Source organism: Psychroflexus sp. MBR-150 (assembly GCF_053628795.1).
In genome coordinates, this window is record NZ_JBRJHB010000003.1 from 1 (window position 1) to 57,671 (window position 57,671).

Consider the following 57,671-nt stretch of genomic DNA (forward strand, 5'->3'; position numbering starts at 1 on the left):
ACCAATAGACGACCCAACGAATTATCAAACCAGTCAAACGCCACAGACAATCATAGCCGAAGTGGTCAATACGCAAACCTTGTGTGAGTCGAGTCGTTTTTTAAGTTTTGATATCATAGTTAATGCCTTACCCAATGTAGATATCAGTGGATTTGATGGTGCGATAGTTTGTATAGGACAAGACGGTGAATTGATAGAGAATGCAGACTCACCACCAATAATCGATACAGGATTAGACAGTGCAAACTTCAGTTTTGAATGGACTTTTGAAGGCACAGCATTGCCAGATACCACACCGAGTATAGAAGCAGATCAGCCAGGCGTTTACACCGTGACTGTAACCAACAACGCCACAGGTTGTGTAGGCACAAGCAGTGCAGAAATCATAGAGAGCAATCCACCGAGTTTTGAAGTCACAGTGTTATCGGCATCATTTAGTCAAAGTTATGTGGTAGAGGTCAGTAATATAGTTGGTAATGGCAATTTTGAATTCCAGTTAGATGATGGAGAATGGATCAGTTTAGAGCCAGGACAAACCACCTTGGTATTTAACGCTGTAACCCCAGGTACACATATAATAAGAGGCAGAGAAGAAGGCGGTTGTGGAGAGCAACAGGTGAGTTTTGCAACGATAGATTTCCCACCATTTTTCACACCCAATCAAGATGGTTTTAACGAAACATGGAATATCACAGGATTATCTAATCAACCTAACGCAAAAATTTATATATTTGACCGCTATGGCAAATTGCTCAAACAACTCAGTCCTGGCGGAATAGGTTGGGACGGAACATTTAACGGCAAAGCCATGCCATCACAGGATTATTGGTTTAGAGTAGAGTTTATAGAACCTACAACAGGTAGTCCAAGCACTTTTAAATCACATTTTACGTTGAAGCGATAAGAGAGAAAAAAAATATGAAATTGAAAAAAATAATTATAGTTTTAATAGCATTAGGGTTTTATAGTTTATCTAATGCTCAAGAAAGAGGGTTACCAATTTACAAGGATTATTTAACCGATAATTGGTATTTAATACATCCGTCTATGGCAGGAGCTTCAAACTACGATAAAATAAGAGTAACAGGGCGTCAAGCATGGTTTGATGTTGATGATGCTCCTAATTTACAAACGATTAGTGCAAACTTTAGAGCTGGGGAAAATGTTGGATTAGGTGGTATATTTTTTAATGATGCAAACGGTCGATTTTCTCAACTTGGAGGATATCTTACTTTTGCTTATCATCTTCAGTTAACGGGTAGAAATTCAGTATTAAATCAATTATCATTTGGTGCTAGCATTGGAGTTATAGAAGAATCTTTAGATGAAACAGATATAGATATTGTTAATAATCCTGATCCTATAATTTATGGAGTAGAACAATCTGAAACTTTTTTTAATGTTGATATAGGAGTTTCTTATAATTATCAAGATTTTTTCATCCATACTACAGTCAAGAACATAATTAATCAAGATAGACAGATATTCAGTGAGAGATTTGAAAACGATAATCAGCGACAATACCTTATTTCATCAGGTTATAATTTTTATTTAAGAAATCCAAAATGGTCTTTACAGCCTTCTTTTATGTTCCAATATAAAGAATTTACAGAAGAAGCCAATATCGATATCAACGCAAAAGTATTCTATGAGTTAGAAAACAATAATCGAGTTTGGGGTGGCTTGTCTTATCGAGGAAGCTTTGATGGTGCAGAATATAGTTCAGATGGTACATCTGTTGACAGTCAAAAATTAAGTAATATTTCACCTTTTTTAGGTTTCACTTTTAATAATAGATTTGTGATAGCTTATACATATACTTATCAAACTAATGACATTGTCTTGACAAATTCTGGTTTTCATCAACTTACACTTGGCTATAATTTTGGTAAGAGAAGTGAAAAGTATAAATGTAATTGCCCAGCTGTAAATTATTAATAGACATTAATATCGTTGATATTTAGGTTAAGGTAGTGCAATACATTTTTTAAAGCATCTATTGATGTTTTGTTGGTGTAGATATCAATTTTTAGATTATGGTTTGTTTTTTTTCTTAAATTAGTGAGGTCTAAAATTTTGTTGGTTTGTTTAGCTACGGCAAAACCAGAGTCTATTATCTTAACGTTTTCACCCATAATTTTTTCAATATTTTTGGTAATAAAAGAGTAGTGAGAACATCCTAAGACTAGATAATCAATCTCATTTTTTATAAAAATTTCTAGTTGTTTTTTTAAGAGATTATTAAAATCTTTTGTGTTGGTGCAGTTGTTTTCTATAGCTTCAACAATTCCTCGTCCAACAACTTCAATAATTTCTGTCTCTTGTTTAAGCAATGAAGCATTTTTATAAAATAACTTGCTCGATAGTGTACCTTTGGTCGCTAAAACACCAATTTTTTTGGATAAGCTTTGAAAAGCTGCTGGTTTAATAGCTGGCTCTATACCTACAAATGGGATATCAAATTTTTCTCTTAATACATGTATGGCGTTAGTCGTTGCGGTGTTACAGGCTATAACAATTATCTTGCAGGAGTTATTAATTAAAAACTGGGTGTTTTTGATGGATAAGTTTACAATCTCCTGTTCTGTTTTTTCTCCATAAGGAGCATTAGCACTATCAGCAAAATAAATTAGTTTTTCATTGGGCAGTTGCTTGTGAATTTCACTTAAAATAGACAGACCGCCTAGTCCAGAATCGAATATTCCAATGGGTGAATTTAGGTTTGACATAATAAAAAAAAGCCTCAAATTAACTGAGGCTTAAAATAACAAATATCTATCGGTTTATTATTTTGAAAGTTCTGCTTTTGCATCATCTAATAAATCGTATCCATCAGCTAGAAGTACACCTGAACCTATAGATGAATCTAAAACATAATCAAAGCCTTTGTCACGAGCAACTTTTTGAATGATGTTTCTCGCTTTTTCAAGTACTGGTCTCATTAATTCTTCTCTCTTTTTTTGCACTTCTCTAGTAGCGGTTTGGTTGTATTCCCTGATAGAGTTTTGCATCTCTTGAAGCTCTTGCATCCTTGCCTGATTTTGTTCGTCTGTTTTGGTAGGAGCCTCAGCTTTATAGCGTTCGTTTTTCTTCTGAGCTTCTTTTAAGAGTTCATCAATTTCGGCAGAATAAGTTTCTTCTACTTGCTTAATTTGTTTCATCGCATCTTGGTATGCTGGCATAGATTCAATAAAATCTTGTGTATTTATGTGAGCAATTTTAGATTGCGCATTCACATTGCCTACTAGTCCTAAAACTATGGCTAAAGTCAAAAAAATAGTGTTAATTGATTTCATAATTAATGGTTTACTTTATTGTTAGAATTTATTTTAGATTATTATTTATTATTTTCTCTAGCTTTTCTTATGGAGTCTCTTCTGTGTTGTGCCTCTTGTCTTCTTTTTTCAAATGCTTCTTGTCTTGCATTTCTTATGGAGTCTCTTACTTTTTCTCTAGCTACTCTAATAGAATCTCTAAGTCTTTCGCGTTCGGATATTTGCTTTTGTCTTTCTTTTTCTTTTTCTTCATCTGCTTTGGCGTCTTTTACAGATTTATAGGGTTCATTAGCAATTTCTTGAAGCGGGTTTTTTTCTTGTTCTTCTTTTTTTTCGTCGAGTTTATTTTCTCTGCGACTATCACGAGCACTTCTATTTATCATTTTCAATACTCTGTCGCTAATATCGTGCCGTTCTGCTGAAAAGAGCAATAAAGCTTCTGCAGAATTTTCAAAAATGAAGTCATACTCACGTATGTTTCCGATTTCCTGAACGGCATTAAAAACCTGATCTTCAATAGGTTGTATGAGTTGTCTTTTTTGAACGATAAACTCACCAGACGCACCAAATTTTGTTTCTTGATAATCTAAAAGTTGCTGTTGCAAAAAATTTATTTCATCTTCTTTTTCTTCAATAAGCTCTGGAGTGAGAAGTGGTCTTTCATTTTCGAGTTGTTCTTTAAGATTATCTATTTTAGTCTGCTTTAGTGCTATTTCACTTTTCCACTCTTGAATTTTTTGATCAAGCATTTGCGAGGCTTGGCGATATTCGGGAATATTATCAAGAATATATGTCATATCTACATAGCCTATCCTGAGTCCTCTTTGAGCATTGACGGTAGAATGGGCAACGACAATTGTAAAAATTGCTATTAAAATTGTTTTAGTATTAGATCCAAATATCAACATAAGTCTAGAATTGTTGTCCTATTATAAAATGTGTTTCCCAACCATTTGGACCTGTGTTAGTTCCTGGTATTGGGTCAAATCCGTATCCAAAATCAATGCCTAAAAGTCCAAATGCAGGCATAAATATACGCAATCCTAAGCCAGCAGAGCGACTTAACTCAAAAGGTGAAAAGTCTTTAAAATTATCGAATGCTGCACCACCTTCTAAAAATGTAAGTCCATATATTGATGCACTAGGGTTTAAGGTTATAGGATACCTTAACTCTAACGTAAATTTATTATAAATTGTTGCACCATCATTAAATGATTCTTCACTGATGTTAGTCCTTGATTTTGGTATGATAGATTGATTAGGATAACCCCTTAAACGTATAACTTCTCGTCCATCAAGTGTAACGCCAGCTAAGCCATCGCCACCTACAAAAAATCTTTCAAATGGTGGAATGCCTCTGTCATTGTTGTATGCTCCTAAAAAGCCAAATTCTACATTGGTTCTCAGCACTAAATCGTCATAGAGTTTATTAAACCATTCTGCATTGAATTTAATTTTGTAAAATTCTAACCAATCAAAGCGTAATTGATCAATTCTTGCAAGTTCGGCTTCATCATTATTTTCTAAGGCAACTTCACGCTCTTCTTGAATTTTTCCATAGTCTCTTCCATCAAATGCTGAGTATGGAAGGGTGAATTTTGCAGTAACACCAAATCTTGATCCACCTTTGGGATAAATCGGGTTTGAAAATGTGTTATCTCTAGTTAGACCTAATGTGAAAGCTAAGTTGTTTGAACTTCCATTAGGAAATCGAAATAACCCCACATTAAAATTATCTAAGTTAAAGTGTTGAAAACTAACGGCTGAAGAAAATGTAAAATATCGGTCAGGGACTTGAAGGCGTTTAGCAAAGCCGACGCTTACTCCTGTAATTGAAAACTTTCTATCTTTATCAGCATTTCTAGTAAAAGGATTGAATAAAAATTGTGTAGTCTGTGAAAGTGAGACTGAAAACTGTACGGGTTTACGTCCGCCAAGCCATGGTTCAACAAAAGATAGGCTATAAGTTCTAAAGGATTGACTGGCTTGGGCACGAATAGAGATAGATTGACCGTCGCCCATAGGAACAGGCTTATAAGCTTCTCCATTAAAGATATTTCTGATAGAAAAGTTATTGAAACGCAAACCAAGTGTTCCTATAAAGCCACCACCACCGTAACCACCTTGAAGCTCTATTTGGCTACTACCTGTTTCTATAACAGGAAATTCAATATCTAATGTTCCTTCTTTTGGGTTTGGGTTTTTGATTTTTGGTTGTAGTTTTTCAGCATCAAAAAAACCTAATTGACCCAACTCTCTAATGGTTGACATAATGGCTTGTCTGCTGTATTGCTGACCAGGTCGAGTTAGCAAATTTCTGTAAATCACATTGTCGTTGGTTCTGTCATTTCCTGTAATCAAGACTTCGTCAAAGTAAGCAATTTTTCCTTCTCTTATTCGGATTTCATAATCAATAGTATCGTTATAAATTTTAGTTTCAACTGGTACAATGCGAGAAAAAAGATAGCCATCGTTTTGATAGAGATTGGTTAAATCTTGAGCGTCGGGTTTTGAGCCATCTGCTATTTTTTCTTGAAACAACACACCATTATAAGGGTCTCCTTTTTTGATACCAATAAGTCTAGATAGCTCTTCGTCTGAATAGGCCGAATTTCCAACAAAACTGATATCTCCAAAGTAGTATCGGTCTCCTTCGTTAATTTTTAAAGTGATTTCAATTTCTTTATCATTTTTTTTAACTACCGAATCATAAACAATTCTGGCATCTCGATATCCTCTTTCGTTGTATTGTTTTATGATATTATCTTTATCGGCTTCAAAATCTTCAGGAATTAGTTTAGAGCGTTTCCAAAATCTAGGGAGAAATTTTTGCTTAGTATTCTTCATAAACTTACGGCGTATTTTGCCATCTGAAATTTTTTCGTTGCCTTTTATGTTGATTTTTTTAATTTTTACTTTGTCTCCTTTGAGAACATTGATGTTCATATTTACACCGATTGTTTGGTCTAATGAATCTTTAACTTCAGTTGTATTTATTTTTGCTTCTGCATTGAGAAAGCCTTTTTTTCTGAGGTTTTTTGCAATGTTGTTTTTTGTGTTGGCTATAAGATTTTCAGTAACTTTTTTCCCTTTGGTCAGTTGATTGTCAGTGATTATTTTTTTTCTTTTTTTCTTTTTTATACCACGTACTTTAACATCTACAAGCTTAGGAACTTCTTTTATTTCTAACTCTAAATGAGCGACGTTGTCTTCTACTTTGGTCAAGTAAAAATTAATATCGCTAAACAGGCCTAAATCCCATAGTTTTTCTAAAACTTCACTTAGCTTTTTGCCTGGAATGTATATTTCATCTCCTTTTTTTAATCCAGTAAAAGCAATCACTGTTTTTTCATTGTAGGAATTGGCTCCAGTTACAGTTATGCTTCCGATGGTGTATTTTTTACCACCAGACAGGGATACGTCTTGAGCCATTGAATGCGTTGTAAATAAAACAACACAAGCAAAAAATAAAAATATTTTGAGGCTGTTATTTAAGTTGTTCACTTGTTTTTCCAAATCTTCTTTCTCTTTTCTGAAAATTATTAATGGCTTCAAAAAGATGTTCTTTTGTGAAATCAGGCCAAAGCTCTTTACAAAAATATAGTTCTGCATATGCAATTTGCCATAACATAAAATTGCTAATTCGTTGTTCTCCGCTTGTTCTTATTAGCAAATCTACATCTGGCAAATTATGGGTGTAAAGATGTGTATTTATGGTTGAATCATCTATAGTGTTGATGTCAATTAAATTATTTTTAACTTTTTGACTTATTTTTTTTACGGCATTGATGATTTCTTCTCTTGAACCATAGCTTAAAGCTAGGGTTAACTTTAGCTTATCATAGTTTTTTGTAGCATCTTTTACTTCTTCGAGTTGTTTTTTGACTTTTTCAGGAAGTTTTGCTGTGTTGCCGATAGCTGATAGCTTAATTTTTTTGTCATGCATATTATTGAGCTCTTTTCTTAAAGACGATAATAAGAGTTTCATCAAGCTATTGATTTCGTATTTTGGTCTTTGCCAATTTTCAGTTGAAAAAGCAAATAGTGTAAGATATTCAACTCCTAATTCTACACAAGCTTCTACAATTTTATTGACGGTAGTCGTGCCTTTTTCATGACCAATTACTCTTTTAAATCCTTTGTTTTTTGCCCATCGACCATTGCCGTCCATAATAATGGCAACGTGTTTTGGTATTTTGGATTTGTCAAGTTTGAGTTCAGTCATATTAAAATTTGCAATTGTAACACGGTTTTCTGCCAAAGGTACGGGTTATTGAAAACCCTGCAAATATATACCAATCGTTTGAATTAGAATTACCAAAAGCAGGGAAAGCATTTTCGTTGTTTAATTCTGATGGTGCACTGCCGTCTATATTGTCTGAAAATGTATATCGAGCTGAAAATTCAGCGGATAGCACAAATTTTCTTCCTAATGTTGTTTTAACTCCTATTGTTAGCGGTAGAGCAAAATTATTAAGGTTATCGACTTTGATCAATTCATCTCCAGCTCTAGCAAATTGATCTGTAAAAAAATAAGCTATTCCTGTTGATAAATATGGGACAAGCTGAGGTCTTTTGAGAGCGTGCAAATCCCACTCCCAAAAGGTGTATTCTAGACCTACTGATATTTCATTAATATCTGTAAAAAAGCTTAAATTTCTTGCTTGTCTTTCTGGGATGTTTGAATCGTTATCTATTCCAAATGTTTGAATTCTCATAGCTGAAAACCTAAAAGAATGCCTGTTGCTTCTGTTCCATCTAAACAATAAGCCATATGATATTTTGTCTTTTTTTGCATATTCATCAAAGCCTAAAACTTGCGTTGACCCTACATCTCCAACAAATGTTGTGCTACCCAACATCGGTCCAATTTCATAGGTTTGAGCTACTATATTATGAGATACGAATGTTAAAAAAAGTAAGAAGCTTAAAAACTTCATTTATAGATATTTTAGTTGGCTTTTCAAAAAGTGGGCAAATATAGTAATTATGTTATCCAAAGAATACATAAAATTAAATTTGTAGAATACAACTAATAATTAGTAGAAATATTGCTTTAATTTCGATGATCTTTACCCCAAAACAGTTTTGTTCTTAAAGTTTTTAAGAAGCTATTGTCTTTGTGGGAAACCAATTTAATGTTGAAGTCAGCTTTTTTGATTATAATTTCATCATCTTGTGGTAGAACATTTATCCTTGAGTCCATAGATAACAAAAAATTATCTTCTCGACCTGCAATTTTTAGTCTCACTTTTGTTTTGTCTGGAACAACCAATGGGCGAGCACTTAAATTGTGAGGTGCAATTGGCGATAGAACAAAAGATTTGGTTTGCGGGCTAATGATAGGACCACCGCAACTGAGTGAATATCCTGTTGACCCCGTTGGTGTAGCTATGATAAGCCCATCAGACCAATAAGCACCTATGTGTTCGTCGTCTATCCAAGTATCTATGCTTATCATTGAAGTGGTATCTTTTCTGCTGACGGTAACTTCGTTTAATGCGAAATTAAATTTTTGAGCATTAAATTGGGCGTTAGTGCTTTTTATTTTAAGCAGTGAGCGTTCAGACACGCTATAATCGCCATCTAAAATATCATTAATGCTCGAGCTGACTTCATCTTTGTGTATTGTGGCGAGAAAACCAAGTCTTCCTGTATTAATGCCAACTATAGGAATATCGATGTCTTTTACAAATTTTACCGATGATAAAATTGTGCCGTCGCCACCAAGTGAGAAAAATAAATCAAAAGAAGAATCAAGGGTTTCAAAAGTTTTAAACCCATTTGCTTCATCTAAATAATGGTTTTTTAAAATGAGTTTTAAATACTGTTTTTCAAACAAAAAATTGATTTTTCTCTTTTGAAAAACAGCGATGATCTGTTTGAGATATTTGGCAGAATCTGGATAAAAAGCTTGACCGAAAATTGCAACTTTCATAAGGTTTAAACGGTTAAATATTTTGAAAGATATTCAGAATTATTTTTTAATGTTTCTCTATGCTGATCTTCTCGGTGAAAGCTTATAATATTGTAGCCGTAACGTCTAAAACTTTGAAGCAATTCGTTAAGACCTTGATGATGTATGTTTACAACTATTTCAGTTTGATTTTTATCAGTATGGTTGATATAACTGCCATATACTTTTGCATCATTAGCTTCCAAAATTTGAAAAACTTCACTGTATTTAAATTCATCTGAAGGTTTAGACAAAATAAGAACACTAGATCTATCTACATTTAAACCTGTGTTTGAAAATTTAAGAATGATATCATTAATATTCAAACTTCCCAAATATTCATTATTCAAATTGATTAAAGGAATGTCTTGAATTTGATATAAAGACATTGTGTTTAGCCAATCAAAAATTGTAAAATCTTCTAAGAGGTAAATGTCTTTAAGCTTAGCCTTAATGTGATTTAAAAGTGATTCATTTTTATAATCAACCAAATCATCATCAAAAAGTAGTCCTTTATATTGCTTATCGTCTAAAACAGCAACAGAAGTGCGTTTTGTTTGTTCAAACAAATGTTTTGCGTCTTGAATAGAATCTTTCAATTCTAAAGTTGGTGTGGCTTTTATGTGATTTTTTAACTTCATAACTAAATGCAAAATAATTAAAATAATAAGTATAGCAACATATAAGAATGTATTTTTGTAATTGCTAAGAAAATTTTATGATATGACAAGATTAAGCGTAAATATTAATAAAATCGCAACCTTAAGAAATGCACGAGGTGGCAATATGCCCGATGTAATTCAGTCAGCAATTGATATTGAGGCTTTTGGAGCTCAAGGAATCACTGTTCATCCGCGACCTGATGAAAGACATATTCGCTATGAAGATGTCAGAGCCTTATCAAAAGTAGTCAAAACTGAATTTAATATTGAAGGCAACCCCAACTTAAAGTTTATCGACTTGGTTTTAGAAACAAAACCAGCTCAAGTTACCTTAGTGCCAGATGCTGTAGATGCTATCACTTCAAATGCGGGTTGGAATACCAAAAAACATCAAGACTACCTAAAAGATATTATTAAAACCTTTAAAGATGCAGGCATTCGCACGTCTATTTTTGTTGACCCTGACATAGAAATGCTAAAGTATGCCAAAACCACAAACACTGATAGAGTTGAGCTATACACAGAAGCTTATGCTAAAAATTTCAAAAACAGCAAAGCTACTGCTATCAAAGATTATGTACAAGTTTCTCTATTAGCAAATGAATTGGATATTGACCTTAATGCAGGACACGACCTAAATTTAGAAAACATCGCTTATTTTGCACAAGAAATACCAAACTTAAAAGAAGTGTCAATAGGTCACGCTCTGATATGCGAAGCTTTATACCAAGGATTAGAAAACGTTATCCAATCTTATTTAAAAAAATTACAATGAAACTACATTCACAAATCTCAGGAAAAGGACAGCCAATTGTGATTCTTCACGGATTTTTAGGTATGGGAGACAACTGGAAAACCTTATCTAAAGCTTATGCAAAAGCTGGTTTTGAAGTTCATTTACTAGATTTGAGAAATCATGGTAAAAGTCCACACAGCCAAGATTTTAATTATGAAATTATGGCTAAAGATGTCAATGAGTATTTTAAAGATAAAGGTATAAAAAAAGCAGTTTTAATCGGGCATTCTATGGGAGGAAAAGTGGCGATGTATTTTGCATGTCAACACCCAGAATTACTGACTCATTTGATTGTTGTAGATATTTCGCCAAGGTATTACAAACCCCATCACGACGATATTTTAGAGCGTTTAAAAACCCTACAACAAACCAAGCTTACCTCGAGAAAAGAAGCCGACGCAATTTTAAAAGAAAAAATCAATGATAATGGCGTTAGGATGTTTTTATTAAAAAATTTAAAAAGAGAAAAAGACAACACATTAAATCTTAAGCCTAATATTGACGTCTTTATAAATAACAAAGAAAATATCGGTCAAGCTCTACCACAACATTTTATCTATGAAGGGGAAACATTATTTATAAAAGGAGAACATTCAGATTACATTTCAGAAGGTGATAAAGACTTGATCAACAAGCACTTTAGAAACTTTAAAATCCAAACCATAAGCAATACTGGTCATTGGGTGCATGCCGAAAATCCTAAGTCTTTTCTTAGTGAAACATTGAAATTTATATCATAAATTTTATTATGCAAGCATAATAAATTAAAAAAAAGCTTTGTTAATTCTAAATTAATGTTAAATTTGGAGTGTTAAATTAAGATTAATATAAATTTTATCTCTTAAAAATCAATTTATGAAAAAATCACTATTTATTTCTATGCTTGCAACTTTTGCTTTTGTCCAAGCTTTTGCTGGTGGATATAGAGTAAGTTTACAAGGCAATCGAGCTTTGGCTATGGGACATACTGGTGTTGCTGTAGTTAACAATGCCGAATCTGCTTTTTTTAATCCTGCGGGATTAGTTTATTTAGAGAACAAACTCAACATTTCAGCTGGTGGTTTTGGTATATTTACCTCAACTAAATGGCAAAATACAAATACAGGTCAATTTGCTGAAGTTGAAGACAATGTAAGTACACCGTTTTACCTTTATGGAAGTTACAAAATCAATGAATGGCTAACTGCTGGACTGTCTGTAACTACGCCTTTTGGAAGTCGTGTAGAATGGCAAAAAGATTGGCCAGGTTCTCACTTAGTTAATGACATAAAATTGGAAGCATTTTTTATACAACCCATATTATCTATTAAGTTATCCAAACATTTTAGCATTGGTGGAGGTCCGATATATGCCATTGGCAATGTTAATTTTAAAAGAAATATAAATAGAACCTTGACAGATGAAAATGGAGAGCGTTCAAGTGTAGAGATTGACGCTAGTGGAGTTGACGAATGGGGATGGAATGCCAGCTTTCTGTTTACACCAACTGAAAAATTGAGAATCGGTTTTAATTATAAATCAAAAATAGAATTTAAAGCTGAAGACGCGGATGCTACCTTTACTAATATACCTAATTCCTCGCTTGTTCCAGTATCTAACGGTCAAACTACTTTTAATGCATCTTTGCCTATGCCTGCCGAACTTACCGTAGGTTTGTCCTACGAGTTCAATGATAAACTGCTCTTTGCTTTTGATTATAATAGAGCCATGTGGGAAGCTTACGATTCATTAGACATTTACTTTAATGACCCAAACATCTCACCTTCATTTAATCCAAGAAATTATGAAAATGCAAGTACATACAGATTTGGAGTTCAATACGAAGCGATGGATCAATTAACTTTAAGAGGTGGTTTTTATTATGATGAAACTCCCGTCCAATCTGACTTTTTTTCACCTGAGACCCCAAGAAACGATTCTCAAGGATATACTGCAGGATTCACTTATGATGTTAATGATAAACTTTCTATAGACGCATCTTTCTTATATTTAAGATTTAGCGAAGTCGATGCATCTTATAATGGTTATATTGAAGATGGAATAACAGTTCCATTTAGTGGAACATATAAAAGTACTACGTTTATTCCAGGATTAGGCATTTCTTACAAACTCTAAAATTATTATGATGAAAATATTTAAATTATACCTACTACTTTTTTCAGCAGTTTTTTTTATAAGCTGTGAAGCTGAATTTGATAATGCTATTGAAGACAACGAAGTTTATGACACTGGAGAAGCTGACTTTTCTAATTTTGTTAGCGTTGGAAATTCTTTAACAGCAGGTTTTGCTGATAACGCACTGTATCGCGAAGGTCAAATGAATTCTTTTCCTAACATTTTAGCAAAACAATTTGCTTTAGTTGGTGGTGGAGAATTTAATCAACCGCTTATGGCTGATAACTTAGGTGGATTGTTGCTAAATGGCAACCCCATTCCAGGTTTTGATACGCGTTTGGTTTTATCTACTCTGTCTGGACAACCACTTCCCGACAATATTTCAGGGACTCCGCAAACAGATATTGCTAATGTTCAACAAGGGCCTTTTAACAATATGGGCGTGCCAGGTGCAAAAAGCTTTCATCTTGGACTTTCAGGCTATGGAGACATTAGCAATGTTGGCACAATAGCTAATCCATATTTCGTGAGATTTGCTTCATCGCCAAGTGCTACTGTCATAGAAGATGCTGTAGCTCAAAACCCGAGTTTTTTTAGCTTATGGATTGGTAATAACGATATCTTAGGCTTTGCTTCTTCTGGAGGTGTTGGTGTTGATCAAACAGGAAACCTTGACCCAGCGACTTACGGCTCAACTGACATTACCGATCCTAATGTTTTTGCTCAAATTTATACAGGTTATGTTAATGCCTTAAGTGCTAATGCTTCTGGAGGTGTTCTTTACAATATTCCTGATGTTACTTCTATTCCTTTTTTTACTACCGTTCCCAGAAATGCAGTTCCACTTGATGCTCAAACCGCTGATGTTTTAAACCAACAATTTGCAGCTTATAATCAGCAAATCTTACCTGGTTTAGTTCAGTTTAGTTTGATTTCAGCCGAAGAAGCAGCTCAACGACAAATCAATTTTCAAGCGGGTCAAAATTTTGTAACCTTAACCGACGAAAGTTTAACCGATATCAGTCAGTTTTTGTTAGCACCGCCTTTTAATTTAGATCCTCAAACGGCTGGCCTTCTTGCTCAATTGCGTCAAGCTACTAACGAAGATTTGATACCATTAACTGCTTCTGGCAATATTGGAAATGCTTTAGATGAACAAGGCACTTTAATTACTGGTGTAACAGTTCCATTAGGCGATGAAAGTGTTTTAACTGTTGATGAGCAAATGATGATTAATAACGCTCGTAATGCTTACAACGCTACCATTCAAAGTGCAGCTCAAGCCAATGGTTTAGCCTTTGTGGATGTCAATGCTTTGTTGCAAGAAGCTGAAGTTGGCATTCCTTATGACGGTGGTACTTTATCGTCAACATTTGTAACTGGTGGTGCGTTTTCACTTGACGGTGTTCACCTTACGCCACGTGGTTATGCTTTAGTGGCTAACAAAAGTATTGAAGCCATCAACCAAACCTATGGTTCAACGCTTCCTACTGTTAATATAGGCGATTTCAGAACTATTGCCACTAGCGATAATACTGATTTGTAACATATTTTAACGTATTAAATATTTTATAAACTGCTAAAGAAATTCAATACTTTAGCAGTTTTTTTTATTTTTACACACATTATGAGAAACTCTAGGTCTTTAAACACACTTGTTGAAATTCTGCTCAGTGCTATTGCTGTTGTGGTTTTAGCCAATATTCTACCAGGGATTAATGTTTCCAGTTTTTTGATTGCAACAGTTGTTGCTGCACTGTTAATCCTGCTTAATTTATTTGTTAAACCTATATTGGTTATATTTACTTTGCCAGTCACAATCGTGACATTTGGTCTTTTCTTGTTGGTTATCAATGCTTTAATTATTCTGATATGCGACGCATTGGTGAGTGGCTTTGAAGTCAGTGGGTTTTGGTCGGCATTGCTTTTTAGTATTTTATTATCTATCTTTCAGTCATTTCTTTTTGCATTATCTAAGAAAAAGTAAAGCTTTAACAGATTTTGTCTAAGCCATAAAATAATTGTACTTTTGCAAACTCAAAATTCAATAGAAAACCTATGGATGTTAAGCACGAAAATAAAGACTCACTCAACGCTGTTGTAAAAGTTGATATTCAAAAAGATGACTATCAACCTAAAGTCGATAAAATTTTAAAAGACTATAAAAAATCAGCCAATATACCTGGTTTTAGAAAAGGTCACGTGCCTTTAGGGCTTATCAAAAAGCAATATGGTCAAGCCGTTTTGGTTGATGAAGTTAACAAATTGCTTCAAGAAGCACTCAACAAATACATTACTGAAGAAAAACTTGATATTCTCGGTAATCCTATTCCAAAACAACAAGATGATTTTGATTGGAACAAGGAAAATTACCAATTTGAGTTTGAATTGGGTTTAGTACCTGATTTTGAGATAGACTTAAAACCTAAAAAAGGGGTAAGACATTTTAAAATTGAAGCCGATAAAGAAATGATTGACAATCAGATCAAATCTATTCGCAAACAATACGGCAAGTTGGTCTCTCAAAACGAAGTTCAACCTGGATTTTTAGTTCAAGGAACTTTTGTCAATGATGACGAAGAAATTGACCACGAAACCACTTTGAAAGTTGAAGACCTTAAAAGCAAAAAAGACCAAAAATTATTAGTTGGAGCAAAAGTCAATGACAGCGTAAGTTTTAAAACTAAGGGTTTGTTTAAAGAAACTTCAGACTTAGCTAAACATTTAGGAATTGAGGAAGAAAAAGCTAAAGACTTGAATGTTGAGGTAACTTTTAATATCAGCGAAATCAATGAGGAAATCCTCGCTGAACTCAATGAAGAATTCTTTGAAAAAATATATCCTGGCGAAGAGATTAATACAGAAGAAGACCTTAGAAAAAAAATCAAATCTGATGCCGAAAAGCAACTCGAACAACAAAGCGACCAACAATTGCTCAATGATGTTTCAGAATATTTAATTGACAACACAAGTTTTGATTTGCCATCAGAATTTCTTCAAAAATGGTTAAGGATGTCTGGCGAAAAAGAATTGACGGTAGATGAAGCTAAAGAAGAATTTGAAAAAAGTGAAAAAGGTCTAAGATTTCAGTTGATTGAAGGCAAAATTATTAAAGACAACGACCTTCAAGTAACCTCTGATGAAATAAAAGATGCGACCAAAGATCGTATCAAAATGCAGTTGGCACAATTTGGCCAAGACAATATGCCAGAAGAACAACTCGACAGCATTGCACAAAATATTCTTCAAAAAGATGAGGAAGCTAAAAAGATTTCAGACCAAGTGATAAACCAAAAGTTGCTTAATTTCTACAAGGAAAATGTTAACCTAAAAGTTAAAAAAGTAACTTATGAAAAATTTATTGACGAAGTTTACAAATAGACTGTTACAAAAGACAATATGAATATAAACAAAGAATTTGAAAAGTTTGCCACCAAAGACCAAGGCATCAACTCTAATTATTATTCCAAGATTATTACGAGTATGATTCCTACGGGAATGACGCCCAACATCATTGAAGAACGACAGATGAATGCTGTAGCAATGGATGTGTTTTCAAGACTGATGATGGATCGTATTATTTTTCTTGGCACACCAATCAATGATCAAGTGGCTAACATTATTCAAGCACAACTTTTATTTTTAGAATCTACAGATGCCTCAAAAGATATTCAAATCTATATCAACTCGCCAGGTGGAAGCGTCTATGCTGGTCTTGGCATTTATGATACAATGCAGTTTATCAAGCCAGATGTAGCCACAATCAACACAGGCATTGCGGCATCAATGGGAGCTGTTTTGCTTTGTGCTGGTGCAGAAAACAAACGCTCTGGTTTGCCACATTCTCGTGTGATGATACACCAACCTATGGGCGGTGCTCAAGGTCAAGCGGATGATATTCAAATTACAGCTCAACAAATTATAAAACTCAAAGAAGAACTCTATCAAATTATCTCAAAACATACGGGTAAAGATTACAATCAAGTTTATGAAGATGGCGATAGAGATTTTTGGATGAATGCAGATGAAGCCTTAGAATATAAGATGATTGATGAAATTTTAAAAAGAGAATAAATGGCTAAAGAAAATCTTGAATGCTCATTTTGTGGACGTAAAAAATCTGAAACCAACTTGCTGATTGCAGGATTGGATGCTCATATTTGTGACAAGTGTATTGAACAAGCTCATGGCATTGTTTTAGAAGAAATCACCACACACCATAAAAGCGATATTGATAAAGATTTCAAACTTCAAAAACCCAAAGCCATCAAAGCGTTTTTGGATGAATACGTCATAGGTCAAGACTATACCAAAAAAGTGATGTCCGTAGCGGTTTACAACCATTACAAAAGACTACTTCAACCTAAAAATAAAAAAGACGATATTGAAATCCAAAAAAGTAATATCGTTATGGTAGGACAAACTGGGACTGGCAAAACTTTAGTCGCTAAAACCATTGCCAGAATGCTCAATGTGCCTCTTGCTATTGTAGATGCAACAGTGCTTACCGAAGCAGGTTATGTTGGCGAAGACGTTGAAACCATACTTACTAAACTTCTCGCAGCAGCCGATTACAATGTTGAAAAAGCCCAAAATGGAATTGTATTTATTGACGAAATTGATAAAATTGCCCGCAAATCTGATAACCCGTCAATCACAAGAGATGTGAGTGGTGAAGGCGTGCAACAAGCCTTGCTGAAACTCCTCGAAGGCACTACAGTCAACGTACCACCAAAAGGCGGTCGAAAACATCCCGACCAAAATTTTATTGAAATCGATACCGAAAACATTTTGTTTATCGCAGGCGGTGCTTTCGATGGCATTGACCGTCATATTTCTAAACGCCTCAATATGCAAGCCGTGGGTTACGGTGCGTCAAAAATCGGTGCTGGCATTGACAAAGAAAACATACTTCAATACATCATTCCAAAAGATCTTAAAGATTACGGTCTAATACCAGAAATTATTGGGCGTTTACCAGTTTTAAGCTATATGAATCCTTTAGATAAAGAAACGCTCAGACGAATCTTGACAGAGCCCAAAAATGCTATTGTTAAGCAATACGAAAGACTATTTTCTATGGACGATATCGAGCTCATTTTTACAGATGGTGCATTAGATTTGATTGTAGAAAAAGCCCTTGAATATAAACTCGGAGCAAGAGGTCTGCGTTCATTGTGCGAAGCCGTCCTTACCGATGCTATGTTTGACATGCCTGACGGTGATGATAAAACTCTAAAAGTAACTAAAAATTATGTCGAAAATGCTTTGCAAAAATCTACACTAAAAAAGCTTAAAGCGGCATCTTAAGCAAAACTAAATTTGATGGGGGAAATTTAAAAATAAGCTCTTAGCTGAACACTCCCAGTGTGAATTGTTTTAGAGTCTGAAGATTTTCGACCTGAATAATTTAAATTTAAATCTAAAAACGACGTGATTTTACGCTGTGCAAAAAGTGTCCACGTAAAATTATCATCAGGTTGTAAACCTTCTAACATTTGAAAAGCCACTGGCGAAAAGCTGTTGCCTTCAAAGTCGTTTTTGATGTATTTGAATTCACCGTTAATATTATACTTGTTGCCTTTGATAAAAGTAAAGGATGTGCCTAAAGCTTGTTGCGTTAAGGTTTCATTTCCTGAAACATTTTCTTGATTCTTAAATTCATAAAAAGCATCAAAGCGTTTTTGGTCAGAAAATAAATATGATATCTTGAGTTGGGCTTCTTCTGCTTGAAGTTTGAAATTGCGATTGGTAAAGTTTTCAGAAATGCTTTCGTTTTCAGCATAACTCAAATTGGTATTTAAGAGCCACGATTCTCCAAATTTATGCAAAACATCCCATTGGTGATTTGTTAGTTTATTTTCCTGTAAACCAGTGCTTAATAAGTTTTTATTGGTATTAGAAATAAAAGTGTAAGAATTGGTAAAGTGCTGTCTGCCTCGATTAAAAAACAAGGTGTTTCTAAAATTAGAGACCAAAGCTAATTCTTCAGCTCCATCAGAGCTAAAAGGATTAATTTGTATAGCATTACCGTCTCGCGCCAGTTTTCTGTCAATGTTAAAGGCACTTTGGTTAAAAAAGTGAGATAAAACTTTTTTCAATCCTTCTTCACTTTCCCAAGCTCTTAAATTTAAGGTTAATTGTTCAGAAAATCGATTTTGATTCACCCCAACAAAGGTTTGATTGGGCAACAAAATTCTTACGTATTCGCCTTGATCTTGAAATTGGGCGAGTTCAAACTCATTGAGTTCTTGAATACCATTTTCATTAAAATCAATCCACGTGTATTGACCTTGACCTGGGTCAACTTGAACAAAAGTGAAATCTTGACGGGCTATACTTCCGCTATTGGTTTCATAAGTGGTGCGTAAATTTAGTTTTCTATCAAATAAAAACTGGTTGTATTGCAAACGCACATTCACATTTTCTTTGTCTTGAGCGTTGGGCCTGTTGAATTTAATTTTTCTGTAATTTCCAAAAAAACGCAACTGTGTCGATTCATTTTGAACTAAAGTAGATTTCAAATAAATATCATTTGAGATAGAAGCTTTGGCTAAAATGCCTTGAGCTATACTATCGGTTTGTCGATACCGATAGCCCAACTGAGCAAAAACCGCTGTGCTGTCGCCTATGCCAACAAAACTTTCGTAATCTGTAAAACGTTGCGATTTGGCGGTTAGGCTGTCGGTTTGTTTATTTAATTCTTGATTGTCTTCTAAATCGATGCTCGCTCCAACCCAATATTTATCAAAACTATAAGTCGATTGAGCATTGAGCCGAATAAATTCAGATTCAAACTGGTTGGAATCTGAGTTTAAAACACTGGCATTCAGTTGAAGTTGAACAGGATTCCAATCCATTAGCGTTTGCAGTTGATGTTTATCGCCTTTGAAATTTTCTGAAAACTCTAAATGATTAAATCTATAAGTTGAAAAAATTTGATCTTTCCAGTTCAATCTTGTGTAAGCATCAGTTAACAGTTGATTTCCCAAAGGATTTTCAATATTCCAGTCTCTTGTAAATTCTACATTAAACAGGCGTTGAATGGATGTAAAATTATCTTCAATAAAATTAACATCTAAACCTACATCCAGCTTAAGGCTGTCTTGAGTTTGTATTAAATTTTGCGTGATATTCATCCTTGCTGCAAGTCCTGTGTTGTTGTCGTCATCAAGGTCAGAAAATAAGTTTTTATCGTTGTCGCTTAAAGCTATTTCATAATCAATAGCGGTTTTTTTAGAAATATTATAGTATCCATTCACCATAGCCACTTGTAGATTTTGTGGAGCAATAAGCTGTTGAATAGGTTCAAAATTTCCTTGTGGTACACCATTTTCTGGTGGCACAAACTCATATATACTTGTAACTGTTGTGGTGTTGCTTAAAATATAGTTGCCTTGATTTTGTCCGACTTCTGTAAAGGTTACGCTAAACAAAGTGTCTTCAGGGTCATTAGAAAACACAAAAGCTTCTATGCCATTGATAATTTCTTTTTTATATAAAATTCTGTTTTCAGAAAACTCTGTTTCTTGGGCACTTGGCACAAACATTTGAGCTTGGTCATCACCAGCTTCGGCTAACGCTTGAACTTGAAACTCGTTTAGGCTTTGTTGCAGAGGTTGATTTTTTAGGTCACTTTCTGTGAAATACATCCCATTGATGCCCCAGTTTTCGCTTTGATGACTGGTTTTGGCTTGAGCGACAACCCGTGTAAAATTTTGCTCGGTAAATTGGTATTCGACTATAATCCGCATTTCAGAAGTAATCGGAAATGTAGAATTAAATATGATTTCACCTGCGTTGTAGTTGATGATATAATCGTAATTTTCGCCACGTTGCAGTTGTCTTCCGTTCACGAAAACAGCTTCGCTACCAGATACTATTAAAACAAAAAGTTCTCCATTTGGTCCTCTGATTTTATATGGACCTTGATTGCCTTCTTGTGCTGTCAATTGCGTTCTCGCAAAAACACCTCTGACTAAAGCACCTGCAATACTGGCTTGGGTTTGTTGATCTTCACCAAATTCGGCATCAACCTTTAGACCTTGCACACGTTTGGTGAAACTGGCAAAAAACGATTGGTCTTCTATCAAGTCGATATCACCTGCACGAATACCCCAACTCGGGCCTTGCAATTCAATAAATATTTGGTCAAATTCGTCTAAACGTTGCGAAAATCCATTGTCTTGAGTTGGCACATTAGCATCTTGAATAGAGGCTCGTAAACTTACATTGGGTGAGATTTGTCCTGAAATTTGCAAGTCCAATTCAGATTGCGTAACGGCATTTTGATTATTGCCAATCACAACCGCTCTTGAAATATTACCGCTTGTATTTAAACCTTGAAAAGGCGATATAAACTCTTTGTCTCTCTCTTTTATTAAGTCAAAATAGCTGTCTTTATTTTGACGGGCGTTGATAATGATTTTAGGATTGTAAAGGCTGTAGTTTTGGGTTAGAAATTTAGGTAATGGATAATAGTTGATTTTAATTTTTTCAAAAGTATTTTTAAGCGAGTCTTTGGGATACAACATTGCTTTTCTAAAACTTACATCATACCAACTGCTATCAATTGTTTTATTGTCGAGCGAAACCGCTTTAAAGTCAAAAGGACTGATGCTTGTGGTATCAATTTGAATACTATCCGAGACTTGAAGCACCTTAGTTATAGGCTGGTTTTGTGCCACAAGTGACGCACTGAACCATAAGCTTAAAACCACAAGATACTTTTGCATAATGGTAAAACTAAAGGTTTTAGGATATATTATGTGAGTTTGGGTTTAAAAATCTACTATTCAGTTTCAAGGGATTAAAACCTTATGTAAAAACCTGTCTTGAAAAAGAACTCAAAATAGATTTCAAAAAACATAACGGCTAAAATTGAAAAATTAGTGTCGTGTTTTTACACTGTGCTACGAGATCGTATGGCAGGAAAACTTAGAACTTACAGGGAAGAAATTGAAATCATAGAAAATGGATAAATCCATTCACAATCGAATATTTGCAAACTATGGAAAAGCCAATGCACAATCCTAAGCGTTTCAAGGGTTTTAAATGGTTGGATTGTAGCCATTCTATTTATAACAAATCCGAAATCTATAACTTTAAATTCTAACTTTCTAAGGAAACCCTATTTAATGCTATTTTCAATTTTCAGAAGTTTTGGCTACAAGGATAATGATAAATATAGTGAAACCAAATCAACCGAGAATAAGTCAAAAATCATATAGTTTAAAAACATCAAATTTATGAGAAATAAACAGATAATTTCCATGATATAGATAAGAAAAAGGTACTTATCTTTCACCTTTAAAATAATTTCTAAAAGTTTAATGTTATTATCTAATCTTAAAACTCTCCAAAACGTTCATAAGCTGCTTTTTCAAGTGCTTCTCTATGATTGGGATGTGCAATTGAAGTTAAGGCTTGAGCACGTTGTTTCATATTTTTTCCAAATAAATCAACTACGCCGTATTCCGTCGCAACGTAATGCACGTGGGCACGTGTTGTGGTTACACCAGCACCTTGATTAAGAAAAGGGACAATTTTAGAAACGCCTTTCTTGGTTACTGATGGCATAGCAATAATAGCTTTGCCACCATCAGATAAAGCAGCACCACGAATAAAATCCATTTGACCACCTACGCCAGAAAATTGAAATTGCCCAATAGTATCAGCACAAACCTGACCTGTAATGTCAATTTCAATAGCTGAATTAATGGCTGTTACTTTTGGATTTAACCGAATTATAGCCGTATCGTTGGTATAACTGGCTTCTTTAAAATGCACAAAGGGATTATCGTCTATAAAGTCGTAAAGTTTTTGAGAGCCCATTGCAAAACAAGTGACAATTTTACCTGGTTTTATATGTTTGTTTTCGCCTGTGATAATGCCTTTTTCAACTAAGGGCAAAATGCCATCTGAAAACATTTCAGTATGAATACCCAACTGTTTATGATGAGTCAAATTATTTAAAACTGCATTTGGAATGGCACCAATTCCCATTTGTAATGTGGCACCATCTTCAACCAATTCGGCGATATTTTTACCAATACTGGCATCAATTTCGTTTGGTGTAACAGCATCATGCCCAAAAATAGGCTCATCAACTTGCACCGCAGCATCAATTTGACTGATATGAATGATACCATCACCGTGTGAACGCGGCACTTGTGGGTTGATTTGTGCCACAACTATTTTTGCCGTTTCCATAGCGGCAATTGTCACATCAATAGAAGTGCCTAATGAACAATAGCCATGTTTATCAGGCGGAGATACATGAATAAAGGCAACATCAAGCGGTAGAATATTTCGTCTAAACAATTGATCTATCTCACTTAAAAATATAGGAATATAGTCGCCTTTTGGTCCATTAATTGCTCGCCTAACATTATTAGCAACAAAACACGAATTGATTTTAAATGATTGTTGATAAGGATCTTCTGTATATTTAGCTTCGCCTTCGGTGTGCATTTGTATAATTTCTATACCATCTATTTCTTTGTAACGTTGACATAATGCATCGATGAGAATTTTTGGTGTCATGGCAGCACCTTGAAAAAAAATACGTTGATTAGATTTTATGAGGTTGACAGCTTCTTCTGCAGAACAATATTTGATGGACATAATTGCTTAATTTGATTTACAAATGTATATAACTTATGATACATTAAATATAGTATCAACAATATTCTTAGGAGAATTAAGTGTTTTTAATTTTCTGATTTTTACACTATATTTTGTGTTTTTTAACCTTTTTCCTATCCAAAAGTCTTAACTTATCACAGTCTTAATTTGTATATTTGCATTAAAATTTGAAATTATGTATCCACCAGAATTAGTAAAACCCATGAAAGATGAGTTGACAACAGTAGGCTTTAAAGAGCTATTGTCAGCCCAAGATGTAGATAATGCACTAACTCAAGACGGTACGGCTTTAGTCTTGGTTAATTCAGTTTGTGGTTGTGCAGCAGCCAATGCTAGACCAGGTGCAAAAATGGCTGTTGACCATGATAAAACACCAGAAAATCTTTATACGGTTTTTGCTGGTGTTGATACCGAAGCAACAGACAAAGCCCGTTCATATATGGTGCCATTTCCGCCGAGCTCACCTTCTATTGCTTTGTTTAAAGATGGTGAATTGGTTCACATGCTTGAGCGTCACCATATTGAAGGTCGTCCTGCAGAAATGATAGCCGATAACCTTAAAGCAGCTTTTGATGAGCATTGCTAATATGACTTTTGCAAACTTGCAAAATCACAACGTTTTATTTATAAACATCGTTTTTAAAAATTAAATCCTTTGCCTTTGCAGAGGATTTTTTTATATCACACAAAATCACCAAGTCAGTTTATATCTTATGAAAAAAATTTTATCCTATCCACTTTCAATCATTTTTTACTTGGCTTTTGGTTTGGTTTTGGTTGTTTTTCATGGGCTTCAGTTTATTGCACATCGCGGTTTTGGCTATCAAGCTCATAAGATCTGTGTAGATTGGCTTAATTTTTTTATTATGCGATGTCTAAACTTGCTTGGAACTCGCATTAGCTTTGATAATACCTATAAGTTAGACAAAGATAAGCCACATATCATCGTGGCTAACCACCAAAGTATGTATGATATTCCGCCATTGATTTGGTATTTAAGAAAAATTCATCCAAAATTTATCAGCAAAAAAGAACTCGGCAAAGGCATTCCATCAGTTTCTTATAATTTACGGCACGGTGGATCGGTTTTAATTGATAGAAAAGATAGTGAAAAAGCCGTAAAAGCCATTAAAAACTTTGGTCAGTATCTCAGCAAAAACAAGCATTCAGGAGTTATTTTTCCTGAAGGCACACGAAGTCGTGATGGTCAGCTTAAGCGTTTTTCAGAAAATGGGTTAAAAACCTTAATCGAAAACTGTCCAGATGCTATTTTGATTCCAGTAAGTATTAAAAACTCATGGCAACTTCAGCAATATGGCATGTTTCCACTGCCTATTGGGGTAAAAATTTTATTTAAAGTTCACCAACCTATTGATGTTTCTCAAAATGATTTTAACACTTGTTACAACCATGCTTTAAAGGCTATACAATCAGAAATTGACAATTAAGCTATTGTTTTTCCACACGGGGTTTCAACATCTGGGTTTATAAATACTAATTCACCTTTTTTATTTTCGGTCATTAATATCATACCTTCGCTAAGTGTTCCTCTCAATTTAATGGGCTTAAGGTTGATGATAACACTTACTTGTTTGCCAATTATTTCTTCAGCTTTAAAGTATTCAGCTATACCTGAAACAATAGTTCTTTGTTCTAAACCGATATCAACTTTTAAAACCATGAGCTTTTTAGTTTTAGGCATTTTTTTGGCGTCGATAATTTTTCCAGTTCTAATGTCTAATTTGCTAAAATCGTCAAATGTGATTTGCTTTTTTTGTGGTGTCAATTCTACTTTAGCCGTATTGTTATCAATCTTACTTTGTTTTAATTTATCTAATTGAAATTGAACCTGTTGGTCTTCAATTTTAGAAAACAACAATTCAGCTTTTTCTATATAATGGTCAACAGGAAGTAAAACTTTGTGTTTGGCAATATTTGACCAATTGAGATCAATAGCTAATGAATTTAGTCTTAACATACGGCTTAATTTTTCAGAAGTATGTGGTAAAAAAGGTTCACTTAGCACAGCTAAAGCCGTTGAGATTTGCAAAGCAACAAACATGATGTTTTGAGTCCGTTTGGGGTTGGTTTTAAAATGCTTCCAAGGTTCTTCATCAGCTAAATATTTGTTGCCCAATCGAGCCAATTCCATCAATTTTTGCTGAGCTTCTCTAAAGCGGTATTTTTCAATAGACTCTCCAATTTTTTTAGGAAATTTTTTAATCTCTTCAAGTGTTTCTTGGTCTATGGGTTGTAAATCATTTGCAAGTGGCACTTTTCCGCCGTAATATTTGTGGGTTAAAACAGCTACACGGTTGATAAAATTTCCATAAATAGCCACGAGTTCGTTGTTGTTTCTGGCTTGAAAGTCCTTCCATGTAAAATCATTGTCTTTAGTTTCTGGAGCATTGGCAGTTAAAACATAACGCAACACATCTTGTTGGTTTGGAAAATCTTCTAAATATTTGTGCAACCAAACCGCCCAGTTTTTTGATGTGGATAGTTTTTGTCCTTCAAGATTGAGAAATTCGTTAGCAGGTACATTATCTGGCAACTTAAAACTGCCTTCAGCTTTAAGCATACACGGAAAGATAATGCAGTGAAATACAATATTGTCTTTTCCTATAAAATGGACCAACTTGGTGTCTTTATTTTTCCAATAATCTTCCCAGTTTTTACCAACTTGTTTGGCCCAGTCTTTTGTAAATGAAATATATCCTATTGGGGCGTCAAACCAAACATAAAGCACTTTGCCTTCAGCATCTTTTAATGGCACAGAAATACCCCAATCTAAATCGCGTGTTACAGCTCTTGGGCGTAATCCTTCATCAATCCACGATTTGCATTGACCGTAAACATTGGGTTTCCAGTCTTTTTTATGCTCTTTTATAATCCACTGTTTTAAGAAGTCACTGTATTGGTCAAGTGGTAGAAACCAATGCTTGGTTGTTTTAAGCGTGGGTTTGTTTTTTGTGATAGTAGATTTTGGGTTGATTAAATCTGTAGCATTAAGGGAAGTACCGCATTTTTCACATTGATCGCCGTAAGCTTCTTCGTGACCACATTTGGGACAAGTGCCGATTACAAATCTATCAGCTAAAAACTGTTGAGCTTCTTTGTCATAAAGTTGCTCGGTGGTTTGTTCTATAAATTTATCATTATCGTATAAAGTCATAAAAAAATCAGAAGCAGTTTTTTGATGCGTTTTGGATGTTGTTCTGCCATAATGGTCAAAGGCAATACCAAACTCTTTAAAAGAAGACTTGATCATATTGTGATATCGATCCACGATATCTTGTGGTGAAACGCCTTCTTTTTTGGCTTTAATAGTAATCGGTACGCCGTGTTCATCGCTACCGCAGACAAAAAGCACATCTTTATTTTGTAATCTTAAATAACGAGCGTAAATATCTGCTGGAACATAAACACCAGCCAAATGCCCAATGTGAATAGGACCGTTGGTATAAGGTAAAGCTGCTGTAATGGTATAGCGTTTAAAATCTTTCATATCGCATAGAAGTTATATTAAAACTGATTGAAAAAACGCAAAATTACACAATCTTAATCTGACTAAAGAAATATTATAACCTAACATCGATTTATGTTGATTATTTGTTGTAAAATTGAAATTAAATTATAATCGATCTAATCATGAAAAAAATCAATTTACTTTTAATGTGTCTCGTTTTAACTTTAGTAAATTTTTCTTGCTCTAGCGACGATGATGTCAATGTTGTAGAAAACAATAACTTTTTAAAAATTGGCAACACAGAGCTTGAACTTAAAGCTGGTGTTATTGAAAATTTTGGCACTTTTAACAATCTAACCAATTTTGGTATTACCTTAGTTGATACTAACATTGTTATAGTGAATGGTCAACCAGTACCAGAAAACAACATAGTCAATTTGATTAATTTTGATCTTTTTACCGACTCGAATCAAGATTTAGTAGAAGGCGAATATCCCTTAGTAGATTTTTCTGAAATCACAGGACAAACCTTTGAGTATGCTGCTATATTAGAAAACATTGACATCAGTTCAGAGACTGAAATCGATGAACCTCCTTTTTTGGTTGAAGGAAATCTTCAAGTCATCAGCAACGGTCCAGAATACGAAATAGAATTTTCTGGAGTTGACAATTTAGGTCGTGAGATCAGCGGTTATTATAAAGGCAGTTTAATCACTGCTAACTAATACCGAATGTTTATTTTGAATCTCATAAACATTCCTTATAAAACCTGCTTGCCACCTTTAGAATCACAAAAACTGACCTAAAAACAAGACCTATCTATCATTACAAGCAATGAAGAATAGAGGTTCATGTCTGCTTGAATTTTATAGCATATAAGGTGAACAAAGAGTTAGAAAGACAGCTGAAAGAAAAGAAATCAGACTTATCGCCTGAAAAAGTAATTGAAATCACACATAGCATCTTTGGAATTGAGATTACAACACCTAAGAAAAATTAAAAAAAATATTGATATTAACAGATGAGCATAGGCAAATCTCTACTCTTTTTAATTTTGGTTGTTAATTTGTGGAAGTCAGCAGATTTGATTAGCATGAATATAAAACATTTGATAGTTACGATAAAATCTCGATTTTTTTAAAGTTTCAATGGCTATTTTTACTTTGGATTCTGATGTGAATTTTCTTCTTGTTTCTAAAAAATAGTTTTAAAATTAATCAAATTTTTGGGAGTAGTTTCATAGAGTTAAACTACAAATTAACAATATATTATAAGATTAAGTCAGTTTTATATTTTTCATTATTTATTTTTGTAATAAAATTTTTAGAATATGAAAGGATTAGTTTTAAGTGTATTTTCAATACTTATGGTTGTTGCCTGTCAAAGTAAAAAAGCAGATTTTACAGCTCAGATAGATGGTGTTAAGGATAGCACAAAAGTATATTTTTCTAAATTAGGAGAAAACAATCAACCTGTGCCTGTGGATACTGTAGAAGTGATGAACGGTCAATTTTCTTTAGATTTAGAAGAAGGAGAGCCACAACAACTCAACATGTTTACGATAGAAGGCGTTAACAGCAATTTATTTTTTGTAAATGAAGACGAATCAATCGAGGCTGTTTTGTATAAAGATAGCCTAAGAAGCTCAAAAATCATGGGTGGAAAGCACAATGAACTTTTAATGACTTATATGGATACATTGAAAGCTTCAGCCAATGCTATGAATAAATTAGGTCAAGATATGCGTAAAGCCATGATGAATCAAGACCGTGAAACTTTAAATAGCTTAAGAAAAAAACAAAAGCTTCTTCAAGACCAAGACATTGCTTTTAGAAAAAAAATGGCAGAATCAAATCCAAATTCAATAGTGGCTGCTTTGGCTTTATCAGATTTAATGTCGAGTAAAAAATTACCAAATTCAGACATTAAATCTATTTACAATAGTTTTTCTAACGAGGTAAAAGATCATACATTAGGTAAACTTCTGGCGGAAAATATTGCTAAAATGTCTAAAACTGATATTGGTGCCAAAGTTGAAATGTTTGAAGCTCCAACACCAGGTGGCGATGTTTTATCTTTAAAAGACGCTATGGGCAAACTTACTTTAATTGATTTTTGGGCGTCTTGGTGTAAACCTTGTCGTATGGAAAACCCAAATGTTGTGAGTGTTTACAATGATTACAAGGACAAAGGTTTCTCTATTATAAGCGTGTCTTTAGATAAAAACAAAAGTAGTTGGGAAAAGGCAATTAAGGATGATAAAATGGATTGGTATCATATTTCAAACCTCAAATATTGGAATGAGCCTATCGCTAAAGAATGGGGCGTAAGGTCTATTCCTGCCACGTTTTTAATTGATGAAAATGGCGTGATTGTTGCCAAAAACTTAAGAGGAAATGCCCTTAGACAAAAAGTTGATGAAATTTTAGGTGAAGAATAATAATTTCAACTTTTAACTTAACTTTGGTTCGACTAATAACATATAATGACTTTTTTGATCTCAAAGATAAAGAATAACACTTGTATTTTCATCATATAGCCTAATTTCGATACTCTTGACAAATTTCAGGATTCTTCGTTTTACTCCGAAAAATTACTCAATTTGACGGTTTTATTTAATTAGTTACTTAAATCAAACTCATGTTATTTATGTCAGCAGTAGATAGACGATAGGTTATCGAAGTAGTTTTCAAAAAACTGTAATGGCTAAAGCAAGTAAAATTGTATTGCTTTCACTCCAAGTTGTGTTGGATTGTCTGACTGCATTTTTGTCAACTCAAAATACAGGCCATCATTATTATTCTGATAAGCTTATTTTCACTCTTAAAGCTAAGACGAATACATCCATGTTTAGACCTTTGAAAAAACAAAAAACCCCCACCAAAAGTTTGGCGAGGTTTTTACAATTAAGCTAAGAAATTGTTTATTGAAATTTAGATTCAGGAATGTCTTGATTAACCTTGATTTCAGTAAATTTGATATCAAAGTTTTGTGGCCCTACAGATTGTGTCATACTATGTGGAATTAGGACGCCTTCAACTGGCTTGTAGTCTTGGTATTTAACCGTTGACTCAAAAGTTTGCCCCATTTGCTCTTCAACTGAAACATCTTTTATTTTTAAACCTGTTTCTACACTATAATACGTTTTAGTTTTATCAGAAATTTTAACTACATAAGCATCACCGTTATCGGTAGATTCAATTCCTATAAGTTCTAAGTTGTTTGGAGCTTTGAGTTCTGGAAACAAACTTGAAGTCTTTAAATTTTCTTTGACTTCTTCAGGAGTCATATCTTTCTTTTGACCTTGACCTGCATTGTATCCTCTATCACCATTAATCACCATTTTGCTCATTACCATACCTGACATTCCAAGCTCAAAATAGACTTGATCTTTGGCAGTTGACACCATTTCTATGTTTAAGGTTTGTGGTCCAGCAGACATAGTTCCTTTCATTGTCAAATTATCAATCGCTTTAACTTTCTGTTTACCACCAATAGCTTTGATATAATCGTCAAATACAGTTTGAACAGTTACGCCTTTTGGCAACGGTTTATTAAATTCAGGCTTATCGATTTTGTTACCGTATTTGTCGTAATACAATACTGGAACAGTTTTACCTTCAAACTTAATTTTTTCAAGATTTTCAACAACTTCTGAGCCTTTACCTGCAACGACAATTTGCAAATGATCGATATCAAAATATTTTGCTGCCACACGTTTGATATCTTCTTTAGTAACTGCATTGATTTTTTGCAAATAGGTTTTATAAAAATCTTCAGGAAGTTTTTCTGTTCTTATGTTTAAAGCATAATTAGCTACCGTTGAAGGTTGCTCAAGTTTTAAAACAAAGTTACCAGCAAATTTTTTCTTAGTATCTTCAAGTTTTTGAGCATCAACAAGTTCTGTTCTGATGCGTTTAATTTCCTTGAGGATTTCAACCACAGCAGAATCTGTTACTTCGTTTCTTACACTAACTGAAGCCCTAAAACGAGAGGCATAACGGTCTGCACCAATACTTGATCTTGCACCATAAGTATAACCTTTATCTTCTCTTAAATTCATGTTTAGATAACTGCCAAAGCTGCCACCCAAAATTTGATTAGCCACCAAAACAGGAAAATAGTCCTTATCTGACATTTTTAAATCAACTGTGTTTTGAGCGATGATTTCACTTTGCACGGCATTAGGCATATTGACAAAATCAATTTGTCTGAATTGTGCTTTTCTTGGTTGTGGCAAAGAAAATTCTGGTGCTGTTTCTGCTTTCCAATTTTTAAAATATTTATTGACTAACTTTTTTGCTTCTTTTTTATTTATATCACCAACAAATGCCATGTATGCATTTCCTGGAACAAAATAGTTTTGATAGTAGTTCTGAACATCTTGTAATGTTATTTTTTCAACACTTTCTTCAGTTGTATATTGCCCGTATGGGTGATTTGTTGAGTAAGCTAAAACTGAGCTTACACGACTGGCAATTGCACCCACATTTTTGGCATTGGCTTTTAAACTTTCGATGAGTTTATTTTTTTCAGAGTCAAATTCTTCTTGTGTAAAAACAGGGTTTAAAGCTCCATCTGCCATCAATTCAAACACACGTGGGAAGTATTTTTTGAGCGAGCTAGCATAGGCATATTCTGCTCCCAAACTTACATTAGCCCCGAGAAATTCTATTTCTTCGTTGTATTCATCTTTGCTTAAGTTTTTGGTTCCTGTACCAAGCAAAGCAGAAGTTAAGTCTTCAACTCCAGGTTTTTCAACACGGTGTGGTTTGTTATCAATGACCAATCTTACAGAAACCCTTGGCAGTTTATGGTCTTCTACAACCAAAACTTCAAGACCGTTACTCATTTCAAATGTATCTGGTTCGCCAAGATTGATTTCAGGTGCTGGACCTGGTTTTGGCATTTGGGTTCTATCTATTTGTGCAACAAGACCTGTTGTTACAAAACATAATAGCAATAGGTAGCTAAATTTGAATTTCATAATTATATATTTTTAATTGTCGTTTTCTGGTAAATAGTCTATTTCTAAACGTTTGTCTTCTTGAAGATATTTGTTGGCTACTTCTTTGATTTCTTCTCTGGTTATACTTTTGTAGATATCAATTTCATTGTTAATCAAACTCGCATCGCCATAAAGGGTGTGATATGTGGCTAATGATGCTGCAATACCTTGAACCGAGCTGTTTGAGCTTACAAATCTGTTTTCAAAAGTGTTTTGTAATTTTTCGAGTTCTCTTTCTGAAATCAATTCGGTTTTTAGTTTTTCTATTTCTTCATCCATAACCGTGGCCAATTTATCTAAAGAATTGTCGCCCATTGGTAATGCTGCAATTAGATAGGTGCCGTAATCTTCCATAGATCGAGCAAAAGCTAAAACTTGAAGAGCAATTTTGTCATCATCGACCATTCTTTTATAGAGTCTTGAAGTTTTGCCTCCAGAAAGTAGTTGTGATATCATATCTAAAACATAAGCATCTCTATCTTTCATAGAAGGTGTTCTGTAAACAAATGCTTTTAAAGGGATTTGAATGTTACTATCATATTCAGTAACTTCAATTTTATGTTGAATAGGGTCTTCTTTAATATTGACACGTTCAATTTCTGGTTTTGAAGGGATGGTTCCAAAATAATTTTTGATCAATTTAATGGTTTCGCCAATTTTGATATCACCAGCAACAACAAGAGTTGCATTATTTGGGCCATAATATTTGTCAAAGAAAGCTTTAAATTCTTCAAGTTTGGCGGCATCCAAATCATCCATCGTTCCTATCACGGAATTTTTGTAAGGGTGTTTTTTGAATAAGTGTTTGTTAACACCAGTTGAGTAGGCAATTTTGCCGTAAGGTGCATTGTCAATACGGGTTCTTTTTTCTTCTTTGACCACTTCATTTTGAGTATCGACCCCAACTTGATTAATTACGGGATGAAGCATACGTTCAGATTCCATCCATAAGCCAAGTTCTAAGGCATTTGAAGGGAGAGTTTCGTAGTAGTAAGTTCTGTCTTGCGTGGTATTGGCGTTGTTTCTTCCGCCATTGGCAGAGACAATGTCAAACCATTTTCCTCTTTCAATGTTTTTGGTACCTTCAAATAGTAAATGCTCAAAAAAGTGAGCGAAACCAGTTCTGCCTGGTGATTCGTCTTTGGCACCAACGTGATACATCACACCAACGGTGACAACTGGGGCAGAATTATCTTGATGCAAAATAACATCAAGACCATTTGAGAGTTGATAAGTTTCGTAGTCTATTTTTTGTGCAAAACTAACGGCGACAAATAGACTCATCAACATACTAATGATTACTTGTTTTTTCATTTTTATTAATTTTAGATTCATTATTGTATAAGTGTTAAAAATACAAATTTGTTACAATTATAAATCATAATTTATCAAAAAGGTTTTGAAATGGCTTATACGAGCAAATTTTAAAGAAATTTTATCATTTGAAGTTTATTGTTTTTCTGCTTTAATCGTTAGGGTTTTGTAAATTTTTAAAATTTAAGTTTTGCCTTTTGTGTTGGGTTCAAGCAGGTGTTTCTGATGAAATTCAATAAATAAAATATTTATCAACACAAGAGTAGTGGCATCTCTCACATTGTGCGAGAATATAGCGGATAACCCAGCTACCAGCCCTAAAGACTTACAAGCTTGCCAAAGTATATTTTGGAATATCCTATAAATTTATGGGTCAAGGTTTTAAAATTATTATTTTAGCAACTTCAAATCAATCAGAGATAGATGAGTGGATTTAATTTTAGTAAATGGAATAAAATTGTAGCTTGGTTGGCTTTTGTCATAGCATTGGTGACTTATTCGATGACGCTTGAACCGACTTTGAGCTTTTGGGATGCGGGTGAATATATAGCAACCTCTTCAAAATTGCAGGTGGGTCATCCGCCAGGTGCACCGCTTTATCAAATGTTGGGTGCAGTGTTTTCTATCTTCGCACCTGAAGCATCTCAAATTGCATTGATGATTAACTTTATGTCTGGACTTTCGGCGGCTTTTGCGGTGTTGTTTATGTTTTGGAGTGTGGTTTTGTTGTTTAGAAAAATATATCCTGACTTAGAAAATGCTACTGTGAGCAGACAAATTATGGTTTTGAGTGCTGCGTTTATTGGGGCTTTGAGCTTAACTTTTTCTGATAGTTTTTGGTTTAATTCAGTTGAAGCCGAAGTGTATGCTATGGCGTCGTGCATTATGTCTATTCTGTTTTATGTGGGTTTGCTTTGGGAACGCGATATGCACAAACCGCGTGGCAACCGTTGGTTGATTTTGATCAGCTTTATTGTCGGTTTGTCTTTTGGGGTGCATTTTATGGGATTGCTGACTATTCCTGCGATTGGATATATGTATTATTTTAAAAACACAAAAACTATTACGATTAAAAACTTTGTGGTGTCAAGTCTGATTATCTTAGGGGCTTTGATGTTTATATTTAAGTTTCTACTGCCTTATAGTTTGACATTTTTTGCTAAATCTGAGTTGTTTTTTGTGAATACTGTTGGCTTGCCTTTTCACTCTGGGACTGTCATAGCTGGTTTGGTGGTCATTGCTTTTTTCATTTTTGCTTTAAAATTTACGCGACAAAAAGGTTATCCAGTGATTAATTCAGTGGTGTTGAGTATTCTGTTTATTTTCATAGGTTTCTCAAGTTGGATTATGTTGCCTATACGTGCCAATGCGGGTACGACCATCAACGAAAACAATCCGAGTAGTGCACAAGCACTTTTGGCTTACTATAATCGGGATCAATATCCTGAGGTGAAATTGTTTTACGGACCACAATTTACAGATATGTTTGCTGGACTTGACCCAGACAACCCTTATTCTGATGAAGAACCTAAGTATGAGCGAGATGAGGAACTTGGCAAATATGTGATTGTAAATGATTATAAAAACGCAAAACAAAACCCGAACAGCAAGCATAAAACTTTTTTGCCAAGAATGTGGAGTTTTGAACATGCTAAAAATTACTTAGCTTATACGGGTCCTATTGAGTTTACCATAAAACCCGATTATCAAGGCAGTGAAGAATTGACGCAAATTGTAAATCAATTCAGAAAGGATTATGATGATGGTAAAATTGGCGCTGAAGGTTATATTTCTTTTTTAAAAGATTTTGCTCCGTATCTCGATGTTGAAAAACCATCGGCGTTTGCTAACTTTTCATATATGATTGAGCACCAATTTATGTATATGTATTGGCGGTATTTTATGTGGAATTTTGCTGGCCGACAAAACGATATTCAAGGTCAAGGCACAGATTTGAATGGCAATTGGATCAGTGGTATCAATTTTATTGACGAATGGCGATTGGGCAATCAAGATGAATTGACCACTGATATGAAAACCAATAAAGCGAGAAATACGTATTTCTTTTTACCATTGATTTTAGGAATTATTGGTTTATTGTTCCATTATCAAAAAGATAAAAAGTCGTTTTGGATATTACTGGTTTTCTTTTTGTTTACAAGTATTGCTTTAAAAATTTATCTCAATGAACGTCCGTTTGAACCACGTGAGCGCGATTATGCTTTGGTGGGCTCGTTTTATGTGTATTGTATGTGGATTGGCTTTGGCGTATTTAGCATTTACGATAGTTTTAGGCAATATTTGTCATCTAAAATTCTTGTGCCTTTAGTCAGTGTGGTTTGTCTTTTGGCTGCACCTGTGCTGATGGCGAGTGAAAATTGGGATGACCACGACCGTTCTAACCGCTATTCAGCTTTGACGATGGCTAAAAAATATCTGGATTCGGTTGACGAAAACGCCATTTTATTTACCATTGGAGATAATGATACTTTTGCACTGTGGTTTGCTCAAGAGATTTTGGGTTACCGCACCGATGTTCGCGTGGTGAATACGCAACTTTTTGCCACCGATTGGTATATTGACCAAATGCGACGAAAAGCTTACAAAAGCGATCCACTAAAAACCTATTTGGAACACGAAGACTACAGCTATGGCACCAATGAAGCTGTTTGGTTTAATGAAAATAAAAATTATCCCGATACTTTAGATATTGATACTTGGATAAAATTTATAAAATTAGATGATAAACGCACCAAAGCTGAATTACAAAGCGGTCAATGGGTGAATACCTTTCCTACTAAACACATCAGAATTCCTGTCAACAAAAAAAATGCAATAAATTCTGGAATTGTCAAAGCTAAAGATCTTGATAAGATTGTCGATGAAATTGTGATAAAAATTCCAGGTTCGTTGGTTTATAAACATCGATTATTGATGCTTGATGTTTTGGCAAATACAGAATGGAAACGCCCTATTTATTTCACTGGTGGAAGTTATGACAGTGCGGATTTTCTTTGGATGAAAGATTACTTGCAACTCGATGGCGTTTGCTATAAACTTGTCCCGATAAAAACCGATTTCAACCCTAAAACCGATGTGGATATGGGTAGAATTGATACTGAAAAAATGTATGACATCGTAATGAATTGGGATTGGAAAAATAGTGGCAAAGACAATATTTATTACGATACCGAAACCCGAAGAAACTCGATTACTTACCGAAGTAATATGGCAAGATTGGCAGATTCATTAGCTAAAGAGAAGAAATATGAAAAAGCTGAAAATGTTCTGGATTTGGCTATGGAAAAAATGCCTGTAAAATACTTTGGATATTACACATTACTCAATCCGATTATTGAAGTTTATTACAAAATAGATAAGACTGAAAAAGCCAGAGCTATATGGCAAGATGTCGCCAAAAAATATCAAGAAAAACTCAGGTATTTTAGTAGCCTAAACTATGATAGACAAAGTCAATTAGCTGAAGAGATTTCAACCGAAATACAGCGTTACCGTTCGTTAGTGGATATGTTGATTTACGTTCAAGACGATGAAATGATGCAAAAAGAAGCTGAAACCTTTAATTCTTATTTAGAACTTTTTGATTATGGCAATCAACTTGAAGAAACGCCGTCTAAAGAAGATTTGATGAATAAACTTTTAAACTCGGGAGATTCTTCTCAAACAGATACAATACCTGAACAACCGGAATGATACCTGCTAAAACACCGGCTTTAGTAAGTCGCTATTTTAATAATTATATTTGGGAAAAACCCAATACTGAAAAACGTATTTATTTAACTTTTGATGATGGACCAATTCCCGAAGTTACACCTTGGGTTTTGGATGTTTTAAAACAATATCAAATTCCAGCCACGTTTTTTTGTGTAGGAGAAAATATTGATAAACACCCTGAGATTTTCAAAGAAATTTTAAAACAAAATCATAGTATTGGAAATCATACTTACAACCATCTAAAAGGTTGGAAAACCACGACAGAAAAATATCTTGATAACATCCAAAATACTCAAAAGATCATCAATGAATTTGGGGTCAACACGTCTTTATTTCGACCGCCTTATGGTAAAATGACATCGGCACAATCAAAAGCTGTTCTCAACTTGGACTATGATGTGATAATGTGGTCTGTTTTGAGTAAAGATTACAGTTCTAAATTGCCCCACCAAAAAGTATATGATAACATCATCAACAACACCACTTCTGGTAGTATTATAGTTTGCCACGACAACATCAAAGCTTTTGACACTTTGCAAAAGGTGTTGTCAAAAGCTATTGAAACCCTTTTAGAAAATGGGTTTGGGTTTGGGAAATTATAGAAAAGTTTGATTAAATTTAAATACTTAAAAATTTACTTATGGAAAACTATGTTGATTTTATTTCAGATGAACACTTGTTTTATTGTATCAAAGAGTTGCATCATTCATATTTAAAAGCAAAGAAAAAAGTTACAAAAAAGAAATTCTACAACAATAAAATTGATACCATCAAATTAACTTTTGATAGTAAGTTCAATAAACTTAATGAGAAAACCCTTATTGAAAATGAAATTTTAAGACAAATTGATAAATCTATTAATAATTCGATTGGTACTTTTCACGAAAATATTCTTAGTGGTATAAAGGGATATGAGCTTGGCAAACTAAGTGGATTTGATATAAAAGCAAAAGATAATACACTTTTTGCTGACATCAAAAATAAACACAACACAATGAATAGTAGTTCGTCTGAAGCTTTATTTCAAAAATTATCCAGATATGCAGATGACTATAAAAAGGCAAAATGTTATTGGGTTCAAATTTTAGCTAAAAGTAGTTTTAATGAGCATTGGAAAGGTGACATTAACGGAAAAGAATATAGCCATAGTAGAGTTTATAAAATTTCTGGAGATCAATTTTATGAATTATTAACTGGTAACAAAACGGCATTTTTTGACTTATATAAAATTTTACCTATAGCTATTGATGACTATTTAAATCATTTAAAATCAAAAGAAACGCAATCAGAAAACTCTGCATTAGAAGAAATTGAAAATGACATTAAAATATCTAAACGTTCAATATTAAACCAAATAACATCAGAAAATTATGGATACTATTCAGGTTTTAATGATTTATAGTATGTATTCAAAAACTTAATAATAGTATATCCTAATTCTTCCGCAAGATTGACTGGAACGGCATTTCCGATTTGTTTATATTGTTGAGCAGTAGAGCCTGCAAATTCCCATTGATCTGGAAAAGTTTGAATTCGAGCGTATTCTCTAACCGTAAAAGGTCTGGTTTCATCTGGATGACATCTTTCTGTTTGTTTCTGGGCAGGACAACAAGTCAAGGTTAATGACGGTTCATCCCAACCTATTCTCCTTGCCATTCCTGTTTTGCCACCACCAAGATAAAAACTTTTACCCATATACGACTTTTGCAAATCTAAGGGCAAATCTCTCCAGTAACCTTTTGGTGGAATTAAGTCTAATACTTTTTTCTTGTGCTCGGGATATTTTGCTCCGTCAGATTTTGGAACGTCACAGCTAAATAAGTCGCTTTTTTTTAAGGCATCTTTTAGTGTATACGTTTTATGATGTGGTTTAGGATATCTGTATTCAACATCAATATCTTTTCTTATACCAACCATAATTAACCTTTCTCGTTTTTGAGGCACTCGATATTGAACAGCTTTTAAAACTTGAACAGGAACAACATTATATCCGATTTCGTCTAAAATAGATATCATACCCTGAAGTGTATTGCCTTTGTCGTGACTTAAAAGTCCCCGAACATTTTCGCCTATACAAATGGCTGGTTTAAGATTATTGACAATTCTTGCAAATTCATAAAACAAAGTTCCTCTTGCATCTTTAAGTCCTAATTTTTTCCCTGCATAGCTAAAAGCTTGACAAGGAAAACCACCTGTAACCACGTCTATTTTGTTTTTTAAATCATCAAAACCGTAGTTTTTAATATCACCTTCATAGACTTCCCAACTTGGTCTGTTTTGCCTAAGGGTTTGACAAGCCCATTTGTCGATTTCATTTAAAGCTGCACACTTTAAACCCGCTCTTTCAAGTCCTAAAGCCAAACCACCAGCGCCAGCAAATAATTCTAAAACTTTGTATTGATTATCAGCTTCAGTGTAGTTTGAAACAGTTTCGTTTTCAATTTCATCAAACAGTTGTCCGAGAAGGTTTTGGACATCTGTTTTTTTATACATTCTATAATTGGAAACTGGCTCTCTAACTGCGTTAAGAATACCTTCTTTATCCCAACGTCTTAATGTGGTTTTACTTTTACCAACAATTTTAGCAGTTTCATTAAGTGAATAATAATCTTTTATAACCATCTTATTAAAGCTTATGCAATGGTTACAAATTTAATCTTTTAAATATATTTTTTGGGGTTTTTTAAAAATAAATTATCCCCCTATTTCGCTGCCTTAAAAATATAGTTTTTGTAATAACCTTTTTGGTCTAAAAAAGTTTTTATGGGTTTTAAGCCAGATTGTGCGGATAGCCATTCTACAACGGCATCGTCGTATTTTTGTGAAATTTCAACGTGAATACTTTCCCAAGCGTCAAACTTAATATTTAAGTCGAGATTGTTGATATTGACAAATTGTTCTTTTAAGCTGACCAAATAGCTTAAAGCCGTTCCTGTTTCTGGGTTATAAGTTTCCCAGTGCATAAATTGATCTAAATCAAAGTTGGCATCAAACTCACGATTGATACGTCTTAGAATGTTTTTATTGAATTGTTCGGTGATTTTTGTATCGTCATTATAGGCATTCAGAATAGTTTGCGGGTGTTTTTTTTGATCAAATCCCATAAATAAAACATCATCATCGTGCATATTCTCTTGTATTTTTTTTAAAAATTCAATAGCATCTTTATGCAACAAATTGCCAATATTAGAGCCGAGAAATAAAATCACTTTTTTACGGCTGCGGTATTGGTCTAATTCAGAAAGCACATCAAAATAAGTTCCTTGTTTGGCTTGAACCTTAGCTTCAGGTATTTCGTGTTTTAAGGCTTCGGTCAATTCGTCCAAAACATTTTGACTGATATCGATAGGGAGATAATCAAAATCATAATTTTTGGCTACCAATTCTTTTAAAAGAATTTTGGTTTTTTTGCCATCTCCAGCTCCGAGTTCGATGAGGTCGAAGCCTTTGTCGTGAGAAAAAGCTTCGCAAATTTCAGTTTTATGTAAACTCAGTATATCAAACTCGCAGTTGGTGAGATAATATTCTGGCATCGCCATGATCTCTTGAAATAGCTTATCGCCACGTTGGTCATAAATATATTTTGACGGTAAATGTTTCGGGTAATCTGTTAAACCTTTGATGACGTCTTTTTCAAATTGCGTTTGTATCTTTTTCATATAAATTTTTACCTTGTGTCGTTATGATTTTACTAACCTCACAGCATTAAACTGCCATCTGAGTTGCGGGTGAAAAAAATTGCGATAGCTTGACCTGCTATGTTGTGGTGGTGTTGCAATAGATTTTCCTCTCAGCACTTTTTGGTTGACCATAAATTTGCCATTATATTCGCCCAAAGCACCTTCTGCTTTTTGGTATTTAGGATAAGGCAGATAAGCACTTTCTGTCCATTCCCAAGCTTGTCCCCAATCAAAGTGAGCTTGGGCAACTTCCCATTCAAACTCAGTTGGTAAACGCATAGCTTTCCATTGTGCAAAGGCGAATGCTTCGTAGTAAGAAATATGGCTTAATGGTTCTTTCAAATTAAGTTTTTGTAATCCAGATAAACTGTATCTCATCCATTGTCCATCGATGAAATGCCAATATTTTGGAGATGCAATATCGTTTTGTTGAAGCCAGTCCCAAGCTTCGGCATGCCAAAGCAAAACTTGATCGTAGCCACCATCTTCAATAAATTCTAAATATTCTGCATTGGTCACCAAACGATTACTGATTTTAAAATTTTCGAGATAAACTTGGTGTCGCCCCAACTCATTATCATAACAAAAACTGTCGCTATTATGACCAATTTCATACAAACCTTCTTTGATGTCAATCCAGTTTTGGTTTTGTGTTTCAATTTTTAATTCTTTAAATGTTTCGTCATAAATAGGAAACAACGGGTTATGACCAAGGATATATTTAATATCGGTCAGTAAGAGTTCTTGATGTTGTTTTTCGTGATGAATGCCAATTTCTATAACTTTCCACAACTCATCATCAATAGGTGAATCGAGCAATTGCTGCATATGTTTGTTGACATATTTACGGTAGTCATAGATTTTATCAACACTTGGTCTGGAAAGATTACCACGGTTGGTTCTCATCACTTTATCGCCTACACTTTCGTAGTAAGAATTAAAAACAAAGGCAAAACTTTGGTGAAATATTTGATAATTATTAAGATGAGTTTTTAAAACAAACTCTTCAAAAAACCAAGTGGTATGGCCGAGATGCCATTTTGGTGGCGAGACATCAACGACGGGTTGCACAACGTAATCTTCTGTTTTTAAAGGTTTACAGATTTTTTCGGTGTGTTGTCGGGTTTTTATGAAAAAATTTAGGCGTTGATGAATTGTCATAAAAAAAACTATTAACTACAAATAAATTTTAAAAGTTTGATAAGGTTTTAAATTAAAACTAAAATAACAAAAATACTACAACTAATACGAAAGTATCTACCATAAACTGATAGAAACAATAGATTAAGTTACTTTTATCTAAATTTGCTTTTATAAAGAATCTGTTTCTATATGAATTCTGTCTTCTACTTCTTGCTCTATTATTGAAACTTGCTTTGGGACGATGCCTCTTAAAACAAGAATAACCCCAAAAGTAATAATAAGGATACTTATAATTTTTTTAGAAACTGCAATTCGAGTTGGTGTGAGTTTGTGTTTTAAAGTTTTGGCCAGTAAAATTTTAAAAATATCAACGACTAAGTAAGTTATCAAAATTGTAGAAAAAAACGTGATCAATCTAAAGGGCTGCATATCAAGACTTGGTCCAAAAATAATGATTAAGCCAAGCCAAAACCCTAAAACCCCAATATTGATAAAATTGAGCAAAAATCCTTTGACTGCAATGTGAATATAGTCGCTGTTTTTGAGCTTTTGGAATTCAAAAGTTGCAGGTGTTATTGTTGTGCGTCTAATTTTTATAAATGTGATGATGCCATAGGTCAGCAAAACCGTTCCGCCAAAAATGTAAAGTGCTGGGTCGTCTTTTAGTCTGTTTAGTAAAGGATTGGTGCCAAAATAAGCTATGATTAGAAAGAAAGCATCGGCTATCAATACGCCAATATCAAAAGATAAAGCTGCCCTAAAACCTTTTATTGCAGCGGTTTCTAATAACACAAAAAAAACAGGACCAAGCATAAATGCTAAAAATAATCCTAAGGGAATGGCTGAAAAAATATCTTCAAGCATAAATCAAACTTTTTCTAAAACGAAATTACTGATTTTTGATTAAGCATTTTGGGTATGTGGTTTTAAATCTTTGATTTTGAGCTGTAAACTTATTTGATTATTCCACTCATTTTCATCTATTGTTGCGAGTACATCAACTTTTGATTTTTGATTTAAATATTTTAATTTTTGTCCTAAATTAAAACCTATACCATCAATTTTAAAAGGGTTTTTGTTTTTAAACAATTTACATTTTAGATGTTCCTTTTCTTTTCCAACAGCTTTTGCAAAACCAGTATCTTGTAAACCATTAAATCTAAAAACAGGTTTCATATTTCCTGGACCAAATGGTGCAAATTGTTTGATAATTCTAAAAAATTTTGGGGTAATATCTTTTAAATCAAGTTCAATATCATAGACCAGCTGCTTGATAAGTTGATGATCTTCAATTTGCTCTGAAACCACGTCGTTAAATTTTTGCTTAAAGATTTTGTAGTTTTCTTCTTTTATGGTTAGACCTGCGGCGTATTTATGTCCTCCAAATTGTTCTATAAATTCTGAGCTGGCTTCGAGTGCGTTGTAAATATCAAAACCATAAACAGATCTTGCAGAAGCTGATAAATAGTCGCCACTTTTTGTAAAGACTAAAGTTGGTCTGTAATAGGTTTCGGTAAGTCGAGAGGCTACAATGCCTATCACACCTTTATGCCAAGACTCGTGATAAACCACTGTAGTTTTTCGGTCTTCTTCTTTTAAGTATTTAATTTGTTCTAAGGCTTCTTCAGTGATAGTTTTGTCAGTATAGCGTCGTTCTAAGTTATAATCATTAATGGTTTTCGCCTTTTCTTGAGCTTCTACCAAATCGGTTTCTGTCAACAAATTTACAGCGTGTAAACCGTGTTCCATTCTGCCTGCAGCATTGATACGCGGACCTATGATAAAAACGACATCTGTAATAGTCAACTCATCTTTTTTGGCAATGTTCATAATTGCTTTAAAGCCAGGTCTTGGGTTTTTATTTAAAACTTGAAGACCGTGATAAGCCAAGATTCTGTTTTCGCCAGTGATAGGAACAATATCTGACCCAATAGCTGTTGCTACTAAATCCAAATATGGTATTAAATCTTTAAAATTTTTGTTTGCGTTTTGATGTAAAGCTTGAATTAATTTGAATCCAATGCCACAGCCACAAAGTTCATCAAATGGATAATGGCAATCGTTTTGTTTGGGGTCTAAAACAGCTATAGCTTTAGGAATGTTTTGACCTGGTCTATGGTGATCACAAATAATGATATCAATACCGAGAGAATTGGCATAATCCACTTTTTCTATGGCTTTTATGCCACAATCTAAGCAAATGATCAAGCTAATGTTTTTTGATTTTGCATAATCAATACCAGCTATAGAAAGACCGTAGCCTTCTTTGTAGCGATCTGGAATGTAAGCATTAGTTTGGTTATGAATAGGTTTTAAATAACTATAAACCAAAGCTACACTAGTGGTGCCATCAACGTCATAATCGCCATAAACAAGGATGTTTTCTTTGTTTTGAAAAGCTTGATTTATTCTATTAACGGCATTTTCCATGCCTTTCATTAAAAAAGGATTGTGCAATTGAGATAAATCTGGTCTAAAAAAAGCTTTAGCTTCCTCAAAATTTGTGATACCTCTTTGGGCTAATAAAGTTGCAATAGACCTTGAAACCTTTAAGCCTTCAACAAGGGCATTAACTTCTGTAGTATTAGGTGTTGTTTTGGGTGTCCAAATCATGACTCAAAATTAACATCTTTTTCTTTAAAAGGAATATTAGGATTTAATATTTCATCGATAAGTTGAGCTAAATAGTTTTCAAATTCATCTAATATTGTTTGGTCAATTGAATTTTTGCCATCATAGGTTAGAGGCATAAACCATTGGTTTAAATTTTTAAAACTGATTATTCCAGCTTTCATAATTTCAACATCAAAGTTTTTAGAATAAACTAAAGTATAAAACAAAATTTGAAATGCTTTAGCATAATCATAGTCTGAAATGAGTTGGTTAAAATCATTAAATTTTAAATCGCTAGGTTTTACATTACCAGTTTTTAAATCTATAATACGCAAGGTGTCATCACATATATCAATACGATCTATTTGTCCTTTGAGCTTAACACGGTGATGATCAGTATAAAATAGTGTTTCAATAGATTTTTCAATTTCTATGATTTTAATTGTATTTTTTTTTATGTCTTGTTTTTCTTTGCTGATAAATCTATTTAAATAAGCTTTAGCAGTTTCAAATTGTATAAGATTTTGTCCAGAATGATGGGCATTTTTAGCATAGATTTTTGTGAAGTTTAAAGTTAATATTTCAGGAATTTTTTTTGATATCTCATTCAAAAGATCTTCAGAAAGTGTTGAGTTTGGTGTTTTATAAAATGTTTCTATGCATCGATGTATAACAGTTCCGAAATCTTTAGGATTTATCACTTCATCGATTTGGTCAATTTCCTTAACGCATAGAACGTATTGTTTGTAAAACAATATCGGATTTAAAACGTAAGTCGTCAAAGCTGTTGGAGAAAGACCATTTTCACAGATTTCATTGAGTTTCAATATTATTTCTGGTGTTTTATAAATTTCAAGGGGTTCTTTTTGTTGTAGTTTTGTAGAAAGTGAATACTGATTTTCAGTAAATCTATGATTTGGTGATTTAAAAATCTGTAAATAGTTTATAAATCGGCTTTTTTCGCCTTTATTAAAACCCGATTGGTCATTGTCGTATATCAAATAACATTTTTTTGATCGTTGCATTAATCGAAAAAAATGATAAGCATAAATAGCGTCTTTTTCAGTATGAGTTGGTAAGTTGTATTGTTTTTTTAGATTGTATGTAATATAGCTGTTGTCGGTTTTACCAGCTGGTAAAATACCTTCATTCACAGAAGTTAGGATGACGTTATCAAAGTCTAACAATCTTGATTCTAACATTCCCATAATTTGCAAGCCTTTAGATTTTGAGCCTTTAAAGTTTAGTTTTTCAGATTGTTCTAAATTTTGAAAAAGCAGAGTAAAGGATGCAAAATTTAAGTCAGTAAAGCTTTCAAGTATAGATTGTAATTTCAAAAACAAATTTTGATAGGCCACAAACTCTGTTTTTGCTGCATGTTCTTGACGAGAAAATATTTCATCTATAAATTTTAGTATGTTTTTTGTAAAAAGTTGAGGGTTGTTGTATTTTTTTAAATTTTTTAAAAGAAGTTTTATTTCGTTGTTTTGAATATTCAAACTTAATAGCTCATCAACATCGATGTTGATTAGATTTTGTTTTTCAAATTGACTTAATATCTTAAACCTATCATCATAAGGGGTTTGATTAAAAATAGGATGGTTGAGTATGTTTTTTAAATGCTGATAGTTAATATTTTTTGCAGAATGATTTTGATGACTCACCATGGTGTTAAAAAAACTTGATAAGGCAGATTTAGACAAAGGAAATCCCATTGTGATATTCACATTTTTAATTGATTTTGGGATGCTGTTCAAAATGGGATTTAACAAATCTTCATCATTCAAAACTATGGCGGTGTTTTCTATTTCATTTTCATCTAAGTTGTTGAGAATAGCAGAAACAATTTTAGCTTGACCGATATGTTTGGGTGAAGACAGCACATTAATGTCTTTTGGTTGTGAGAAGTGATTTGATTTAAAAACTATAAGTTTATTTTTATACTTCACCCATTTTTTTTGATAATTACTAATAAATGTATTAGACGGATGTTGTTTTTCATCAAGAAAAGATTGATCAATATCCCAAATTATTTTGGTGGGCGTGTTTTTAAGACAATATTCAAAAATTTGCTCTTCGGCTTTATTTAAAGCATTGAATCCTAAAAATGTGATGGGTTGATTATTTTTGGATATAAATGCTGAAATATTTTCAAAACATTTGCGATAAGCTAGACCTTGATATGCTTGGTTAGATTTAAGGAGATGAGATTTAAATGAATTATAATAATGTGGCAAACTTTCCCAAAAAGCAATATAAGATTGTATTAATTTAGTTTTTTCAACTCCAAAATAGTTTAAGGTTTTTAAGGCTTTATGGTGTTCAAAAAATTTGGTGGTATCGACTAAATTTCGGTCTAATTCATTAAAATCGCTTATTATCACAGAAGCCCAAGCATAAAAATTTTCAAAAGTATCAGTTTTTAAGGATTTGTTTTTAAGATTGGCATAGATGTCATAAAACTCTAAAATGGATTCTTGATGATTTAAAATTTTTAGATCTGAAGTTTGTTCGATAAAGCTTACAATATCAATAATTTTTGGAATACTAACAGCCTTTTTATTACTGATAAATGCCTGTTTAAGAGCAACGACTGATCGTTTACTAGGCATAATGATGAGTTCATCATTAAGGCGTTCTTTGGTGTTTTTAAAATAGAATTTTACAAAATCGTTTAGGAAAGTATTTTTCATTTTTAAAAATAAAAAAACCGTCTCGTTAATCGAGACGGTTTTCAAAAAAATATTAAATAATAATTATTTTACTAAGTTGATTTCAACTCTTCTGTTTTTAGCTCTACCACTTCTGGTATTATTAGAGGCAATAGGTTTTTCTTCACCGTAACCTTTAGATGATAGTCTAAATTCTTCAACACCATTATTCACTAAGTATTCTTTAACTGAAAGTGCACGTGCTTCAGAAAGTTTTTTATTATTTTTAGCAGAACCAACACTGTCAGTGTGTCCTTCAACTGTAAATTTAGCGTTAGGATATTCTTCTAAGATAGCTAAAATTGCTGTTAGAGCTTCTTCAGAATCTTTAGAGATAGATGATTTTCCAGTATCAAAGTTGATAGTTTTAGCATAATTATTAAGTTCATTTTGTACTTCTTCTGTTACTTCAGGGCAACCATAATTAGCTGCGATTCCAGCAACATTAGGACATTGGTCATCTTTGTCAAGAACACCATCGCCATCACTATCTGGCCAAGGACATCCACCGTTTGCAGATGGTCCAGCTTCATTAGGACAATCATCATCTTTGTTGGCTATACCGTCGTTGTCAGAATCTGGGCAACCGTTCATGGCTTCTGAACCAGCTTCGTTAGGGCATTCATCTTTAGTGTCGTCAATGCCATCACCGTCGGTATCTGCACAACCATTAAATTCTGGAAGACCAGGAGTATCAGGACATGAATCGTCTTTATCAGGGATGCCATCACTATCCGAGTCAGGGCAACCATTGAATTCTTCTAAGCCTGGAGTGTCTATACATTCATCATTTTTATCATAAACGCCATCGCCATCAGTATCTTTACCTCCAAAAGCGAACTTAACACCTGCTCTATGTTGGAAATAATCTAAATCACTATCTTCAAATGCAGTTTTGTAGTTAGTATCAATGGTGATAGCAAATTGATCAGTAAGCCAAAAATTGATACCCAAGTTAGCATTAAATGTGCCAGCACCTTGTTCGTCTAACCAGTAATAACCACCACCAACACCGAGAAATGGATCAAACCAATTAGCACCGTTAATGAGGTTTTTGAAATTATATTGTATGGTACCGTCAAGATTAACCCAACTTAAATCATCGGTATCGACTTCTCCTAGTCTATCAATTCTATTATAAGAGGCAGAGGCTTCAAAACTAAAACCTTCTCCTATGTATCGAGTAACACCTATACTTGATACTGCAGTAACATAATTCCAATTTTCTTCTTTAAAGAATAAATCGTCACCAAAATCTGGTGAGGATACAATTCCATCTGGAGTTACTACATCTGAACCGGTTGGGAAAAAATCTACTGCGTTAATACCGATAAATACAGCCCATGGATTATTTTCATCTTGTGCTTGTACTGAGGTCATTCCAAAAAATAATATTAGAAGGAATGCTAATTTGCTTAAATGTTTCATTTTATTTGAGTTTAGTTACTATTCAAAAGGGCAAATTTAATTTATTATAACTTATTAACAAACATAATAATATTTTTTTTCTTTAAAAAATTATATTAGCTTTAGTTTGTGTCCAACCTTTTTAAAGGCATCAATCGCAGAGTCGATATGTTTTTTGTCATGTGCAGCTGAAAGTTGCACTCTTATTCTTGCTTTACCTTTAGGGACTTCAGGGTAAAAGAAACCAATTACATATATGCCTTCATCAAGTAAGTCTGATGCCATTTGTTGTGCTAATTTGGCATCATACAACATTACAGGAACAATTGCTGAATCTCCATTTATTATATCAAAACCTGCTTTTTTAATTTTTTCTTTAAAATAGTTCGTGTTTTCTTCGAGTTTGTCTCTTAAACTATTATCGCGTTTGAGCAATTCAAATACTTTGATAGAAGCACCTACAATAGAAGGTGCTAATGAATTTGAGAACAAATAAGGTCTTGATCGTTGTCTTAATAGTTCTATTAAATCTTTTTGACCTGTGGTGTAGCCACCCATTGCACCACCAAGAGCTTTTCCTAATGTTCCTGTGATGATATCTACTCGACCTAAAACATCTTTTAGTTCAGGAGTCCCAATACCATTTTGACCTATAAAGCCAGTAGCATGGCATTCGTCAATCATAACTAAAGCTTCGTATTTATCGGCTAAGTCGCATATTTTATCTAATGGAGCCACAATGCCATCCATAGAAAAAACACCGTCGGTAACAATGAGTTTGTGTCTGGCTCCGTTTTTATCAGCTTCTTGTAATTGCTTTTCTAAATCTTTCATATCACCATTAGCATAACGATAGCGTGCTGCTTTGCATAACCTAACACCGTCAATTATTGAGGCATGATTAAGCGAGTCTGAAATGATTGCGTCTTCTTTGGTTAATAAGGGTTCAAAAACACCACCATTAGCATCAAAACATGCGGCGTAAAGTATAGTATCTTCTGTATTATAAAAATCGGCGATGGTATGTTCAAGCTTTTTGTGTATATCTTGTGTTCCGCAAATAAATCTAACGCTTGACATACCAAACCCATGAGTGTCTAAAGTTTCTTTAGCCGCTTGAATAACTTCTGGATGTGAGGACAAACCTAAATAGTTGTTGGCACAAAAGTTTAGAACTTTTTTTCCTGTATCTAAAGTTATCTCTGCACCTTGTGGTGAGGTTATGATACGCTCGGTTTTAAAAAGACCTTCTTCTTTTATACTTGAAATTTCGTTTTGTAGCTGGGTTTTGAGTTGATTTGAAAACATAAATATTTATTTTAGAGTGTTTTGATATAAAAATCTTTGCTAAGATACACCAAAATAGCTTCTTCTACATTGAAACCTAAGGCTTCTACTGCGTTTTTATAATTTGTTAATTGTTGTAGATGCGATGTTTCTTCTTTACCTGTTTTGTAGTCTATAATCACAGCCTTATTTTGATTTATGCATATTCTATCGGGTCTGAAAAGCAATCCGTTGAATGCTATTTCAGATTCGTTATAAATTGACCAGGGTTTTTTGTAATATTTTTTAAGCTGATTATGTTCGGTTAATTGTTTGATTAAGTTTATGGTTTTATTTTCAATTTTCAAATTGTTTATATCAGACGCATAATTTATATTTTGTAATACATCATGAATATCTTGACCAAAGGCAATTGCTTTAGACTTGTTGTTGTCTAAAATATTTTCAGCTAACAATTCTTGGTAAAAATCTTGTGCTTTGTAGGAGTGGAATTTATGTATTTTTAAATTGTTTGGTTTTTCTTCAAGGGCTTCTGTTTTAGAAATAATTTTTCCAAAAGTATATTGGTTTTGATCTTCTTTAAATAATTGTTGCTGTTTTAAAAAGCTACAAAGGATGTCTTTAAAAGATGTGTTTTTGCCTTTAATTGGTTCGCACAAAATGTAAAGTTGTTCTATTGCTCTTGTCATACATACATAAGCCGTGTTTATGTTGCTAAGTTCTTCTTTTCGGATATTTTCTTGATAGGCAAGGTTATAAGATGGACTTAAATCTTTGATGCTTTCAGAAATATTTTCATATACATACGGCACGCCATAGGCTTCTTCATCGAGATGAATCCAATCTTCGGTTTTGGTCAAATCGGCTAAGGTGAAATTGGCATGAGCGTATATTACTATGGGGAATTGTAATCCTTTGCTTTTATGGATGGTCATAATTTTTACCGCATCAGAGGTTTCTGAAGTAGAGATGCTTTTACGGGTTTTTTGGTCGTCCCAATAGTTTAGAAAATCTCCCATATTTTTTGATTGTTTTTTTGAAAAGTCAAAAATTTCATCCAAAAAAAACTGGAGATAGGCGTTGGTGTGTTTTTCTAAATAAAGCGTCCTCAATACATATTCGGCTTTGTCGTATAATGATAAACTATCATAGATGTTTTGGTTAAAATCTAGTTCAAAAGTTTTTAAATATTTTAATATATCTGTTTTTTTAAGATTTTTAGTGTTTGATAAAATGTGATGATGCAACTCAGGATTTACATTGATGTGTTTTATCCAACACATTGCAAAATCAATACTTGTGTTTTGATCGGGGTTTTCTAAAAAATTTAAAAACTGTGTGAGTAGTTGAACTTTAGCGTCTGATGCTATAAGAAGAGATTCTTGTGAGATAACATTGATCGGGTTTTCTAAAGCATTAAACGCTTCGGCTATTTGAGTGCCAAATTTCTTTTTTCTTACCAAAATACAGATGTCACTTAAGTTATAACCTTGGTTTTTTACAGAAGTGATGATTTGCTGGAGGATATTGATACGGTTTTCATTTTCTAAATCCTTGTTGTCTTGTTTGGGTAAGAAATGAATATCAACATAGCCATCAATGTTTTTTTGGGCGGTTTGTTTTGCATTTTTATACAAGTGTTTATGGTTTGAATCTGTGAGAAAATCAGCGGCATGATAAAAAAAATCGTTGTTAAATTCTACAATTGTTTTCGCACTTCTCCAATTGTCTTTTAAAACTTTTTTTTGGGGTTTAATATGAAAAGGATTGGATTGTGATAAGGATAAATTCAAAAACTGTTTTGGATCTCCGCCACGCCATTCATAAATAGATTGTTTAACATCGCCCACCAAATATAGACTTCCGAATTGGTCTTTGTTGTGTGATGAAGCCAAAGCATTATCTATAAGTGGAATTAGGTTTTGCCATTGCAGAGTAGAAGTGTCTTGAAATTCGTCAATAAAAAAATCTTTAAATTTTTCACCTAACCTTTCATAAATAAATGGTGCAGGTTGTTTTTTTATATGTTTGCTAATGATGCGGTTAAAATCATTGACAAATAAAATACCATTTTCTGCTTTGATTTGTTCGATATGAAGATTGACCTGACTTATCATTGACAAAGGCACAAATGATTTTAAAATTCTTTCAGTTAAAGTGTGTTTTATGCATAAGTCTTTTGAACGTAAAAATAAGTCTTCGATTTCTGGTCTAAAACTATCTATTTTCTCCTTTGTTGAAGCTGAAGTATTTTTATTGTAAAGTTCGGTTTCTTTAATATTATGCCATTTTGATTTAAACTGAGAAATAACTTCACCATTTGATAGTTTTTTAAAATAATTTGAAATATAATTTCCTTTAAAATCACTTGCATTAACATTATGATTTTCTATGAGTTGAAAAAAACATTTAGCTATATCTTTTAAGTGTTGCTCGCTATCTTGAAGCTGACTGACGAGTTTATTTTTTTGGGCTTTTAAATCTTTTAGGTCATATTTTTGGAGTTGATTTAGTGCGGTGTAATTGTTTTCATTTAATACTAATTCTGCATATTTTTTAAGGTCAAAACTGATGTCTCCACTTTTGTTTTGATTAATTTTATAATGGACAAATTCTACCAACCATTCAGTAAGTTGCTCATCTTTGCCCACATCTTCAATCAAATTTTTAACAGCTTGTTCAATATAAGGTTGGACATCTAAGTCAACATCAAAATTTTGATTCAAATTCAAATCTTGTGCAAAAGTTCTGATGATTCTATGATTGAAACTGTCAATAGTAGAAACTTCAAAGTTGGCATAATTGGGAATAAGATATTTTAAAATTCGTAAACTTTTTTTCTGAATGTCACTTTTAGATAAATGCGTTTCAGAAATCACATCGTGCAGTAAACTTTGATGAGGTTCTTTTGAGTCAAGTTTAGAAAAATAAATCAAAGCTCCGATAATTCGTTCTTTCATCTCAGCAGCAGCTTTGTTTGTAAAGGTAATAGCCAAGATGTTTTGAAAGGTAAAAACTTCATCTTGTTTAAAAAGTTTGCATAAATATTCACATGTTATTCTGTAAGTTTTACCTGAGCCTGCAGAAGCATCGTAAATAAAGAAATCTGAAGTTTTCAATTAAATGTTTTGAGTTCTAATTTAAATATTCTTTATGAATTGGTAAATCATTTATATAAAAAAATAAATATATTTTTGAACTGACAAGCTATCATCAAAATGGGTTTATGTGATTTTTTAAATTTTATCATTAAAACTCATTTTTTGATAAGAGAATTAAATTAAATTTGTGAAAAATAAAAATATGAAACCTCAAGTCTTATTATCAGTATTTATAATTTGTTTTATTTTTAGCTGTAAAGAGCATCAACCTAAAGAAGCTCAAGAGTTTAACAAAAAAATGGAACAAACCATAGCCATACACGACCAAGTTATGCCAAAGATGAGTGACATTAATCAATTACTCAATCAACTTGAAAACCAAATAGATAGCACAAATAGAGCACAAATCGAATCTGCAATGCAAAAGCTTCAAGACAGCCATGAAAGTATGATGAAATGGATGAAATCTTTTGGTGATGAATTTAGTAAAACCGAAATTAATCAAGGTATTCAAACAAAAAATGTTGATAGTTTACAGCTTAGGTTAAAGGCTTTAGAAAAGTATAATATAGAAGCAAAAAACTTGAAAAAACATATTTCTGAGGCTATTGAGAATGCAAATGCCTTAATAGAAAAAGAATCTTAGCTCTTATAAAATTATAGAAATCTATTGACAAATTATTCATAAACAATATCTAAAGGTATTCCGTTGGTAGCTTTTTTTTGTTAAAAATGCAGTTAAGCTTTCATCGTTTTTGAGCAATACAATTAAGTTTCGTCAAGCTTTACTTGATTCCATAAATAAATTAAAAATTCTGTAATATTATTTATTATTCCGTTTTTACAAGCGTTATAATTATGTAAAATTTCAAAACACAAATCACAAGTATTTACGATTTGCCAAATAATTACTTAAATTTGAAATAAAAATATGAAAAAGATATTTGTTTTAGGATTTTTAGCTTTGTTGGTGTCTTGCTCATCGACCAAAGTTTTTATGGATTATGATAAAGATGCAGATTTAAAAAGCTACAAAACATATAATTATTTTTTATCTGAAAACACAGGTTTGAGCGAATTAGACGAAAAACGTGTCATAGAAGCTATAGATTCTTTGTTGCCTCAAAAAGGTTATGCTAAAGAAACCATTCCAGATTTTAATGTGAATTTTTATGCAGAAATTTACGCGATCAACAGCCAAAGTAGTATTGGCGTTGGCATAGGTGGCGGTGGCGGTAGAGTAGGCGGTGGTGTTTCAGGAGGCATTCCTATCAACACCTCCAAAGATATGATAGCCTTGACAATCGAGTTTGTAGATGCTCTAAATAAAGAATTGTTTTGGCAAGCTGTTGTTGAAACTCGGGTTAAACCCAATCAAAATCCCAGAGAAAGGCAAGCTTTTTTTGGTATGATGGTTCAAAAAGCTTTGGAAAAATATCCGCCTGAACCCAAAACATCTAAAAGGAAGAAAAATAAAATTTAAAACGTCGATTTAAATTGTTTTAAAAATCGCAAATCATTTTCGTAAAACATACGGATATCACCAATTTGATAAAGTAGCATTGCTATGCGTTCAATGCCCATACCGAATGCAAAACCCGTGTATTCATTAGGATCTATTTTACAATTTTTAAGCACATTTGGGTCAACCATACCGCAACCCATAATCTCAAGCCAACCTGTGCCTTTTGTGATTCTGTAGTCTGTTTCGGTTTCTAAACCCCAATAAATATCGACTTCCGCACTGGGTTCTGTAAATGGAAAATACGATGGACGAAACCTGATTTTTGATTTGCCAAATAGTTGTGTAGTGAAGTAAATTAAAGTTTGCTTAAGGTCTTTAAAAGACACGCCTTTGTCAATATACAAACCTTCTACTTGATGAAAAATGCAATGAGAGCGTGCCGAGATATCTTCATTTCTGAATACACGTCCAGGTGAAATAGTGCGAATTGGCGGTTTGGTGTTTTCCATATAACGAACTTGGACGCTAGATGTATGTGTTCTTAACAACAAATCCTCAGGGTTTTGTTGTATAAAAAATGTGTCTTGCATATCTCTCGCCGGATGATGTTCAGGCAAATTGAGTGCTGTAAAGTTGTGCCAATCATCTTCTATTTCTGGACCTTCAGACACATTAAAACCGATATTTGAAAACACTTCTATAATTTGATTTTTGACAATAGAGATAGGGTGACGAGACCCAATTTCACTAGGTTCAGCGGGTCGAGTTAAATCGCCATAAAGGCTTTTTTCGTCATTTACTTTTGAGAGTTCAGCCTTGAGTTGTTCTACTTTTTGCGTTGCTGTTTGCTTGAGCTGATTGATAGTCTGACCAAATATTTTTTTATCCTCTGCAGGAACAGATTTAAACTCAGCAAAATATTGATTTAAAATGCCTTTTTTGCCTAAATATTTAATTCTAAAAGCTTCTACATCATCAAGGTTGTCTGCTACAAAATTCTCTACGGTTTTCAAGTGAGATTTTAACTCCTCTATCATAATAATTCAAATTTTCAAGATTGCAAATTTACAATTATAATTGTTCAAGCTTAGTCGATATAATTTTTTTCTACAAAATATTGCACAATAGCTTCTTTCATCAAAATGCTTTGTTCGCCAGCTTTGAGTGGTGGCAGTTGTTCTAAAACTTTATAATGTGGCCAACCGTCTTCATCGACAAAGTCAAACTCGTAATAGCCATAAGGTTCTAATAACCTACAAATGGCGATATGCATCAAATTGATTTTGTCGTCTTTTTTGTATTTGGTGTGTACATCTCCTTTTTCTTGAACACCGATTAAATATATAATAGCATCCAAATCCAATTCGTCACCTTCTACAAATTGGGTTGATAATTTTTTTGTCAACTCTTCCCATTGTGATTTCAGTTTCTCGTCTCTTGCCATTTTATAGATTTAATTAATTTTGCCTAAACTTTTTGGCATAATTGCAAATAGTTTTGGATGTAAATTCTTTTTCTTCGTTTACTTTTCCAATAAATTTAGCTTGGGTTTTAGACAAGATGATGTCTTCAGTTGTTTTGAGCATAGCCTAAATAATGATTTGATAAAATTCGATTTTAAAATTGTGTTCTTGTAGCTATCTAAAATTACCATTGATTTTTCTTTGTTCAAGCAGTTGAGATAGGTTTTTGGGTAGCATAAATTAAAATTTAATCTTTCTGATTGTTTGATTCTTCAGTTGATATTGTTTTGTTTTGATCTTCACTACTCAATTTGTGGGTTTTTTTATTGTATTGATCTTTCAAATCGTCAATATGTGTTTGATCGCAAAGTTTGTTTCCAGTAAAATATCCAGTTCTGCCAAGCAAATGACCACCAATGGGTGCAGTCAAAAAGATAAAAATTATAATAGCTAAAACACGTGTAGATATAGCTATATCATTAAAAAAAATAGCTGCTGCACCAATGAGCAATCCCACGCCAAGAGTTGCCGCTTTGGTGTTTACCGATATTCTTAAAAACGTATCAGGCATTCTGATGAGCCCTATTGCTGCAAGAAGGGCAAAAAGTGTTCCTAAACTTGAAAAAATAATAATTAACCACTCACTCATTTTTGTCTCTTTTTTCTAAATAATATGTAAAAGCCACTGTACTCAAAAAGGAAATTAAAGCTAAAATTAAGGCAATGTCTAAAAAATTAGGTTGATTGTTGATGATGCTGTAAACAGAAATGATTCCAATACCAATTGTTACGGTAAGGTCTAAAGCTATAATCCTATCGACAATACTTGGTCCTTTGAGGAAACGAATAAAAACCAGCACTATGGACACTGATAGTATTGGTAAAATAATATAATATAAAAAATCGTTTAAACTCATCGCGTTATTAATAAAATTCGTCTTTCAAATCCATTTTTGATATGATGTATAAATTCATCTTTATCCTTAACATACATAGAATGTACGTATAAAACTTTTCTGTCATCAGAGACATCTAAGCTCAAAGTTCCTGGTGTCAGTGTGATAAGGTTAGCCAGTAATGAAATCTCAAGATTGGTTTCAACATCTAAGGGGATTTTGATAATTCCTGGGGTTACGTAAAGATGTGGTGTCATCACTTCGTAAGCCACTTCAAGGTTAGCCAAAACCAATTCATAAACAAAATAAAAGAAAAATGCTATAATGCGAGGCAATATTTTGACATATTTAGTTTCGCCTACACTTGAGCCGATTAACCAAATTATCAAAAACCCAATAACAAATCCAAACGAAAAATTATAGGTGTTATAAGTTCCAGTCAAAAAGACCCAAATCAGCATCAATAATATGTTGGATAAAAATTGTGATCTCATAACTTAAGGTTTTAAAACCGCATCGATATAATTTTGTGAGTTATATAAATCTTCTGCTATTCTTTCAGATAAAGCCTGTATGTGTTCTGCACCAAAGCCAATATACAAAGAAAATATAGCTAAAATAACAATAGGCATTACAAATTGCCATTTCTGTATAGGATACAATTTATCAAAAAAGATAAATCGTTTACTGGCTTTAAACTCGGGTTGATTTTTCCAAAAGGCTTCAGCCCAAATTTTTGCTACAACCAAAAGGGTGATAAGGCTTCCTAAAATTAATGCTCCCAAATACCAATAATTTCCAGTGTTGTAGCTACTTAAAAACAAAGAAATTTTTGGCCAAAACCCAGATAATGGTGGAACTCCAACTAAAGAAAACAACACGATAATCATCAATAAACTTAGTTTGGGGTAACTTTTATACAAACCGC

At 33.4% G+C, this 57,671-nt stretch carries 49 protein-coding genes and 1 pseudogene (1 of these 50 running past the window's edge); 20 read left to right on the forward strand and 30 right to left on the reverse strand.

What is annotated here, in order from left to right; all coding sequences use genetic code 11:
* Both ACSSV5_RS02220 and ACSSV5_RS02225 read left to right on the forward strand, forming a co-directional pair.
* Positions 1-904, forward strand: a 904-nt coding sequence (locus tag ACSSV5_RS02220; RefSeq protein ID WP_454244586.1) for a T9SS type B sorting domain-containing protein, incomplete at its 5' end; no start/stop codon positions are given.
* 14 nt (positions 905-918) lie between these two features.
* Positions 919-1,938: a PorP/SprF family type IX secretion system membrane protein gene (locus ACSSV5_RS02225; RefSeq protein ID WP_454244587.1), complete on the forward strand. Its 1,020-nt coding sequence runs from the start codon at positions 919-921 to the stop codon at positions 1,936-1,938.
* Here ACSSV5_RS02225 and murI read toward each other — a convergent pair.
* The 8 genes from murI to ACSSV5_RS02265 all read right to left on the reverse strand — a co-directional run bounded on the left by murI (position 1,935) and on the right by ACSSV5_RS02265 (position 9,872).
* Positions 1,935-2,729, reverse strand: a complete 795-nt coding sequence (murI, locus tag ACSSV5_RS02230) for a glutamate racemase (RefSeq protein ID WP_454244588.1) — start codon at positions 2,727-2,729, stop codon at positions 1,935-1,937. The genes ACSSV5_RS02225 and murI overlap by 4 nt on opposite strands.
* Positions 2,730-2,786: 57 nt before the next feature.
* Entirely contained in the window at positions 2,787-3,296 is a 510-nt protein-coding gene (locus ACSSV5_RS02235) for an OmpH family outer membrane protein (protein ID WP_211064735.1), read from the reverse strand.
* A gap of 41 nt (positions 3,297-3,337) precedes the next feature.
* Positions 3,338-4,183, reverse strand: coding sequence for an OmpH family outer membrane protein (locus tag ACSSV5_RS02240; protein ID WP_454244589.1), 846 nt, complete (start codon positions 4,181-4,183; stop codon positions 3,338-3,340).
* 4 nt (positions 4,184-4,187) lie between these two features.
* Positions 4,188-6,707, reverse strand: coding sequence for a BamA/OMP85 family outer membrane protein (locus tag ACSSV5_RS02245; protein ID WP_454244590.1), 2,520 nt, complete (start codon positions 6,705-6,707; stop codon positions 4,188-4,190).
* 55 nt (positions 6,708-6,762) lie between these two features.
* On the reverse strand, positions 6,763-7,500 hold the full coding sequence (locus ACSSV5_RS02250) for an isoprenyl transferase (protein ID WP_454244591.1): 738 nt from the start codon (positions 7,498-7,500) through the stop codon (positions 6,763-6,765).
* 1 nt (position 7,501) lies between these two features.
* Entirely contained in the window at positions 7,502-8,215 is a 714-nt protein-coding gene (gene porG, locus ACSSV5_RS02255) for a type IX secretion system protein PorG (RefSeq protein WP_454244592.1), read from the reverse strand.
* Positions 8,216-8,331: 116 nt separating this feature from the next.
* Positions 8,332-9,213: an NAD kinase gene (locus tag ACSSV5_RS02260; RefSeq protein ID WP_211064731.1), complete on the reverse strand. Its 882-nt coding sequence runs from the start codon at positions 9,211-9,213 to the stop codon at positions 8,332-8,334.
* A 5-nt stretch (positions 9,214-9,218) separates the two neighbouring features.
* Positions 9,219-9,872 (reverse strand): hypothetical protein, encoded by a 654-nt coding sequence (locus ACSSV5_RS02265; RefSeq protein ID WP_454244593.1) that lies wholly within the window; start codon positions 9,870-9,872, stop codon positions 9,219-9,221.
* Positions 9,873-9,954: 82 nt separating this feature from the next.
* On the opposite strand from ACSSV5_RS02265, the gene ACSSV5_RS02270 reads away from it, so the two are divergent.
* The 4 genes from ACSSV5_RS02270 (at position 9,955) to ACSSV5_RS02285 (ending at position 14,350) form a co-directional block, all read left to right on the forward strand.
* A complete protein-coding gene (locus tag ACSSV5_RS02270) occupies positions 9,955-10,668 on the forward strand; it encodes a pyridoxine 5'-phosphate synthase (RefSeq protein ID WP_454244594.1) in 714 nt (237 codons plus the stop codon).
* Positions 10,665-11,429: an alpha/beta fold hydrolase gene (locus ACSSV5_RS02275; RefSeq protein ID WP_454244595.1), complete on the forward strand. Its 765-nt coding sequence runs from the start codon at positions 10,665-10,667 to the stop codon at positions 11,427-11,429. Before ACSSV5_RS02270 ends, ACSSV5_RS02275 begins: the two co-directional genes overlap by 4 nt.
* Positions 11,430-11,544: 115 nt before the next feature.
* Positions 11,545-12,804 (forward strand): OmpP1/FadL family transporter, encoded by a 1,260-nt coding sequence (locus tag ACSSV5_RS02280; RefSeq protein ID WP_454244596.1) that lies wholly within the window; start codon positions 11,545-11,547, stop codon positions 12,802-12,804.
* A 10-nt stretch (positions 12,805-12,814) separates the two neighbouring features.
* Positions 12,815-14,350, forward strand: coding sequence for an SGNH/GDSL hydrolase family protein (locus tag ACSSV5_RS02285; RefSeq protein ID WP_454244597.1), 1,536 nt, complete (start codon positions 12,815-12,817; stop codon positions 14,348-14,350).
* Between the two features lie 23 nt (positions 14,351-14,373).
* Here ACSSV5_RS02285 and ACSSV5_RS02290 read toward each other — a convergent pair whose 3' ends face one another.
* Entirely contained in the window at positions 14,374-14,622 is a 249-nt protein-coding gene (locus ACSSV5_RS02290; RefSeq protein WP_247653777.1) for a hypothetical protein, read from the reverse strand.
* Between ACSSV5_RS02290 and ACSSV5_RS02295 the strand changes: the two genes are divergently transcribed.
* The 4 genes from ACSSV5_RS02295 (at position 14,507) to clpX (ending at position 18,114) form a co-directional block, all read left to right on the forward strand.
* Positions 14,507-14,791 carry a phage holin family protein gene (locus ACSSV5_RS02295; RefSeq protein ID WP_247653744.1) on the forward strand — a complete coding sequence of 95 codons (285 nt, stop codon included), beginning with the start codon at positions 14,507-14,509 and terminating at the stop codon, positions 14,789-14,791. The two genes, ACSSV5_RS02290 and ACSSV5_RS02295, sit on opposite strands and share 116 nt — an antisense overlap.
* Before the next feature lie 71 nt (positions 14,792-14,862).
* Positions 14,863-16,185, forward strand: coding sequence for a trigger factor (gene tig / locus ACSSV5_RS02300; RefSeq protein ID WP_454244598.1), 1,323 nt, complete (start codon positions 14,863-14,865; stop codon positions 16,183-16,185).
* An 18-nt stretch (positions 16,186-16,203) separates the two neighbouring features.
* Positions 16,204-16,878 carry a ClpP family protease gene (locus tag ACSSV5_RS02305; RefSeq protein ID WP_211064723.1) on the forward strand — a complete coding sequence of 225 codons (675 nt, stop codon included), beginning with the start codon at positions 16,204-16,206 and terminating at the stop codon, positions 16,876-16,878.
* Positions 16,879-18,114, forward strand: coding sequence for an ATP-dependent Clp protease ATP-binding subunit ClpX (clpX, locus tag ACSSV5_RS02310; RefSeq protein WP_454244599.1), 1,236 nt, complete (start codon positions 16,879-16,881; stop codon positions 18,112-18,114). It begins immediately after the preceding gene.
* A gap of 26 nt (positions 18,115-18,140) precedes the next feature.
* Here clpX and ACSSV5_RS02315 read toward each other — a convergent pair whose 3' ends face one another.
* Both ACSSV5_RS02315 and ACSSV5_RS02320 read right to left on the reverse strand, forming a co-directional pair.
* Entirely contained in the window at positions 18,141-21,539 is a 3,399-nt protein-coding gene (locus ACSSV5_RS02315; protein WP_454244600.1) for a hypothetical protein, read from the reverse strand.
* 613 nt (positions 21,540-22,152) lie between these two features.
* Positions 22,153-23,430: an acetyl-CoA hydrolase/transferase family protein gene (locus tag ACSSV5_RS02320; RefSeq protein WP_454244601.1), complete on the reverse strand. Its 1,278-nt coding sequence runs from the start codon at positions 23,428-23,430 to the stop codon at positions 22,153-22,155.
* A 196-nt stretch (positions 23,431-23,626) separates the two neighbouring features.
* On the opposite strand from ACSSV5_RS02320, the gene ACSSV5_RS02325 reads away from it, so the two are divergent.
* Entirely contained in the window at positions 23,627-24,037 is a 411-nt protein-coding gene (locus ACSSV5_RS02325) for a BrxA/BrxB family bacilliredoxin (protein ID WP_454244602.1), read from the forward strand.
* 127 nt (positions 24,038-24,164) lie between these two features.
* Positions 24,165-24,899 carry a lysophospholipid acyltransferase family protein gene (locus ACSSV5_RS02330; protein ID WP_454244603.1) on the forward strand — a complete coding sequence of 245 codons (735 nt, stop codon included), beginning with the start codon at positions 24,165-24,167 and terminating at the stop codon, positions 24,897-24,899.
* Here ACSSV5_RS02330 and metG read toward each other — a convergent pair.
* The gene (gene metG / locus ACSSV5_RS02335; RefSeq protein ID WP_454244604.1) at positions 24,896-26,959 is read right to left on the reverse strand and encodes a methionine--tRNA ligase; all 2,064 of its coding nucleotides are present in this window, start codon (positions 26,957-26,959) and stop codon (positions 24,896-24,898) included. The two genes, ACSSV5_RS02330 and metG, sit on opposite strands and share 4 nt — an antisense overlap.
* 143 nt (positions 26,960-27,102) lie before the next feature.
* Here metG and ACSSV5_RS02340 point away from each other — a divergent pair, with 143 nt between their 5' ends.
* The 3 genes and pseudogenes from ACSSV5_RS02340 to ACSSV5_RS02350 all read left to right on the forward strand — a co-directional run bounded on the left by ACSSV5_RS02340 (position 27,103) and on the right by ACSSV5_RS02350 (position 29,360).
* Positions 27,103-27,645 carry a hypothetical protein gene (locus ACSSV5_RS02340; RefSeq protein ID WP_454244605.1) on the forward strand — a complete coding sequence of 181 codons (543 nt, stop codon included), beginning with the start codon at positions 27,103-27,105 and terminating at the stop codon, positions 27,643-27,645.
* A 56-nt stretch (positions 27,646-27,701) separates the two neighbouring features.
* A pseudogene (locus ACSSV5_RS02345) lies at positions 27,702-27,908 on the forward strand (IS1634 family transposase); the annotation flags it as partial.
* A 342-nt stretch (positions 27,909-28,250) separates the two neighbouring features.
* Complete coding sequence (locus tag ACSSV5_RS02350) at positions 28,251-29,360, forward strand: thioredoxin-like domain-containing protein (protein WP_454244606.1); 1,110 nt, start codon at positions 28,251-28,253, stop codon at positions 29,358-29,360.
* A gap of 483 nt (positions 29,361-29,843) precedes the next feature.
* On the opposite strand, the gene ACSSV5_RS02355 is transcribed toward ACSSV5_RS02350, so the two are convergent.
* Complete coding sequence (locus tag ACSSV5_RS02355) at positions 29,844-31,907, reverse strand: M16 family metallopeptidase (RefSeq protein WP_454244607.1); 2,064 nt, start codon at positions 31,905-31,907, stop codon at positions 29,844-29,846.
* Between the two features lie 12 nt (positions 31,908-31,919).
* Complete coding sequence (locus ACSSV5_RS02360) at positions 31,920-33,212, reverse strand: M16 family metallopeptidase (protein ID WP_454244754.1); 1,293 nt, start codon at positions 33,210-33,212, stop codon at positions 31,920-31,922.
* Between the two features lie 453 nt (positions 33,213-33,665).
* Here ACSSV5_RS02360 and ACSSV5_RS02365 point away from each other — a divergent pair, with 453 nt between their 5' ends.
* Genes ACSSV5_RS02365 through ACSSV5_RS02375 form a run of 3 tightly spaced genes read left to right on the forward strand, consistent with a single transcriptional unit; the run spans position 33,666 to position 38,379 of the window.
* Positions 33,666-36,956 (forward strand): protein O-mannosyl-transferase family, encoded by a 3,291-nt coding sequence (locus tag ACSSV5_RS02365; protein WP_454244608.1) that lies wholly within the window; start codon positions 33,666-33,668, stop codon positions 36,954-36,956.
* Positions 36,953-37,579: a polysaccharide deacetylase family protein gene (locus tag ACSSV5_RS02370; RefSeq protein WP_211064712.1), complete on the forward strand. Its 627-nt coding sequence runs from the start codon at positions 36,953-36,955 to the stop codon at positions 37,577-37,579. The genes ACSSV5_RS02365 and ACSSV5_RS02370 overlap by 4 nt, the downstream gene beginning before the upstream one ends.
* A gap of 38 nt (positions 37,580-37,617) precedes the next feature.
* The gene (locus tag ACSSV5_RS02375) at positions 37,618-38,379 is read left to right on the forward strand and encodes an Eco47II family restriction endonuclease (RefSeq protein ID WP_454244609.1); all 762 of its coding nucleotides are present in this window, start codon (positions 37,618-37,620) and stop codon (positions 38,377-38,379) included.
* Here the strand turns inward: ACSSV5_RS02375 and dcm are convergent.
* The 9 genes from dcm to ACSSV5_RS02420 form a co-directional block, all read right to left on the reverse strand.
* Positions 38,355-39,599 carry a DNA (cytosine-5-)-methyltransferase gene (dcm, locus tag ACSSV5_RS02380; RefSeq protein ID WP_454244610.1) on the reverse strand — a complete coding sequence of 415 codons (1,245 nt, stop codon included), beginning with the start codon at positions 39,597-39,599 and terminating at the stop codon, positions 38,355-38,357. The two genes, ACSSV5_RS02375 and dcm, sit on opposite strands and share 25 nt — an antisense overlap.
* A gap of 80 nt (positions 39,600-39,679) precedes the next feature.
* The gene (locus ACSSV5_RS02385; protein WP_454244611.1) at positions 39,680-40,636 is read right to left on the reverse strand and encodes an L-histidine N(alpha)-methyltransferase; all 957 of its coding nucleotides are present in this window, start codon (positions 40,634-40,636) and stop codon (positions 39,680-39,682) included.
* A 21-nt stretch (positions 40,637-40,657) separates the two neighbouring features.
* A complete protein-coding gene (gene egtB / locus ACSSV5_RS02390; RefSeq protein WP_454244612.1) occupies positions 40,658-41,818 on the reverse strand; it encodes an ergothioneine biosynthesis protein EgtB in 1,161 nt (386 codons plus the stop codon).
* A gap of 150 nt (positions 41,819-41,968) precedes the next feature.
* Positions 41,969-42,664 carry a LysE family translocator gene (locus tag ACSSV5_RS02395; RefSeq protein WP_454244613.1) on the reverse strand — a complete coding sequence of 232 codons (696 nt, stop codon included), beginning with the start codon at positions 42,662-42,664 and terminating at the stop codon, positions 41,969-41,971.
* A gap of 39 nt (positions 42,665-42,703) precedes the next feature.
* Entirely contained in the window at positions 42,704-44,413 is a 1,710-nt protein-coding gene (gene recJ, locus ACSSV5_RS02400) for a single-stranded-DNA-specific exonuclease RecJ (protein ID WP_454244614.1), read from the reverse strand.
* The gene (locus tag ACSSV5_RS02405; protein ID WP_454244615.1) at positions 44,410-47,106 is read right to left on the reverse strand and encodes a PD-(D/E)XK nuclease family protein; all 2,697 of its coding nucleotides are present in this window, start codon (positions 47,104-47,106) and stop codon (positions 44,410-44,412) included. The genes recJ and ACSSV5_RS02405 overlap by 4 nt, the downstream gene beginning before the upstream one ends.
* 63 nt (positions 47,107-47,169) lie before the next feature.
* A complete protein-coding gene (locus ACSSV5_RS02410; RefSeq protein ID WP_454244616.1) occupies positions 47,170-48,552 on the reverse strand; it encodes an OmpA family protein in 1,383 nt (460 codons plus the stop codon).
* Positions 48,553-48,642: 90 nt separating this feature from the next.
* The gene (kbl, locus tag ACSSV5_RS02415; protein WP_454244617.1) at positions 48,643-49,839 is read right to left on the reverse strand and encodes a glycine C-acetyltransferase; all 1,197 of its coding nucleotides are present in this window, start codon (positions 49,837-49,839) and stop codon (positions 48,643-48,645) included.
* Positions 49,840-49,850: 11 nt separating this feature from the next.
* Positions 49,851-52,937, reverse strand: coding sequence for a UvrD-helicase domain-containing protein (locus tag ACSSV5_RS02420; RefSeq protein WP_454244618.1), 3,087 nt, complete (start codon positions 52,935-52,937; stop codon positions 49,851-49,853).
* Positions 52,938-53,121: 184 nt separating this feature from the next.
* Here ACSSV5_RS02420 and ACSSV5_RS02425 point away from each other — a divergent pair, with 184 nt between their 5' ends.
* On the forward strand, positions 53,122-53,565 hold the full coding sequence (locus ACSSV5_RS02425; protein WP_454244619.1) for a hypothetical protein: 444 nt from the start codon (positions 53,122-53,124) through the stop codon (positions 53,563-53,565).
* A 285-nt stretch (positions 53,566-53,850) separates the two neighbouring features.
* Positions 53,851-54,402 (forward strand): DUF4136 domain-containing protein, encoded by a 552-nt coding sequence (locus ACSSV5_RS02430; protein ID WP_211064700.1) that lies wholly within the window; start codon positions 53,851-53,853, stop codon positions 54,400-54,402.
* Here the strand turns inward: ACSSV5_RS02430 and pheS are convergent.
* The 7 genes from pheS to ACSSV5_RS02465 form a co-directional block, all read right to left on the reverse strand.
* A complete protein-coding gene (gene pheS / locus ACSSV5_RS02435; RefSeq protein ID WP_454244620.1) occupies positions 54,399-55,421 on the reverse strand; it encodes a phenylalanine--tRNA ligase subunit alpha in 1,023 nt (340 codons plus the stop codon). The two genes, ACSSV5_RS02430 and pheS, sit on opposite strands and share 4 nt — an antisense overlap.
* Positions 55,422-55,471: 50 nt before the next feature.
* Positions 55,472-55,828 carry a hypothetical protein gene (locus ACSSV5_RS02440; RefSeq protein WP_454244621.1) on the reverse strand — a complete coding sequence of 119 codons (357 nt, stop codon included), beginning with the start codon at positions 55,826-55,828 and terminating at the stop codon, positions 55,472-55,474.
* 13 nt (positions 55,829-55,841) lie between these two features.
* Positions 55,842-55,970, reverse strand: coding sequence for a hypothetical protein (locus tag ACSSV5_RS02445; protein WP_454244622.1), 129 nt, complete (start codon positions 55,968-55,970; stop codon positions 55,842-55,844).
* A gap of 124 nt (positions 55,971-56,094) precedes the next feature.
* Positions 56,095-56,496: a monovalent cation/H(+) antiporter subunit G gene (mnhG, locus tag ACSSV5_RS02450; protein WP_454244623.1), complete on the reverse strand. Its 402-nt coding sequence runs from the start codon at positions 56,494-56,496 to the stop codon at positions 56,095-56,097.
* Entirely contained in the window at positions 56,489-56,764 is a 276-nt protein-coding gene (locus ACSSV5_RS02455) for a cation:proton antiporter (RefSeq protein ID WP_211064697.1), read from the reverse strand. Before ACSSV5_RS02455 ends, mnhG begins: the two co-directional genes overlap by 8 nt.
* The gene (locus ACSSV5_RS02460; RefSeq protein ID WP_454244624.1) at positions 56,761-57,237 is read right to left on the reverse strand and encodes a Na+/H+ antiporter subunit E; all 477 of its coding nucleotides are present in this window, start codon (positions 57,235-57,237) and stop codon (positions 56,761-56,763) included. Before ACSSV5_RS02460 ends, ACSSV5_RS02455 begins: the two co-directional genes overlap by 4 nt.
* A 3-nt stretch (positions 57,238-57,240) precedes the next feature.
* Positions 57,241-57,671, reverse strand: the final stretch of a protein-coding gene (locus ACSSV5_RS02465; RefSeq protein WP_454244625.1) for a proton-conducting transporter transmembrane domain-containing protein. 1,078 nt of this gene lie beyond the right edge of the window; only the last 431 of its 1,509 coding nucleotides appear in the window; its start codon lies beyond the right edge, outside the window; the stop codon is at positions 57,241-57,243.

Coding starts and splice junctions, on each gene's coding strand:
- ACSSV5_RS02395 (WP_454244613.1), bottom strand. CDS start 42,664: ATGCTTGAAGATATTTTTTCAGCCATTCCCTTAGGATTATTTTTAGCA.
- ACSSV5_RS02235 (WP_211064735.1), bottom strand. CDS start 3,296: ATGAAATCAATTAACACTATTTTTTTGACTTTAGCCATAGTTTTAGGA.
- ACSSV5_RS02340 (WP_454244605.1), top strand. CDS start 27,103: ATGAAAAAAATCAATTTACTTTTAATGTGTCTCGTTTTAACTTTAGTA.
- ACSSV5_RS02455 (WP_211064697.1), bottom strand. CDS start 56,764: ATGAGTTTAAACGATTTTTTATATTATATTATTTTACCAATACTATCA.
- dcm (WP_454244610.1), bottom strand. CDS start 39,599: ATGGTTATAAAAGATTATTATTCACTTAATGAAACTGCTAAAATTGTT.
- ACSSV5_RS02280 (WP_454244596.1), top strand. CDS start 11,545: ATGAAAAAATCACTATTTATTTCTATGCTTGCAACTTTTGCTTTTGTC.
- ACSSV5_RS02245 (WP_454244590.1), bottom strand. CDS start 6,707: ATGGCTCAAGACGTATCCCTGTCTGGTGGTAAAAAATACACCATCGGA.
- ACSSV5_RS02355 (WP_454244607.1), bottom strand. CDS start 31,907: ATGAAATTCAAATTTAGCTACCTATTGCTATTATGTTTTGTAACAACA.
- ACSSV5_RS02360 (WP_454244754.1), bottom strand. CDS start 33,212: ATGAGTCTATTTGTCGCCGTTAGTTTTGCACAAAAAATAGACTACGAA.
- ACSSV5_RS02410 (WP_454244616.1), bottom strand. CDS start 48,552: ATGAAACATTTAAGCAAATTAGCATTCCTTCTAATATTATTTTTTGGA.
- ACSSV5_RS02370 (WP_211064712.1), top strand. CDS start 36,953: ATGATACCTGCTAAAACACCGGCTTTAGTAAGTCGCTATTTTAATAAT.
- ACSSV5_RS02265 (WP_454244593.1), bottom strand. CDS start 9,872: ATGAAGTTAAAAAATCACATAAAAGCCACACCAACTTTAGAATTGAAA.
- ACSSV5_RS02460 (WP_454244624.1), bottom strand. CDS start 57,237: ATGAGATCACAATTTTTATCCAACATATTATTGATGCTGATTTGGGTC.
- porG (WP_454244592.1), bottom strand. CDS start 8,215: ATGAAGTTTTTAAGCTTCTTACTTTTTTTAACATTCGTATCTCATAAT.
- mnhG (WP_454244623.1), bottom strand. CDS start 56,496: ATGAGTGAGTGGTTAATTATTATTTTTTCAAGTTTAGGAACACTTTTT.
- ACSSV5_RS02320 (WP_454244601.1), bottom strand. CDS start 23,430: ATGTCCATCAAATATTGTTCTGCAGAAGAAGCTGTCAACCTCATAAAA.
- ACSSV5_RS02350 (WP_454244606.1), top strand. CDS start 28,251: ATGAAAGGATTAGTTTTAAGTGTATTTTCAATACTTATGGTTGTTGCC.
- ACSSV5_RS02315 (WP_454244600.1), bottom strand. CDS start 21,539: ATGCAAAAGTATCTTGTGGTTTTAAGCTTATGGTTCAGTGCGTCACTT.
- ACSSV5_RS02440 (WP_454244621.1), bottom strand. CDS start 55,828: ATGGCAAGAGACGAGAAACTGAAATCACAATGGGAAGAGTTGACAAAA.
- egtB (WP_454244612.1), bottom strand. CDS start 41,818: ATGACAATTCATCAACGCCTAAATTTTTTCATAAAAACCCGACAACAC.
- ACSSV5_RS02405 (WP_454244615.1), bottom strand. CDS start 47,106: ATGAAAAATACTTTCCTAAACGATTTTGTAAAATTCTATTTTAAAAAC.
- ACSSV5_RS02305 (WP_211064723.1), top strand. CDS start 16,204: ATGAATATAAACAAAGAATTTGAAAAGTTTGCCACCAAAGACCAAGGC.
- ACSSV5_RS02270 (WP_454244594.1), top strand. CDS start 9,955: ATGACAAGATTAAGCGTAAATATTAATAAAATCGCAACCTTAAGAAAT.
- ACSSV5_RS02240 (WP_454244589.1), bottom strand. CDS start 4,183: ATGTTGATATTTGGATCTAATACTAAAACAATTTTAATAGCAATTTTT.
- ACSSV5_RS02430 (WP_211064700.1), top strand. CDS start 53,851: ATGAAAAAGATATTTGTTTTAGGATTTTTAGCTTTGTTGGTGTCTTGC.
- ACSSV5_RS02250 (WP_454244591.1), bottom strand. CDS start 7,500: ATGACTGAACTCAAACTTGACAAATCCAAAATACCAAAACACGTTGCC.
- pheS (WP_454244620.1), bottom strand. CDS start 55,421: ATGATAGAGGAGTTAAAATCTCACTTGAAAACCGTAGAGAATTTTGTA.
- ACSSV5_RS02225 (WP_454244587.1), top strand. CDS start 919: ATGAAATTGAAAAAAATAATTATAGTTTTAATAGCATTAGGGTTTTAT.
- ACSSV5_RS02330 (WP_454244603.1), top strand. CDS start 24,165: ATGAAAAAAATTTTATCCTATCCACTTTCAATCATTTTTTACTTGGCT.
- ACSSV5_RS02325 (WP_454244602.1), top strand. CDS start 23,627: ATGTATCCACCAGAATTAGTAAAACCCATGAAAGATGAGTTGACAACA.
- metG (WP_454244604.1), bottom strand. CDS start 26,959: ATGAAAGATTTTAAACGCTATACCATTACAGCAGCTTTACCTTATACC.
- ACSSV5_RS02385 (WP_454244611.1), bottom strand. CDS start 40,636: ATGAAAAAGATACAAACGCAATTTGAAAAAGACGTCATCAAAGGTTTA.
- recJ (WP_454244614.1), bottom strand. CDS start 44,413: ATGATTTGGACACCCAAAACAACACCTAATACTACAGAAGTTAATGCC.
- ACSSV5_RS02375 (WP_454244609.1), top strand. CDS start 37,618: ATGGAAAACTATGTTGATTTTATTTCAGATGAACACTTGTTTTATTGT.
- ACSSV5_RS02275 (WP_454244595.1), top strand. CDS start 10,665: ATGAAACTACATTCACAAATCTCAGGAAAAGGACAGCCAATTGTGATT.
- tig (WP_454244598.1), top strand. CDS start 14,863: ATGGATGTTAAGCACGAAAATAAAGACTCACTCAACGCTGTTGTAAAA.
- ACSSV5_RS02445 (WP_454244622.1), bottom strand. CDS start 55,970: ATGCTCAAAACAACTGAAGACATCATCTTGTCTAAAACCCAAGCTAAA.
- ACSSV5_RS02260 (WP_211064731.1), bottom strand. CDS start 9,213: ATGAAAGTTGCAATTTTCGGTCAAGCTTTTTATCCAGATTCTGCCAAA.
- murI (WP_454244588.1), bottom strand. CDS start 2,729: ATGTCAAACCTAAATTCACCCATTGGAATATTCGATTCTGGACTAGGC.
- clpX (WP_454244599.1), top strand. CDS start 16,879: ATGGCTAAAGAAAATCTTGAATGCTCATTTTGTGGACGTAAAAAATCT.
- ACSSV5_RS02425 (WP_454244619.1), top strand. CDS start 53,122: ATGAAACCTCAAGTCTTATTATCAGTATTTATAATTTGTTTTATTTTT.
- kbl (WP_454244617.1), bottom strand. CDS start 49,839: ATGTTTTCAAATCAACTCAAAACCCAGCTACAAAACGAAATTTCAAGT.
- ACSSV5_RS02285 (WP_454244597.1), top strand. CDS start 12,815: ATGAAAATATTTAAATTATACCTACTACTTTTTTCAGCAGTTTTTTTT.
- ACSSV5_RS02365 (WP_454244608.1), top strand. CDS start 33,666: ATGAGTGGATTTAATTTTAGTAAATGGAATAAAATTGTAGCTTGGTTG.